The sequence below is a fragment of the Lacinutrix sp. MEBiC02404 genome, from assembly GCF_053601575.1.
In genome coordinates this window covers 1-57,671 of record NZ_JBSHNV010000108.1, presented here as the reverse complement: position 1 = coordinate 57,671, position 57,671 = coordinate 1, and the positions used below count along the sequence as shown (strand labels likewise).

General features: G+C 32.3%; 52 protein-coding genes (1 of these 52 running past the window's edge). 31 read left to right on the top strand and 21 right to left on the bottom strand.

What is annotated here, in order from left to right:
• The 9 genes from uvrA to ACVCXO_RS01325 form a co-directional block, all read left to right on the top strand.
• On the top strand, positions 1 to 217 hold the end of the coding sequence (uvrA, locus tag ACVCXO_RS01365; RefSeq protein WP_452227806.1) for an excinuclease ABC subunit UvrA. Its footprint begins 2,615 nt before the window's first position; the window shows 217 of its 2,832 coding nt (coding positions 2,616-2,832); the start codon falls outside the window, past its left edge; its stop codon occupies positions 215 to 217.
• Between the two features lie 94 nt (positions 218 to 311).
• Positions 312 to 1,001: an LOG family protein gene (locus ACVCXO_RS01360; protein WP_452227805.1), complete on the top strand. Its 690-nt coding sequence runs from the start codon at positions 312 to 314 to the stop codon at positions 999 to 1,001.
• Between the two features lie 54 nt (positions 1,002 to 1,055).
• Complete coding sequence (locus tag ACVCXO_RS01355; RefSeq protein ID WP_452227804.1) at positions 1,056 to 1,565, top strand: hypothetical protein; 510 nt, start codon at positions 1,056 to 1,058, stop codon at positions 1,563 to 1,565.
• Entirely contained in the window at positions 1,562 to 4,396 is a 2,835-nt protein-coding gene (locus ACVCXO_RS01350; protein ID WP_452227803.1) for a metalloprotease, read from the top strand. Before ACVCXO_RS01355 ends, ACVCXO_RS01350 begins: the two co-directional genes overlap by 4 nt.
• A 416-nt stretch (positions 4,397 to 4,812) precedes the next feature.
• Positions 4,813 to 7,224 (top strand): alpha-ketoacid dehydrogenase subunit alpha/beta, encoded by a 2,412-nt coding sequence (locus tag ACVCXO_RS01345; protein ID WP_452227869.1) that lies wholly within the window; start codon positions 4,813 to 4,815, stop codon positions 7,222 to 7,224.
• A gap of 87 nt (positions 7,225 to 7,311) precedes the next feature.
• The gene (locus tag ACVCXO_RS01340) at positions 7,312 to 8,907 is read left to right on the top strand and encodes a class I SAM-dependent methyltransferase (protein WP_452227802.1); all 1,596 of its coding nucleotides are present in this window, start codon (positions 7,312 to 7,314) and stop codon (positions 8,905 to 8,907) included.
• Between the two features lie 7 nt (positions 8,908 to 8,914).
• Positions 8,915 to 9,181 carry a DUF202 domain-containing protein gene (locus ACVCXO_RS01335; RefSeq protein ID WP_452227801.1) on the top strand — a complete coding sequence of 89 codons (267 nt, stop codon included), beginning with the start codon at positions 8,915 to 8,917 and terminating at the stop codon, positions 9,179 to 9,181.
• Positions 9,182 to 9,279: 98 nt separating this feature from the next.
• Positions 9,280 to 10,713, top strand: coding sequence for a hypothetical protein (locus ACVCXO_RS01330; protein WP_452227800.1), 1,434 nt, complete (start codon positions 9,280 to 9,282; stop codon positions 10,711 to 10,713).
• Between the two features lie 30 nt (positions 10,714 to 10,743).
• Positions 10,744 to 11,220 carry a hypothetical protein gene (locus ACVCXO_RS01325; protein WP_452227799.1) on the top strand — a complete coding sequence of 159 codons (477 nt, stop codon included), beginning with the start codon at positions 10,744 to 10,746 and terminating at the stop codon, positions 11,218 to 11,220.
• A gap of 23 nt (positions 11,221 to 11,243) precedes the next feature.
• On the opposite strand, the gene ACVCXO_RS01320 is transcribed toward ACVCXO_RS01325, so the two are convergent.
• The 3 genes from ACVCXO_RS01320 to ACVCXO_RS01310 all read right to left on the bottom strand — a co-directional run bounded on the left by ACVCXO_RS01320 (position 11,244) and on the right by ACVCXO_RS01310 (position 13,875).
• On the bottom strand, positions 11,244 to 11,921 hold the full coding sequence (locus ACVCXO_RS01320; RefSeq protein WP_452227798.1) for a metal-dependent hydrolase: 678 nt from the start codon (positions 11,919 to 11,921) through the stop codon (positions 11,244 to 11,246).
• Positions 11,922 to 12,129: 208 nt separating this feature from the next.
• Positions 12,130 to 13,032, bottom strand: coding sequence for a 1,4-dihydroxy-2-naphthoate polyprenyltransferase (locus tag ACVCXO_RS01315; RefSeq protein ID WP_452227797.1), 903 nt, complete (start codon positions 13,030 to 13,032; stop codon positions 12,130 to 12,132).
• Between the two features lie 3 nt (positions 13,033 to 13,035).
• On the bottom strand, positions 13,036 to 13,875 hold the full coding sequence (locus ACVCXO_RS01310) for a 1,4-dihydroxy-2-naphthoyl-CoA synthase (protein WP_452227796.1): 840 nt from the start codon (positions 13,873 to 13,875) through the stop codon (positions 13,036 to 13,038).
• Positions 13,876 to 14,142: 267 nt separating this feature from the next.
• On the opposite strand from ACVCXO_RS01310, the gene ACVCXO_RS01305 reads away from it, so the two are divergent.
• Together ACVCXO_RS01305 and ACVCXO_RS01300 are read left to right on the top strand one after the other, a co-directional pair.
• Positions 14,143 to 14,565 (top strand): hypothetical protein, encoded by a 423-nt coding sequence (locus ACVCXO_RS01305; protein WP_452227795.1) that lies wholly within the window; start codon positions 14,143 to 14,145, stop codon positions 14,563 to 14,565.
• A 201-nt stretch (positions 14,566 to 14,766) separates the two neighbouring features.
• A complete protein-coding gene (locus ACVCXO_RS01300; RefSeq protein WP_452227794.1) occupies positions 14,767 to 15,201 on the top strand; it encodes a hypothetical protein in 435 nt (144 codons plus the stop codon).
• A 10-nt stretch (positions 15,202 to 15,211) separates the two neighbouring features.
• Here ACVCXO_RS01300 and ACVCXO_RS01295 read toward each other — a convergent pair whose 3' ends face one another.
• The 5 genes from ACVCXO_RS01295 to ACVCXO_RS01275 all read right to left on the bottom strand — a co-directional run bounded on the left by ACVCXO_RS01295 (position 15,212) and on the right by ACVCXO_RS01275 (position 20,127).
• Positions 15,212 to 16,042, bottom strand: coding sequence for a CvfB family protein (locus tag ACVCXO_RS01295; RefSeq protein ID WP_452227793.1), 831 nt, complete (start codon positions 16,040 to 16,042; stop codon positions 15,212 to 15,214).
• 115 nt (positions 16,043 to 16,157) lie between these two features.
• Positions 16,158 to 16,499 (bottom strand): DUF2853 family protein, encoded by a 342-nt coding sequence (locus ACVCXO_RS01290; RefSeq protein ID WP_452227792.1) that lies wholly within the window; start codon positions 16,497 to 16,499, stop codon positions 16,158 to 16,160.
• Between the two features lie 126 nt (positions 16,500 to 16,625).
• Positions 16,626 to 18,386, bottom strand: a complete 1,761-nt coding sequence (gene menD, locus ACVCXO_RS01285) for a 2-succinyl-5-enolpyruvyl-6-hydroxy-3-cyclohexene-1-carboxylic-acid synthase (RefSeq protein ID WP_452227791.1) — start codon at positions 18,384 to 18,386, stop codon at positions 16,626 to 16,628.
• A gap of 145 nt (positions 18,387 to 18,531) precedes the next feature.
• Positions 18,532 to 19,683, bottom strand: coding sequence for a chorismate-binding protein (locus tag ACVCXO_RS01280; RefSeq protein ID WP_452227790.1), 1,152 nt, complete (start codon positions 19,681 to 19,683; stop codon positions 18,532 to 18,534).
• Positions 19,684 to 19,701: 18 nt separating this feature from the next.
• Positions 19,702 to 20,127, bottom strand: coding sequence for a PaaI family thioesterase (locus ACVCXO_RS01275; protein WP_452227789.1), 426 nt, complete (start codon positions 20,125 to 20,127; stop codon positions 19,702 to 19,704).
• A 41-nt stretch (positions 20,128 to 20,168) separates the two neighbouring features.
• Between ACVCXO_RS01275 and ACVCXO_RS01270 the strand changes: the two genes are divergently transcribed.
• Positions 20,169 to 20,804, top strand: coding sequence for an alpha/beta hydrolase (locus ACVCXO_RS01270; protein ID WP_452227788.1), 636 nt, complete (start codon positions 20,169 to 20,171; stop codon positions 20,802 to 20,804).
• A 33-nt stretch (positions 20,805 to 20,837) separates the two neighbouring features.
• A complete protein-coding gene (locus tag ACVCXO_RS01265) occupies positions 20,838 to 21,413 on the top strand; it encodes a GNAT family N-acetyltransferase (protein ID WP_452227787.1) in 576 nt (191 codons plus the stop codon).
• A gap of 104 nt (positions 21,414 to 21,517) precedes the next feature.
• Here the strand turns inward: ACVCXO_RS01265 and ACVCXO_RS01260 are convergent, their stop codons facing one another.
• The 3 genes from ACVCXO_RS01260 to dnaK all read right to left on the bottom strand — a co-directional run bounded on the left by ACVCXO_RS01260 (position 21,518) and on the right by dnaK (position 26,748).
• The gene (locus ACVCXO_RS01260; RefSeq protein ID WP_452227786.1) at positions 21,518 to 23,275 is read right to left on the bottom strand and encodes a serine hydrolase; all 1,758 of its coding nucleotides are present in this window, start codon (positions 23,273 to 23,275) and stop codon (positions 21,518 to 21,520) included.
• Between the two features lie 159 nt (positions 23,276 to 23,434).
• Positions 23,435 to 24,382, bottom strand: coding sequence for an NAD(P)H-dependent flavin oxidoreductase (locus ACVCXO_RS01255; RefSeq protein ID WP_452227785.1), 948 nt, complete (start codon positions 24,380 to 24,382; stop codon positions 23,435 to 23,437).
• A 461-nt stretch (positions 24,383 to 24,843) separates the two neighbouring features.
• Complete coding sequence (dnaK, locus tag ACVCXO_RS01250; protein WP_452227784.1) at positions 24,844 to 26,748, bottom strand: molecular chaperone DnaK; 1,905 nt, start codon at positions 26,746 to 26,748, stop codon at positions 24,844 to 24,846.
• A 167-nt stretch (positions 26,749 to 26,915) separates the two neighbouring features.
• Here dnaK and ACVCXO_RS01245 point away from each other — a divergent pair, with 167 nt between their 5' ends.
• The 4 genes from ACVCXO_RS01245 to ACVCXO_RS01230 all read left to right on the top strand — a co-directional run bounded on the left by ACVCXO_RS01245 (position 26,916) and on the right by ACVCXO_RS01230 (position 30,789).
• A complete protein-coding gene (locus ACVCXO_RS01245; protein WP_452227783.1) occupies positions 26,916 to 27,416 on the top strand; it encodes a hypothetical protein in 501 nt (166 codons plus the stop codon).
• 53 nt (positions 27,417 to 27,469) lie between these two features.
• On the top strand, positions 27,470 to 28,891 hold the full coding sequence (locus ACVCXO_RS01240; protein ID WP_452227782.1) for an L-serine ammonia-lyase: 1,422 nt from the start codon (positions 27,470 to 27,472) through the stop codon (positions 28,889 to 28,891).
• 246 nt (positions 28,892 to 29,137) lie between these two features.
• The gene (panB, locus tag ACVCXO_RS01235; RefSeq protein ID WP_452227781.1) at positions 29,138 to 29,956 is read left to right on the top strand and encodes a 3-methyl-2-oxobutanoate hydroxymethyltransferase; all 819 of its coding nucleotides are present in this window, start codon (positions 29,138 to 29,140) and stop codon (positions 29,954 to 29,956) included.
• Between the two features lie 122 nt (positions 29,957 to 30,078).
• Positions 30,079 to 30,789 (top strand): RluA family pseudouridine synthase, encoded by a 711-nt coding sequence (locus ACVCXO_RS01230; RefSeq protein WP_452227780.1) that lies wholly within the window; start codon positions 30,079 to 30,081, stop codon positions 30,787 to 30,789.
• Positions 30,790 to 31,054: 265 nt separating this feature from the next.
• On the opposite strand, the gene ACVCXO_RS01225 is transcribed toward ACVCXO_RS01230, so the two are convergent.
• From ACVCXO_RS01225 to ACVCXO_RS01205, 5 genes are all read right to left on the bottom strand, one after another.
• Positions 31,055 to 31,870 carry a sensor histidine kinase gene (locus ACVCXO_RS01225; protein WP_452227779.1) on the bottom strand — a complete coding sequence of 272 codons (816 nt, stop codon included), beginning with the start codon at positions 31,868 to 31,870 and terminating at the stop codon, positions 31,055 to 31,057.
• A gap of 9 nt (positions 31,871 to 31,879) precedes the next feature.
• Entirely contained in the window at positions 31,880 to 32,581 is a 702-nt protein-coding gene (locus ACVCXO_RS01220) for a hypothetical protein (protein ID WP_452227778.1), read from the bottom strand.
• A gap of 92 nt (positions 32,582 to 32,673) precedes the next feature.
• A complete protein-coding gene (locus tag ACVCXO_RS01215; RefSeq protein WP_452227777.1) occupies positions 32,674 to 33,396 on the bottom strand; it encodes a hypothetical protein in 723 nt (240 codons plus the stop codon).
• 1 nt (position 33,397) lies between these two features.
• Positions 33,398 to 33,799: a hypothetical protein gene (locus ACVCXO_RS01210; protein ID WP_452227776.1), complete on the bottom strand. Its 402-nt coding sequence runs from the start codon at positions 33,797 to 33,799 to the stop codon at positions 33,398 to 33,400.
• Between the two features lie 248 nt (positions 33,800 to 34,047).
• Positions 34,048 to 35,586, bottom strand: a complete 1,539-nt coding sequence (locus ACVCXO_RS01205; protein WP_452227775.1) for a YifB family Mg chelatase-like AAA ATPase — start codon at positions 35,584 to 35,586, stop codon at positions 34,048 to 34,050.
• Between the two features lie 157 nt (positions 35,587 to 35,743).
• Between ACVCXO_RS01205 and ACVCXO_RS01200 the strand changes: the two genes are divergently transcribed.
• From ACVCXO_RS01200 to ACVCXO_RS01185, 4 genes are all read left to right on the top strand, one after another.
• A complete protein-coding gene (locus tag ACVCXO_RS01200; RefSeq protein ID WP_452227774.1) occupies positions 35,744 to 36,934 on the top strand; it encodes a hypothetical protein in 1,191 nt (396 codons plus the stop codon).
• 73 nt (positions 36,935 to 37,007) lie between these two features.
• Positions 37,008 to 39,482 (top strand): hypothetical protein, encoded by a 2,475-nt coding sequence (locus ACVCXO_RS01195; RefSeq protein ID WP_452227773.1) that lies wholly within the window; start codon positions 37,008 to 37,010, stop codon positions 39,480 to 39,482.
• Positions 39,483 to 39,505: 23 nt separating this feature from the next.
• On the top strand, positions 39,506 to 40,423 hold the full coding sequence (locus tag ACVCXO_RS01190) for a hypothetical protein (RefSeq protein WP_452227772.1): 918 nt from the start codon (positions 39,506 to 39,508) through the stop codon (positions 40,421 to 40,423).
• Between the two features lie 22 nt (positions 40,424 to 40,445).
• The gene (locus ACVCXO_RS01185) at positions 40,446 to 41,060 is read left to right on the top strand and encodes a hypothetical protein (RefSeq protein ID WP_452227771.1); all 615 of its coding nucleotides are present in this window, start codon (positions 40,446 to 40,448) and stop codon (positions 41,058 to 41,060) included.
• A 158-nt stretch (positions 41,061 to 41,218) separates the two neighbouring features.
• On the opposite strand, the gene ACVCXO_RS01180 is transcribed toward ACVCXO_RS01185, so the two are convergent.
• Genes ACVCXO_RS01180 through ACVCXO_RS01160 form a run of 5 tightly spaced genes read right to left on the bottom strand, consistent with a single transcriptional unit; the run spans position 41,219 to position 46,214 of the window.
• On the bottom strand, positions 41,219 to 41,725 hold the full coding sequence (locus ACVCXO_RS01180) for a type VI secretion system transmembrane protein TssO (RefSeq protein WP_452227770.1): 507 nt from the start codon (positions 41,723 to 41,725) through the stop codon (positions 41,219 to 41,221).
• Between the two features lie 23 nt (positions 41,726 to 41,748).
• Complete coding sequence (locus tag ACVCXO_RS01175) at positions 41,749 to 42,903, bottom strand: hypothetical protein (protein WP_452227769.1); 1,155 nt, start codon at positions 42,901 to 42,903, stop codon at positions 41,749 to 41,751.
• A gap of 11 nt (positions 42,904 to 42,914) precedes the next feature.
• Positions 42,915 to 43,904, bottom strand: a complete 990-nt coding sequence (locus ACVCXO_RS01170) for a PKD domain-containing protein (protein WP_452227768.1) — start codon at positions 43,902 to 43,904, stop codon at positions 42,915 to 42,917.
• A gap of 36 nt (positions 43,905 to 43,940) precedes the next feature.
• Positions 43,941 to 45,770, bottom strand: coding sequence for a type VI secretion system baseplate subunit TssF (locus ACVCXO_RS01165; RefSeq protein ID WP_452227767.1), 1,830 nt, complete (start codon positions 45,768 to 45,770; stop codon positions 43,941 to 43,943).
• Between the two features lie 9 nt (positions 45,771 to 45,779).
• A complete protein-coding gene (locus ACVCXO_RS01160) occupies positions 45,780 to 46,214 on the bottom strand; it encodes a GPW/gp25 family protein (protein ID WP_452227766.1) in 435 nt (144 codons plus the stop codon).
• A gap of 212 nt (positions 46,215 to 46,426) precedes the next feature.
• Between ACVCXO_RS01160 and ACVCXO_RS01155 the strand changes: the two genes are divergently transcribed.
• The 10 genes from ACVCXO_RS01155 to ACVCXO_RS01110 all read left to right on the top strand — a co-directional run.
• Positions 46,427 to 47,425, top strand: coding sequence for an NlpC/P60 family protein (locus ACVCXO_RS01155; protein ID WP_452227765.1), 999 nt, complete (start codon positions 46,427 to 46,429; stop codon positions 47,423 to 47,425).
• 16 nt (positions 47,426 to 47,441) lie between these two features.
• On the top strand, positions 47,442 to 48,356 hold the full coding sequence (locus tag ACVCXO_RS01150) for a hypothetical protein (protein ID WP_452227764.1): 915 nt from the start codon (positions 47,442 to 47,444) through the stop codon (positions 48,354 to 48,356).
• Positions 48,357 to 48,368: 12 nt separating this feature from the next.
• Entirely contained in the window at positions 48,369 to 49,244 is an 876-nt protein-coding gene (locus ACVCXO_RS01145; protein ID WP_452227763.1) for a TssN family type VI secretion system protein, read from the top strand.
• A gap of 231 nt (positions 49,245 to 49,475) precedes the next feature.
• Positions 49,476 to 49,865, top strand: a complete 390-nt coding sequence (gene tssD / locus ACVCXO_RS01140) for a type VI secretion system tube protein TssD (protein ID WP_452227762.1) — start codon at positions 49,476 to 49,478, stop codon at positions 49,863 to 49,865.
• A gap of 94 nt (positions 49,866 to 49,959) precedes the next feature.
• Positions 49,960 to 50,358, top strand: a complete 399-nt coding sequence (gene tssD / locus ACVCXO_RS01135) for a type VI secretion system tube protein TssD (RefSeq protein ID WP_452227761.1) — start codon at positions 49,960 to 49,962, stop codon at positions 50,356 to 50,358.
• A gap of 27 nt (positions 50,359 to 50,385) precedes the next feature.
• Positions 50,386 to 52,161 carry a type VI secretion system Vgr family protein gene (locus tag ACVCXO_RS01130; protein WP_452227760.1) on the top strand — a complete coding sequence of 592 codons (1,776 nt, stop codon included), beginning with the start codon at positions 50,386 to 50,388 and terminating at the stop codon, positions 52,159 to 52,161.
• A 1-nt stretch (position 52,162) separates the two neighbouring features.
• Positions 52,163 to 53,506 (top strand): hypothetical protein, encoded by a 1,344-nt coding sequence (locus tag ACVCXO_RS01125; protein WP_452227759.1) that lies wholly within the window; start codon positions 52,163 to 52,165, stop codon positions 53,504 to 53,506.
• Between the two features lie 2 nt (positions 53,507 to 53,508).
• Positions 53,509 to 53,772: an immunity 17 family protein gene (locus tag ACVCXO_RS01120; RefSeq protein ID WP_452227758.1), complete on the top strand. Its 264-nt coding sequence runs from the start codon at positions 53,509 to 53,511 to the stop codon at positions 53,770 to 53,772.
• A gap of 149 nt (positions 53,773 to 53,921) precedes the next feature.
• Positions 53,922 to 54,068, top strand: a complete 147-nt coding sequence (locus ACVCXO_RS01115) for a hypothetical protein (protein WP_452227757.1) — start codon at positions 53,922 to 53,924, stop codon at positions 54,066 to 54,068.
• Positions 54,069 to 54,097: 29 nt separating this feature from the next.
• Positions 54,098 to 57,671, top strand: a 3,574-nt coding sequence (locus ACVCXO_RS01110) for a DUF6531 domain-containing protein (protein WP_452227756.1), incomplete at its 3' end; no start/stop codon positions are given.

Below are 57,671 nucleotides of genomic sequence, written 5' to 3'. Positions count from 1 at the left end.
ATTAATGATTGTGCTCAACAAACTAGCAAATAAAGGAAATACCGTTTTAATTATTGAACATAATTTAGATGTTATTAAAACCGTAGACCACGTTATTGATATAGGTTATGAAGGCGGAAAAAATGGAGGAGAAATTATAGTAGAAGGTACTCCAGAAAAAGTTGCAAAACATAAAACGAGCTACACAGCGAAGTTTTTAAAGAAAGAATTGGAATAAAATAAATAGTATCTAGTTTTGTTGATGTGCTAAAAAAAGAATTAAATTAGCAAGTTGCCGAAAATACAAAATACTAAAATAAATATTAAAATAGATGAGAGAAGAAAAACACCATAAAGGTTGGAATGAAAGTAAAACAAATGACTCATGGGCGATTTTTAAAATCATGGGTGAATTTGTAAATGGTTATGAAAAATTAAGTAGAATTGGACCTTGCGTTTCCATTTTTGGATCTGCAAGAACAAAACCGGAAGATAAATATTATAAATTAACCGAAAAAGTTGCACATAAAATTGTAGATCATGGTTATGGTGTAATTACTGGTGGAGGACCAGGAATTATGGAAGCTGGTAACAAAGGAGCACATCTAGGTGGTGGAACCTCTGTAGGTTTAAACATAGAATTACCTTTTGAGCAACATGATAATCCGTATATAGATCACGATAAGAGTTTAGATTTCGATTACTTCTTTGTACGTAAAGTAATGTTTGTAAAATACTCACAAGGTTTTGTAGTAATGCCTGGAGGATTTGGAACTTTAGATGAATTGTTTGAAGCAATCACTTTAATACAAACCAATAAAATTGAAAAATTCCCTATAATTCTAGTTGGTACCGATTTCTGGGAAGGTTTATTAGACTGGGTAAAAGCAACTTTATTAGATAAATTTAACAACATTAGCGCTAAAGACTTAGACTTAATTCACCTTGTAGATACCGAAGATGAAGTAATCAATATTTTAGATGCTTTTTATAAAAAGTCTGGCTTTAGTCCGAACTTCTAAAGTATTTGGCTCTTAAATAAATAAATTAAGATTTCACTTTCGTGGAAAGTAAGCATGAAAAAAAACCTATTACTAGTTTTTCTAAGTATACTAAGTATTCAAGGTGTCTTCGCTTTAGACACCTTGAATATTAGGTTTTATAATTTGTCTTACACCAATTCACAAGGGATAACCGCTAATAAAAAAAGCTTTTCAAATAACAATTTCATAGCTATTTCTACGCAATTTATCCGCATAGCTCAAGGTTTAGATGCAACGGCGCACAGATTGGATACTCGTTTTGATTTTATATTAACTGCAAAAAACAAGATCACTAGTTTCATTTATTATGAAATAATTGGCATAAATATAATATCTAATACTTTACATTTACAAACCAACCATCAGTCATTCACCAACAAAAAACCAAACATTTTTAACACTTTAGGGCCAGTAGTAAAAACTATTCCTTTAAACAATACAGAAATGCATCACATGAACGTTTCTAACATATATAAAGGGCTATATTACATGACAAGGCCTAATTTGAATTTAGAATCCTTAAAGTTTGTGAAAGTAAATTGAGAAATAAACACCTACTTATTGCCCTATTCACCTTTGTGAATTTTTATAGCTTTAGTCAAAACACCATTGACCTTAAGGCTACATTTGATGTGGAAAATAAAAAGATAAAAATAGCGCAAACAATTCAATATCAAAACACAACAAACAACACTTTAGAATATATTTATTTAAACGATTGGAGCAATAGTTATTCTACAAAAAGTACTCCTTTAGCAAAACGTTTTGCTGAAGAATATAAAAATGATTTTCACTTTGCAAAAAATGAAGATAGAGGTTACACCGTAATTACTTCGTTACAACAAGACAACGAAGATGTGGTGCACGAAAGGCTGAAAGACCAACTCGATATTATTAAAGTAAAATTAAATAAAGCTTTAGCGCCAAACGAAACCTATACCCTTCATTTAAACTATATAGTGCAGATACCTAATGCCAAGTTTACACGCTATGGTATTTACAACGATAATAATATCACTATAAAATATTGGTACATCACTCCTGCTATTTATGATGGCACTTGGCAATACTTTAGTAATAAAGATTTAGAAGATGGATATATCCCTAAGGCAGATCACAGTTTCGAAATCACCTATCCGGAGCGTTATATCTTAACTTCAGAACTTAACGAAACGGGAAGCACAAAGGAGAACAATACAATCACAACAACCTTAGAAGGAAAAGATAGAATTAATACCAAATTATTCCTATTACAAGAACCAAAATTCAATACGGTTGAAACAGATTATTTTAACGTGGTATCTAGTATTGATGACGAAAATATAGCGCAAGTAGAAAGAGTTATACTAACCGATAAAGTTGCAGGGTTTATAACTAAAAACCTTGGTGATTATCCGCATGAGCGTTTATTAGTCTCCCATACCGATTATAAAAAGAAACCCATTTACGGACTTAACTTATTGCCAGATTTTTTCCGTCCTTTTCCGGATAGTTTTCAATATGAATTAAAGCTTTTAAAAACAGTATTATATAATTATTTAGAAAACACACTCCTAATAAACCCGAGAAAAGACCAATGGTTAATTGATGGTTTTCAGATATATTATTTAAAAAAGTATGTGGAAGAATATTATCCTGAAAAGAAAATTTTTGGAACACTATCTAAAATTTGGGGTATCAAGTCTTTTCATGCCGCACAACTTAATTTTAATGATCAGTATAATCTTTTGTATATGAATATGGCTAGAGGTAGGCAAGACCAACCACTTACGATGCAAAAAGATTCCTTATTAAAATTCAACAAAAACATAGCAAACCCTAACAAAGCAGCAATTGGTTTAGAATACTTAAATAGCTTTGACGAAAACTTAGATTTAGATAAATCGATTTTGGATTTTGTAACCAATCAAAAACTAAAAGCGACATCCACAAAAGATTTTGAAAACTTTATAAAACCAAAAGCTTCTAAAGATATTGATTGGTTTTTTGAGGAGTATCTTAAAACTTCTAAAAAAATAGATTACACCATTAAAAAGGTAGAAAAAGGAAAAGATTCGATTACGGTAATAGTTAAAAACAAGAGCAGAACAAGTATGCCTTCTTCGTTATTTGCTTTACAAAAAGATAGTATTTTATCTAAATCATGGATTCAAAGCAACAAACACTTGGATACCATTACACTACCAAACAACCATGCCACAAAATTGGTTATTAATCAAGATAAAATAACACCAGAAATAAACGACAGGAATAATACTAAATCGCTAACTGCTTCTTTATTAAATAAACCTTTACAGATTAGACTTTTAAAAGATGTAGAAGACACCAGGTATAACCAAGTCTTAATTATGCCTATTTTAGAGTTTAATAATATATATGATGGTATTGTTGTGGGTACAAAAGCATATAATAAAACCATGCTTAAAAAAGACTTAACGTATAAAGTTGCACCACAATACGGATTAAAATCGCAGTCTATAACAGGCTCTGGAAACCTAGTATATCAACAATATAATACCAGTAACAGAAACTTATTTAAAATTCAATACGTGCTTACCGGAAGCTATGATAGTTATGCTCCAGATTTATTTGTTACTTCCATAAAACCATCTATAACGCTTCATTTTAGAGATACTAAAAACTTACGTGCAAATAAAAGAGAGTTTTTAAATTTTAGATATGTTAGCATTCATAGAGACAAAGATGTTGAAAAGATTTTATTAGAAGAAACGAAGCCCAATTACAACGTATTTAATGTAAGATATATAAATAAAGATCCAGGATTAATAGAGCATTCTAGTTGGTTTGCAGACTTTCAAGCATCCCAAACATTTAGTAAAATATCCTTTAATTACGAGTACAGAAAGCTATATCAAAACAACAGACAACTAAGCGTTCGTTTCTTTGCTGGAGCATTCTTAAAGAATAAAAACGAAGCGAATAGCAACTATTTTAGTTTTGCGCTAGATAGGCCAACAGATTACTTATTTGATTATAGTTATTTAGGAAGATCAGAAAACACAGGCCTCTTTAGTCAGGAGTTAATTATTGCAGAAGGAGGATTTAAATCGAAACTAGAAGTACCTTATGCAAATCAATGGATGGCAACCACAAATATTAGCACATCTATTTGGCAATATATTCATGCCTACGGAGATTTAGGTACATTAAAAAACAAACACCAAAACGCGAAATTTGTATACGATTCTGGTGTTCGCGTAAATCTAGTAGAAGATTATTTTGAAATCTACTTTCCTGTTTATTCTAACCTTGGTTGGGAAATAGCACAACCGCAATACAGTCAAAAAATACGTTTCAAATTTACAGCAGACATTCAATCGCTATTAGGATTGTTTAGAAGGCGTTGGTATTAATATTTTTTTCTTCTGAAAAACGCAGTATAAGAAAAAGAATGAAAGATCTTATACCTAAAAAATAGTTTATAAACACTTATCAGAAAGCCTCTTAATACTATTCTAAAGAAATAGAACAATAAGTATCTCCTTTAATGCTATTTTCCCCTTTTTATTTACTACATTAAAACCATTGAGAATTTTAACTTTTATAGTTATATAACTTTTGAAATAGATAAAAAAACGTTAAATATTTCATTATCTAAAACAAAAATACTTTAAAAGATATTCAGCAAAAACCTATATAATCACATTGTTTTCACTATTTGACAAAAAAATGGCTATCAAAACAATAATTATACATTTTTTTAAGACTTTGCGATATTGCAAAAATGCTTTATTATTCTTAAATTTGTAACTATATGAAAGCATCTAAAATGACAACAAATCCAGAGGTAATAGAAGACATTTCTTTTAACGATTTTAAAACGGAAGTTTTAAAAGACTATACCATTGCTGTAACTTCCAGGGAGTGCAGTTTATTAGGTCGTCGTGAAGTACTTACAGGAAAAGCGAAATTTGGAATTTTTGGAGATGGTAAAGAAATACCGCAACTTGCTTGGGCAAAAGCTTTTAAAAATGGAGATTTTAGATCTGGTTATTATCGCGATCAAACTTTTATGATGGCCATTGGTGAATTAACCATCCAGCAATTTTTTGCAGGTTTATATGCGCATACAGATATTAATCACGATCCAATGTCTGCAGGAAGACAAATGGGAGGACATTTTGCAACCCATAGTTTAGACGAAAATGGAAATTGGAATGACCTTACAAAACAAAAAAATTCTAGTGCAGACATCTCTCCTACTGCAGGACAAATGCCTCGTTTACTAGGTTTAGCACAAGCTTCTAAAATTTATAGAAATGTAAAAGGAATTGATACTACTAAATTTTCGGATAAGGGAAATGAGGTTGCTTGGGGAACTATTGGTAATGCAAGCACCAGCGAAGGTCTATTTTTTGAAACTATAAATGCAGCCGGAGTTTTACAAGTACCCATGGTAATGAGTGTTTGGGATGATGAATATGGAATTTCAGTACACGCAAGACACCAAACCACAAAAGAAAATATATCTGAAATCTTAAAAGGATTTCAACGTGAAAAAGGAACTAATGGTTACGAAATCTTAAGAGTAAAAGGCTGGGATTACCCTGCTTTAGTAGATACGTATCAAAAAGCTTCCAAAATTGCAAGAACACAACATGTTCCAGTTTTAATTCACGTAAATGAATTAACACAACCGCAAGGACATTCTACTTCGGGATCGCATGAGCGCTATAAAGACACCGATCGTCTTAACTGGGAAGCAGATAATGACTGTAATCTTAAAATGCGCGAATGGTTAATTGCAAATAACTTTGCGACCAAAGACGAACTTAGAACCATAGAAAAAAATATAAAAAAGGAAGTCCGTGAAGGTAAAAAAGCAGCTTGGCTTGCTTACAATAATCCTATCAATCAAGAACGTAGTGAACTTATAGTGCTTTTAGAAAATCTTGCTAAATCAAGTACCAATAAGGCTTTCTTAACCAAACTTACAAACGACTTAATTGCAATTGTAGAGCCTATTAGAAAAGATAGTCTTTCTGCTGCTCGAAAAGCGTTACGTTATGTACTTAATGAAAATTCTTCAGAAAAAACACAGGTTGCTAACTGGATAAATTCATATATAGAAAAAATACAACCCAAATATAGTTCCCATTTACATAGTCAATCTAGTCTTTCGGCTTTACACGTAAAAGAAGTAAAACCAACCTATGACGATGATGCGAAGTTAGTAGATGGACGATTAGTAATTAGAGATAACTTTGATGCCCTTTTCACCAAATACCCAGAAGTTTTAGTTTTTGGTGAAGATGCAGGACATATTGGCGATGTAAACCAAGGTCTTGAAGGGATGCAAGAAAAGTATGGCGATTTGCGTGTTTCCGATGTTGGAATTCGTGAAGCTACCATTTTAGGACAAGGAATTGGAATGGCAATGCGTGGTTTAAGACCAATTGCAGAAATACAATATCTAGACTATATTTTATACGCTTTACAGATAATGAGTGATGATTTAGCAACACTACATTATAGAACTCATGGCCGCCAAAAAGCACCATTAATTATTCGTACACGCGGCCATAGACTAGAAGGTATTTGGCATTCTGGATCACAAATGGGTGGTGTTATTAATCTGGTTCGTGGTATTCATGTTTTAGTACCAAGAAACATGACAAAGGCTGCTGGTTTTTATAATACATTATTAGAAAGTGATGAACCAGCCTTAATAATAGAATGCTTAAACGGATATCGACTAAAAGAGAAAATGCCAAATAATATTGGTGCATTCAAAACACCTTTAGGAGTTGTTGAAACCGTTAAAGAAGGAAGTGATATTACATTAGTTTCTTATGGTTCTACATTAAATATTGTAGCGCAAACAGCAAAAGAATTAATAGAAGTTGGTATTGATGCGGAAGTAATAGACATTCAATCTTTATTACCTTTTGATCTCAATCATGATATTGTAAAAAGTATAGCCAAAACAAATCGTCTAATGGTTATAGATGAAGATGTTCCCGGAGGCGCTTCTGCTTATATTTTAAACGAAATATTAAACACACAAAATGCATACGAGCATTTAGATAGTAAACCGCAAACCTTAACAGCAAAAAGTCATCGTCCTGCTTATGGTACAGATGGTGATTATTTTTCTAAACCGTCTCACGAAGATATTTTTGAAGCTGTTTATAAAGTAATGCATGAGGCTAATCCTGGTGATTTTCCAAAATTGAGATAACTTAACATTTAAAAATCAATTAACAAACCTTTCAATATTTCTTGGAAGGTTTTTTTTATATTTATAGGAAATCAATCTGAAAAGCAAATGCTAACCAAAATAGACAAAGAACAACTTCGAGGAATTATTTTCAGGCACTTAGATGGTATTGCTACAGCTACCACCACTTTTGCTCTTTATAAAAAAGGAATTTTTGCTTTTTTACTGAAAAACAAAAAAGTTACTATTGAAGAAATTTCTTCTCATTTTGAAGCAAATGAAGGCTATTTAAACATTGCATTACGCGTTTTAGCTTCGCAAGGTTGGCTGGTACAACATATAGATAATGCTTCCAATGCCGTTACCTATCAAATAAATGAAAATAGCGAAGAAGCTTTTAAACTTGCTCCTTTATATGAAGACGCAGTAAAGCTACTCTCCTATTCGGTGAGATTCCCAGAAAAGCATATTGGCGCAGATGCTTTTATAGCCTTAGAACGTATTTTTAAAACGTATCAAAATAACTTCGATTTAAAAGCACAAAGCGAGATAGAACAACAAGTCTTAAAACATATTGAAGGCTGTATCGTTGCTCCTATAATTGTAATGTTAGGCGTAAATGGCTTATTCCATAAATACTTTATGGAAGCTTCCTTTACTGCTGAAGAATATCACAAAGATCCAGAGAGCTTTAAAAAAATACTCGATTTCTTTTCCCATTTGGGTTGGTTTACAAAAAAGAAAAACACCTATCAATTTACAGATTCTGGTTTATTTTTCGCAAAAAGAGCAAGTGCTTATGGAGTAACGGTTTCTTATTTACCTACCTTTTTACAATTAGACGAATTACTTTTTGGTAATCCTTTAGTACTCAAAACAGATTCACCTGACGAAACAGAAAAACACGTCCATAGAGAAATGAATGTTTGGGGAAGTGGTGGCGCGCATTCGACATACTTTAAAGTGATAGATCAAGTAATCATCAAACTCTTTAATAAGCCAATTGATGAACAACCAAAAGGTATTCTAGATATGGGTTGTGGTAATGGTGCCTTTATAAAACATATATTTGATGTCATTGAGCACCAAACAATACGTGGCAAAATGTTAGAGGAGCATCCTTTATTATTGGTTGGAGCAGATTTTAATCCGGCAGCATTAAAAGTAACTAGAGCCAATTTAATTAAAGCAGATATTTGGGCAAAAGTAATTTGGGGTGATATTGGCAGACCAGATTTATTGGCAAACGATCTTAAAGAAGATTATAATATTGAACTTAAAGATTTACTAAATGTGCGTACCTTTTTAGATCATAATAGAATTTGGGAAGCCCCAGAAACGATTACTAATAAAATAAGTTCTTCTACAGGAGCGTATGCCAGTCAAGGGGAACGTATTAGCAATAATTTGGTAGAAGATTCTTTACGCGATCATCTGTTAAAATGGAAACCTTATGTAGAACAATTTGGTTTATTAATTATTGAATTACATACTATAGATCCAAAATTTACAGCCAGCAATATTGGTAAAACTGCAGCTACCGCTTATGATGCGACACATGGTTATAGCGACCAATTTATTTTAGAAGTGGATGTTTTTAATAAAATAGCAACAGAAGTTGGATTGCAACCCGATAAGAATTATTTTTCAAGATTTCCAGATAACGATTTGGCAACGGTAAGTGTAAATTTATTAAAAGGATAATATTTAAATGAAAGAAGACAACAAATTAACGACTAGAGATTGGTTGGCAATAGAAAGAACCAAGCTTGCGAATGAGCGAACCTTTCTAGCATATTTTAGAACCTTTTTAGTAATTCTTGGTACCGGAATTGCCATTTTAAAATTAGCTCTTTTTAGTGAATTGAAAACTTTTGGTATTACGCTAGTTGCCATTTCTCCGGTGATACTTTTAATTGGTATTATTCGATTATTTAGAGTAAAAAAAACCATAAAAAAGCATTACAAAATACAATAGGAATCCTAAGCAATCTCTTATAACAGACTATAAAATAATATAAAAACCTTCTTGATTCTGTTTTTGTATTTTTGCAACGTGAATTAGAAAAACAGTTTATGAAAAACATATTATGCATCCTGCTCCTTTTACCATTAGTAAGTTTCGGACAGAAAATAAAAATTAAAAAAGGCAAACTTATATTCGATGATACTCCGGTTGCCAATTTTGATTCTAAAGACAAAACATACCATTTCTCTTATTTAAATGGCGAAAAAGCTTTTGATGCTATTTTTCATGGCGAAGAAGAATATAAAATAGAAGGTTTTCAATGGGTAGAAGTCATTAGTAACGAAGGTATAAAAACCGAAATTCCTTTCGAAATTCTAAAAGTATCCTTTAGTGCTAAAAAAATAATGGTCCGTTTACTTTCCGAAAAATATAACCTAATAGATCCGAACGGCATTAATAAAGCAAATGTAGCAAGTTTCTTTGCTGAAGAAAGAATCTCTTTAAGTGAAAAATATGCTGGAGACATTGCCGATTTAGAAAATAAAGAAGCGCTTAAAAAGAGCTTAATGCGTAAGTACAATCCCTTTGTAAAAGACGATGGTACTATTTTATTTGGCGGTTTTCAAAGTACAAACATCGTGGGTCATGCTTCCTTTCATGATAATGTATATACCATTACAGATCTAGACAGAATTTCTGTAGCACAAACTAAAAAAACATCTAACACAGATACTTCTGTTCATGTAATCACCTATTCTGGAGATTCGTTCTCCTACGATTATGGTTCAAGAACCATGTTAACCGGACAATTTTCAAGAAGCTTTGCACAATTATTGGTGGAAGAATTATTAATAAAAGGTTATACGTTTGGCAGACAAGCAAAAGCAAATAAGGTAGCATTGCACAAAGCAAAAGTAAAGGTCGCTAAAGAGAATAGCATCAATCTTTATGACGTTTTGGGTTCTATTATAGATGAAGAAGGTGTGAAATATGAAGGAACTATTTATGCCGTTTTTGAACAATTAGAATTAAATCCAAACCAAGAAGAACCTAATGTTTATGATGCTACATCTATAGATAATTATGGCAAAAACGTTAGTATAAAATACTTAAATGATAAAGGTAGATCACGAATTAAAAAATTCGCAGCAAAAGACAACGTTTCTTTTTGTGCCATGGATAATGGTGTAGAAAAATGTTTTTATGGTTTAAAAACAAAAGGAAATACCATGAAGAAAATTGCAAATGCTACTAATTTCGGATTCAACAATTCGTATTTCTATCAAGTAGTAGAAACTGTAGATAATAGTATGGTGCTTACCAAACCAGGAGAAAACGGTACCTATGTTTTAAAATTTTCAGATAAGGAAGATGGATTCATGATAGACAATAGAAATAATGATAAACTATCAGACGCTTTAGCAGAATATATTTCTAACTGTACTAATGTATCAGAAGACATTAAAAACAAAGAGTTTGATCTTTCCGAAATACAAAACTTAAAACAAATTTTAGAAGAGTATAAAGCTTGCGTTAACTAAAAAAAGATTCCATTTTAGAGAAAAGTAAAGATGAAAACAGCTACTGTAAAACAACTTAAAGACGAATTGAAGCATAACTCTACCGAAGAGTTAATGGATCTTTGTTTGCGTTTATCTCGTTTTAAAAAAGAAAACAAGGAACTGCTTACCTACCTGCTTTTTGAAGCGCATGATGAAGCTAGTTATATTGAAAACGTAAAACAGGAAATAGATACACAGTTTGAAACTATCAATACGGACAGCTTTTTTTACATTAAAAAGAGTGTCCGTAAAATATTAAGACTCATTAAAAAGTTTAGCCGATATTCTTTAAAAAAGGAAACCGAAGTAGAACTACTACTCTATTTCTGCCAAAAGTTAAAGGACTTTAAACCTTCTATCCAAAGAAACGTTACGCTAACCAATATTTATGACAGGCAAATTGCCGCTATAAAAAAGATTATTTCTGCTTTACACGAAGACTTGCAATATGATTACACTATGGCTTTAGAGGAATTAGAAGGATAATTAAAAACGGTTTTCCATTTAATTTAAAGCTCAATACTTTCACCAATATCTAATAACATAAGATCTTTGTCTTTATTAAAAAAGAGTTGTTTGGCAACTTCATGATCTATTTCTATATAACCAAAAGTATCAAAATGATAGCCTAAAACCTTATCGCAATCCACAAAATCACTAGCAAGAATAGCGTCTGCAATTCCCATTGTAAAATTATCACCAATAGGTAAAATGGCTAAATCTAATTTGGTTTGCATAGGTATTAATTTCATATCCATAGTTAAAGCAGTATCCCCAGCGATGTAAATATTTTTATGTTCGCTTTCTAAAACAAAACCTCCTGGTTGTCCACCATATTTTCCATCTGGAAAAGAAGAAGTATGAATAGCGTTTACATATTTCAGACTTCCAAATTCAAAATCCCAAGTTCCTCCAAGATTCATAGGATGCCCTTCAAAACCTAAATTTTGAAAATGCGTAACAATTTCAAAATTAGAAACAATTACAGCATCTGTACGTTTCGCAATAGCTTCTACATCTAAAATATGATCTTGATGCGCATGTGTAAGTAATATATAATCTGCTTGCAGCATATCTATATTTATATGTGAAGCTTTTGGATTTCCTGTGATAAATGGATCTACAAGAATGTGTATATCTTCTATTTGAATTCCTAAACTTGCGTGGCCGTAAAATGTGATTTTCATTCGTTATTTTTTAGAAAAGAAAATTACAAAAAAAACTCAGACATATTGTAGAATTTGTCTGAGTTTTTCAATCCCCAAAATTGAAGTTAATACCCTCGTATTTTAAATTACTAGGATGTATCAACATCTTAAATATACATATAATTATTTGTTTTACAAACAAATAAACCTATAATTCACTCCTATACAGCGCTTTATAATAAATAGATTACAATAAATGTCCTACAGACAAAAGAATTGCTAATAAAAATGTGGTTAGTGCTAGTTTTTTAAGTTCTGGATCTAAATGCACAGGCTCTTTATTATTTTTCACCTTTTTAAGATGCAGAAATAAAGGAATATACGCGATAAGGAATAAAAAATTAAATACGGAATTATAATATAGAATTCCATACAAGGTAGATAAAGCAATCGCTGAAATAATTAAAAAGTAATGATACTTCTTCGCTTTATTACTCCCGAGTTTAACAACAAGTGTGTTTTTTCCTGCTTTTCTATCCGATGCAATGTCTCTCATATTATTAAGATTTAGCACTGCAGCACTTAGCAAACCTAAAGTACAAGCGGGTAAAAAAGTAACATGATCTATTTGTTTGCTATATAAAACATAACTACCTATTACACTTACTAAACCAAAAAACAGAAATACAAAAACATCGCCTAAACCTTTATAGCCATAAGCATTGCTTCCCATAGTATACTTAATGGCAGCATAAATTGAAAGTAAACCAATAACAAAAAAGACTAAAGCATATACTAAATGTTTAGAGCCAAAGGCGGAATAAATTAAACCTAAGGATAAAACAATACAAATAAGAATGTTCTTTTTTATGGCCTCCAGCATTTGTTCTGCAGAGATATTTCCGCTTTGTAAAGCGCGCTCCGGACCAATTCTATCTTCATTATCGGTTCCTTTTACGCCATCACCGTAATCATTTGCAAAATTAGATAATACCTGAAGGCTAATGGTAGTTAATATAGCAAATATGAAAATTTGCCAATTAAAAAATCCATTATATGCAGCCAAAGAAGAACCCACAATAATTCCTGAAACAGAAAGCGGTAATGTTCTTAATCTTGCTGCTTGTACCCAATATTTAAATGTACTCATAAATCAAGGAATCCATTTTTTTGGAAAATTTGGTTTACGCTTTTCTAAAAAAGCATCTCGACCTTCTTTTGCTTCATCAGTCATATATGCTAAACGTGTCGCTTCCCCTGCAAATACTTGCTGACCAACCATACCATCGTCTGTTAAATTCATTGCGAATTTCAACATTTTAATAGATGTTGGCGATTTTTCTAATATTTCTTGTGCCCAATTAAAAGCTGTTTCTTCTAACTCATCATGTGGAATAACGGCATTTACCATTCCCATATCATACGCTTCTTGTGCAGAATAATTTCTTCCTAAGAAAAAGATTTCACGTGCTCTTTTTTGTCCAACCATTTTGGCTAAATATGCAGAACCATAACCACCATCAAAACTAGTTACATCTGCATCTGTTTGTTTAAAAATGGCGTGTTCTTTACTCGCAAGCGTTAAATCGCAAACCACATGTAAACTATGTCCGCCACCAACAGCCCAACCAGGAACGACTGCAATTACTGCTTTTGGCATAAAACGAATTAAACGTTGTACTTCCAAAATATTTAGTCTGTGATAACCATCTTCTCCTACATAACCTTGATGCCCTCTTGCTTTTTGGTCTCCTCCAGAACAAAAGCTCCAAATGCCATCTTTGGTAGAAGGCCCTTCCGCAGATAATAGAACGACACCTATACTTGTATCTTCTCCTGCATCATAAAATGCATCATACAGTTCTTTTGTTGTTTTTGGTCTAAATGCGTTTCTTATATCTGGTCTGTTAAAAGCGATTCTTGCAACGCCATTACATTTTTTATAAGTAATGTCTTCATACTCTTTAGCGGTTTTCCAATCTATTTGGCTCATGTTCTCTAATTAGACTGTAAAAATACATTTTTTTTATTATTTAAATCATTGCATTAAAACATCCATTTCAATAATTTCTAAAACCCACACAAACAACTGTAAAACAATAAATTATATTTTACTAAATTTAATTATGTAGTAATTTCCTACACAAAACATGTATTTTGGCTGATTTATAACCCCTTCATCATGTTTTTAAGAAAACAAAATTAAAGAACTGATAATAAGACGTCTAGTATATAATTTTGTCTCACACTAATAACCACTATGAAATTAATTGATTCAAAATTTGCTCCCTCAATTGAAGGTATCCACGTCACTAAATTTGGTGTAGTTTATTTTTTTAACACGTTTATCGTCACCGAAATAAATGAAGGTGAGCTATTTAGCTTTGCATCATCCATTCAACTAACAAATTTAATTTTTGACTATTATGGAACAAATACTAATTTACAGGTAATATCGAATAGAATAAATAATTACTCTATAGAACCAACGTATTGGTTTGATTTTTATAAAAATGAAAATGCTAACTCCTTAAAAAATGTCTCTTTTGTTTATTATAATGAATTGGCTTATGCTAATGCAAGATTAGAACAAACTTTTATTAAATGTAAATCAGAATGCTATAAAAGCTTGCATGATGCTATAGATAGTATTTCCAGTATTACTGATAAGAGGACCGCTTGAATAAGGTAGATTAAAAATCCCTAAACACAATTAGTAGCACCTAGAAACTAATTTAATCTACCGCAAGCCGCCTTTTCTTTTTTGCTCCAAAACCTACCTTTTTATTTTGTTAGTCTATCTAACATTCTATAGAACCTACAAACAAATAGCTTAATAAAAATTAAGCTATTTGTTATTAATTAATTTTATAAAATATTATTAATGAGAATTACAGACACAAACTTAAAAGAACTCATAGAAGACACACATGTTTTTGAACATGGCGTATATTACTTCTTTAAAGATTTTATTGTTTCTGAAGTTAATGAAGGTGTGGACTATAATTGGGGGATTACACAAGGAGTTGTAACATTAGCAAAAAACTATTACGGGAAAGATGCCCCAATATGCCTAATATCAAACAGGATAAACCAATATTCTATAAATCCATTAGGTTGGCATAATTTCTTTAAAACGGGCAGAAAACTAAATGGTCTTGCCGTAGTAACTTACACTAAAAATGCTAGAGCAAATGTAGCTATTGAAATGCTGTTTTTCAACTCCAAACTAGAACGCTTCCATAGTATTTTTGAAGCTATTAATTGGGTTAAAGAGGTAAATTTACAGCAGCAAACTTCATCTATAGAAAATAAATAGAAATAAATTTCTAAATTAGGTGAATACCGTCTTCTTTAATGGTTACAAGTTTCTGCTTATATAAATTACCTAAAGCCTTTTTAAAGCTTTTTTTACTCATTTGTAGGACCTCTTTAATAACTTCTGGACTAGATTTATCTGTTAGATTTAAAAACCCATTATTATCCTGCAGATAGCCCATTACTATTTCTGCATTTGGCTCTATATTTCTATAGCCCACTTGACCTAAAATAATATCTATCTTATTACCTGGTCTTATTTTTTTAACAATTCCTTTTAGCTTATCTCCTACGCTAATATCTTGAAAAATATTATCGGTATAAATTAAGCCGGAGTGTATTTTATTTATAATAACATTCCAACCAATATCACTTTTATGAGATGCGATTAAGTCTACTTCGTCATATTCTGCAACCGTTAATTCCTTATTATCTAAAAATTGATTGGTTTTGCTAGAAGCTACTAACCTATTGGTTTCTTCGTCTAAGTAACAATACACCAAATACCAACCTCCTTTTATCATATCATAGGCCTGTTCTTTAAAAGGGCAGAATAATTCTTTTACCATTCCCCAATCTAAAAAAGCACCATGTTTTGTTGTTTCATTACAGCGTAATAAAGCAAATTCATTACGTTGTATATACGGTTTATCTGTAACTGCTACTAACCGTTCTTGATTATCTAAATAGATGAATACTTCTAGCTTGTCCCAAATTTCAAATTCATTTGGCACATATCTATTTGGCAGTAAAACTTCATTATCTTCTTCATCACTCAAGAATAATCCTGGTTCTGTTTCACGTATAATAGTAAGCGTATTGTATTCTCCTAAATGTATCATACTGCAAAAGTAAGGATATTAAAATTCAAAAATGTAATTTTTTAAAAACGAAATCACTAGAAAACAAAAAAGCGCTACATTCCTGTAGCGCTTCGATATATTTAGTAAAAAAAATCTATTTATAAATAGCCTCTTTTTTAAAATGTTGTGTTAGTAAGTAATATACAACTGCTCTGTACTTACTTCTATTAGACTTACCATATTTTTCCATTACCGAATCAATAGCTTTGTCTAAATCTGCAGTATCTGCTAAACCTAGTTTTTTAATTAAAAAATTATTTTTAACGGTTGCTAGTTCTGATGCATCAGATCCTGAAACTGTAGCTGCATCTGCATTATAAATAGATGGTCCACAACCAATAGTTACTTTCGTTAGTAAATCCATATCTGGAGTCACACCAATCTTATCTTTTAAATCTGCAGCATACTTTACAATTAAATCATCTCTTTTACTCATGGTATTATATTTTTTAGTTATTGATTGTTTTAAGTATCTTAAAGATAAGGTATTTAAGCATTTTTCAATATTAATAAATTTTTAAATACTGGATATGATCGATGAAACACAAAATAAATCGACAAGCTACTTTAAAGCTTTAAAATAATTTAATAATGTAGTATCATTAACGGTTCTTGGTGTAAAGACTTCTAAAATTTTAGGAGTATCAGTTTCCAAATAAAAGGACGACAAAGCAGTTTTTAATTCTATCTGATTACTAGCACTTTCATAAGTAAAACCATACATATCACTTAATTGTTTCGCTGAGAGATTGTGTGTGGTTTCAAAAAAGGTATCAAAATTTTCAGAATTTTTTTCTCCAGGAAGAATTCTAAAAATACCACCTCCTTGATTATTAACTACAATAATTCTAAAATGATTAGGGATGTAATTATTCCAAAGTGCATTGCTATCATAAAAGAAGCTTAGATCTCCAGTAATAAAAACAGTTTGTTTTTGGTTAGCAACGGCACAACCAACTGCTGTGCTTGTACTGCCATCAATTCCGCTAGTTCCTCTATTACAAAAAACTTCCAGCGTTTTATTTAGATTAAACAGTTGGGCATATCTAATGGTAGAACTATTACTTAATTGTAAAACCGAATGATCTGGAATAGATTTAAAAATAGTTTTAAAGGCTATTAAATCGGAAAACGATATGTTTTCAAAATACGCTGCATGTTTCTTTTTTCTATCTTTTTTTATTGTTGTCCAGTATGCTTGGTAATCACTTTTGGTAAGATGCGTTACTTCCTGAAAAAACTGCGTAAAAAATAAATTTGGCGTTATTTTTAGATGATGTTCTAAACAGAAAAAAGTATCGTTCGCTTTTTCTGTTCCAATATGCCAATGTTGTTTCGGTTTGTGCTTTCGTAAAAAGGCTTTAATTTTTTTCGATACAATTAACCCGCCAAAAGTTACAAGAATATCAGGTTGTAAGGCTTTAAATTCTTCTTCATTTAAAGGGGCTATTATTTTATCTATACTATTAAAAAAATGTCGATGATGTATATTAGAAGTAGTTTCTGTAAATACAACAACACTTTCATCCTCTGCAAGTTCATCTAACCATTTTTGTTCTATACTATTCGGTGGATTTACACCTACAACTACCATCTTCTTTTTAGCATCATACCAATCACTAACCAAATTAGATAACAGTAATTCTTCTATTTTATTCGTTTTTGGAATTACCTCAACTACTTTTGGTGCAACCGTTAACGTGTCAACGGTTTCATATAAAGGTTCATCAAACGGTATATTAATATGTACAGGACCTCTTTTATGAATCGCTATATTTAAAGCTTCATTTATTTCTACTTCATTTTGCGATTGAATATTTTGCTGTAAACCTAAAAGCTTTTCTAATTTATTTTCAATGTTCTTAAAAATGGGCAATTCCTCATTTTGAATAAAGCTATTTTCGGCTTTCAAATCTTGTTTCAAATTTGCCGAATATAAAATGTGATTTTCATACACATTTTCTTGATTAATGGTTTGTCCATCACCAATTCCCAGTAAATGTTTTGGTCTGTCTGCCGATAAAACTACCAGCGGAATATTACTATAAAAAGCTTCTGCAATTGCAGGATAATAATTCAATAATGCACTACCAGAAGAACAAATAACAGCAACAGGTTTTTGCATTTGTTGCGCAATACCTAAAGCGAAAAATGCAGCACAACGTTCATCTACAACGCTGTAACATGTAAAATAATCATCGTTTGTAAAACCAATGGTTAAAGGTGCATTTCTACTTCCTGGAGAAATAATAATATGGTTTATATGCTTTGCTTTACAAAGCTGAATAACGGTCTGGGCTAAAGGGATTTTCGGGTATTTCATGCGTACTTCCCATGAAAATGGGAATCTTTTTAAATTAAGAAAAAAGCGATATACAAATGTAAGTTTTTGCTACTAATACCCGATTATATTTTGGTTTTATATTTTTCAGTATTAGCTAAAAAACACGGATAGATTCTTGCTTGGACTACAAAACAGCCTTCATTGTTTCCGTTTTATTTACGGTTTCCTGCCATTCGTTTTCTGCAATAGAGTCCTTCGTAATTCCACCACCAACATATATACTTGCTTTTATATCTGTTAACTGCATACAACGCAAATTCACATACAAGTTAGATACCGTTTTAATGGCCGAATATGCGTTATTTTCTACATTCCTGCGATTGGTATTTCTTGCTGTTATTTCTTTACTATTTATTTCGCCTAAAAAACCCGTATAAAATTCTCGATTATAGTTTTCATTTTCTAAAATAAATTCCTTCGCAGCCATTTTTGGTAATCCGCAAACAGCTGGTGTTGGATGCAAAGCCATTACGACCTCTTTTAAATTGGCGTTTAAAATACCAGAAACCCGAGTCCTTATGTGTAGTAAATTCCCTGCCTTTATAGTTTCTGTATCTGCTACCTTGATATTACTTACCGAAGTCTCTAAACTAGAAATTAAATAATCGGTTACTAACTGTTGTTCTTCCGTTTCTTTAGCTTCCCAATTTGGATTATCGTCTCCCAAATAAGCTTGTGTTCCTGCTAAAGCCATAGTTGTAAACCTATTTCCGGTTACACTTAATAAGGTTTCTGGTGTAGCTCCAAGCCATAAACCAATTTTTGGGTGATACCAACAATACACAAAAGCAGTTTGGTATTGTGCTAATAAGCGTTTAAAAAGTTGCAGCGGATTACTTTCTATAAGCTTTACTTCTTCTTTTCTGGAAACAACTACTTTTTTTAAGCTCTTTTTTTCTATTGTTTGAATTGCATTGGAAACCAAATTAACATGAAATTCTTGTGCTTCTTTTAATACACTTTCTTCTTGCTGCTGAATTTCGCTTTTTTCTTGTACATCTTCCGTTATAAATTCTGAAATAATAAAACTAGACTCCAAAGTTTCCGAAGCTGAAAACGGCATTAAAATCGTTTGCTTTTTGCTATTGAAAGGTGCAAAGACAAAACCACTTTCCGTTAGATCTTTAGAAGTATACACCGAATCATTATTTTGAAAAATCCCTTTTAAAACGGAAGCTTTCGGTTTACGGTACAGCACAAAAGGCAAAGCATCGTCAAAATGATTCTGGGCAATTTCTAAAAAATCGGAGGTTTGCATAAATACTATGTGTTTCATTTCCGTGAAAACGGAAACCTATTTCTTTTTAGGTAATGAGATGGTAGATAGTCTACAAATTGACACCAAATTATCCTGATCATCTGTAACTCTAATATCTAATAATTGTGTCGTTCTTCCTTTGTGCAAAAAAGTAGCTTTTGCGTATACAAAACCTTCGGTCACACTTTTTAAATGATTTGCTGTAATCTCTAAACCACGAACAAATTTATTTTCAGTATCCATAAAAACATGTGAAGCAAAACTACCTACACTTTCTGCTAAAGCAGCAGTTGCTCCTCCATGTAAAACACCATCTGGTTGATATACTCTAGAATCTACAGGCATTCTTGCTACTAAAAAATCTTCGCCATAGTCTACCATTTCAATATTTAAGGTTTCCATTAAGGTGTTTTTACTCGCAGCATTTGCTTTTGCTAGGACGCTTTCTTTAGATAATTGCATATAAATAATGTATTTTTATTGTCGGATTGTAAAAGTACAAAATGAATTTAGAAGAAAAAGAAATTTCATACACAACTACCAATAGTTATGCTACTTTAAATAAGTTAACCGACAAAACTAAAAACGTCTGGTTTGTTTGTCATGGAATGGGTTATTTAAGTAGATATTTTTTAAGATATTTTGAAGGATTAAACAAAGACGAAAACTATATTATTGCACCACAAGCACAGAGCAAATTCTATAGCGCCCCAAAATTCAAACATGTTGGAGCAAGTTGGTTAACTAAGGAAAATACCATAAAAGAAACGGAGAACGTTATGCGTAATTTGGATGCGGTTTTTGAAGCTGAAAACATACCAAAAAACATAAACCTCATCGTTTTAGGCTACTCACAAGGTGTTAGTATTGCCACAAGATATGTTGCAAAACGGAAACTACAATGTGCACAGCTCATCTTGCATTCTGGAGGAATACCAAAAGAAATAGAACCTAAAGATTTTGATTTTTTTAATGCTAAAGTATCTATGATTTATGGTACCGAAGATGAATATTTAAATGAAGAAAGAATTGCCCACGAAACCAATAGAGCAAAAGAACTTTTTGGTGACCATTTGCACATTATTCCTTTTGAAGGAAAACATGTGGTGAATGTGGCATTGATAAATGGATTGGTTTAATTAAAAATATTTTCGCTTTCGCGGAAAGCACACATGAAAGCACAAACCTTAGAAAACGAACATGTAAAACTTAGTCTTTTAGACTTGAGTAATTACGAACATTTAGCAACAATTGCTAGAGAAAAGGATTTAGTATTCTACTCACCTAGTGCAATTTCAACTCCTGCAAAATTAAAAGCATATGTACAACAAGCTGTAGATAGTTATTACCAAAAAACCGCAATTCCTTTTATAATTTACGATAAGAAAAAACAAGCCTATGCAGGATGCACAAGGTTTGGCTTAATAAATTATAAAAATAAAGTACTGCATATTGGTTGGACATGGATTGGTGCAGATTTTCAAGGTTCTGGATTGAATATGCAAATGAAATTTTTAATGCTTCAATATGCTTTTGAAACTTTAGCCTTTGATAAAGTAGAGTTTCGAGTGGATGCGCGCAATATAAAATCTAGAAAAGCTGTTGAAAAAGTTGGAGGAATTCTTGAAGGCCTTTTACGAAAAGACACTTTAATGCTAGATGGTTTTAAACGTAGCACTTGTTGTTATGGCATTTTAAAAGAAGAATGGCCAGGAATAAAAGCTAGTGTTTTTAAAGATTTCGTTTAATGGATTATTTTCTAGATTTGCCAAAAACAGATAAAACCTAGTTATTACAAATAAAAAAACCCTCGAATATTTTCAAGGGTTTTTACTATTTAAAAATGTTTGTTTTACATTTTCTTACCTACCATTTCTCTTCCTCCTTGCAAAAGGGTTACACTTTCTATTTCTCCTGAAGCATTTTTATTAAACGTTAATTGTGCTGCAACTACTTTTAGATAGAATACGTTATCCGATTTTGGAAAAATAGCAACCATACCTTGTCCTGTTGCTTGTGTATTTAATTGACTTCCATCTTTGGTTACTTTAAGTATAAATCCTGGAGCAAGTTCGTAATCCCCAACATAACTTTGTAAAATACTATCTGCTACAACTACTTCTTTTTCTAAACCGGAAACGTCTGCTCCTAACTTCTTTAGGTAATCGATACCATTCTGGTTATTTGGGTTTATTTCTACCGATTTTTTATAATTTACAATTGCTTGTTCTTTGTTTCCTTGAGTCATTAAAGCTTCGGCATAACTGTCATACGCATTAAATGATTTTGGAAATTCATCCACAATAAGTTTAAAAACAGTAATTGCTTGGTCTATTTTTTCCGATTGTAATAATTGATAACCAACAGCATTCATATCACTTTCATCTACATCATAATCACTAGAAGATTTAATGGTATTATAGTACAGTATTGCAGCATCTATTCCTTTCGATTCTATTGCATTAGAAAATGCTGTCGCCACCGATTTTTTAGGGAAGTCATAGGTTTTATCATATAAAATACCACGAATAGCTCTAGCCATTTCGCTAAGTGGTGCACCTCCAGTATTATTTAATAATACAATTAAAGACTTATCCGATGGCACTCTAGTAATTAAGGTATTAAATCCGTTAATTCCTCCGCCATGACTTATTGCTTCCACACTTTCTTCTGTGTTTCCTATCGATTCACTTCCAATAAACCAACCATAACCATAATGTCCGTTTCCGGCTTTAATATGTTCTCCAAAAAACAGATCCATAGATGCTTTAGAAAGAAGTTGGTTAGTATATAAAGCTTGATCCCAAAGGTATAAGTCTTCCGCTGTAGCGTATAAAGATCCTGCAGCATACGGAATAGACATGTCTAAATAACTAGCATTTACAAAATCGCCGCCTTGTTTCTCATAACCTGTTGCTCTATGCTTTAAAATGGTTGCATGATGATCAAATCCGGAACCTTTCATCTGTAAAGGTGTGAAGATCTTTTCTTGTAACATTTGCTCGTAGGACTTTCCCGAAATTTTTTCAATTAAAACCCCTAAAAGAAAATATCCAGAATTACTATAGCTAAATTGTTCTCCTGGAGTGAAATCTAAATCCATTTCAGAAAACTCTTTAACAAACGCCGTTGGTGTATACGGATCTCTACTTTTATTTTTGAAAAAATCTGGAAAGGACGTGTAATTAGGTATTCCAGAAGTATGCGTTAATAAGTGATGTGTAGTTATTATATCTCCGGTTGCTTTTGGATAGTCTGGAAGATATTTAGTGATTGGTGCTTGCAAATCTATTTTGCCAGCTTCTGCTAATTGAAGAATTAACATGCCAGTAAATTGTTTAGAAATAGAACCTAACCGGTGTTTGGTAGCTGAAGTATTTGGAATATCCCATTCCATATTCGCAAATCCGAATCCCTTTTTATAAATAATCTTTCCTTTTTCTGCTATTAAAACAGAACCATTAAAGGATTTATATGCGGTGTATGTATTAATTAATTTGGTTATTTGCGCCTCTTTAACTTGACCAAAAGTTACTTGGACAAAAAATAATAATGCAAATACGATAAAAGCATTGGTTTTACGAGAATGGTGTTTTGATTGTTTTTTCATGATGATTGTTTTTGATTGATTAAAAATATAGGACGCCTAACAGTGCCAATAAGTTACAACAAAAACGAAACATTTTTTGAAACGCGGATCTTACTTTTTATAAAACAGGTATTTATACCCTAGGTTTGTTTTTTAAATCTATGATTAATAGCGCATTTATTAATGCGTCAAATTCTTAACAATATCTATAGTAGGTAAAATCTCTTTCGTGTATTCTATACTAGGTCCTGCAACCCAAACGGTTTTGTAGGTCGCCTTTGTTGCAGCATTTTCTGCGGCTTTCATACCAATAGAAAAACGAACCATTTTAACCCATTTTTTTAATTTCTTATTTTTATTTAGAACCGTTTCTAACCACGTTTGTTTGGTTCCTATTTTCTCTACATAAGGCGTATTTATCACGGTACATGGCGTTCCAGAAATACGCTCTGTCATCACAATATCTTTCTCTCCATAATCTACACAAGCTTGTTTATACTCTTGCGTTACTCCAGCTTCTATAGATGCTATAAACGGACTACCAACAGAAACTCCTGCCGCGCCATAGCTTAACATTTTATCTATATCTGCCTTACAACCTACTCCACCTGCAGAAATTACAGGAATATCTAAAGCGGTACTTAATTGGTTGGTTAATTCCTCTGGAGATAAGTTACCTCGATGTCCGCCAGCTTGATTGTTCACCGCAATTGCAGCATCTGCTCCTAATTCGGCTACTTTTTTGGCAAAACGTAAATCGGTAACATCACAAAAAACTTTTATACCTGCTTTGTGTGCTTGATTTATGGTTTCTTCTGGACTCCCTAAAGAGGTGATAATAAAATCACAACCTTCCTCACAAATTACACGTAATTGTTCTTTATATTTTATGTTCGATTTATTTACAATCAAATTGAAACCAAAAGAACCACCTGCTACTTTATTCGCTTTTAATTCTTTTAAAGCAGCTCTTAACTCTTCTAAAGTTCTATAATTAAGTGCTGGAATACAACCTGCAATTCCTCCTTTCATTGCCTCTGTTACCATGGCAACATTAGAGACCAAAAACATTGGCGCTTGAATTATTGGATACTTTATATTTAAGAGTTGTGTAAGTTTGGTTTCCATATCAATTTTCCACAAAAGTGGTTGTCCTATTTTATTAAACTGAAAATTCTATTCGTTCCATTCCTAACAAAGGTTTTGGAATAGCTTCGCAAATATAATAATAAATTTATTATGCATGCATAGTTTATTTTGATTTGTATAAAACAAAAAACGCAATCCAATTAATGATTGCGTTTTTAATATTAAGCTAAACCTCTTGAGATCCCAAAATGAATTTGGGATAAGCGATTCACACCATTTTCACTTTATGAAAATTGGTTCTCTGAGATGCCCACCTTCGTCGGCATAAGCGATTCACACCATTTTCACTTTATGAAAATTGGTTCTCTGAGATGCCCACCTTCGTCGGCATAAGCGATTCACACCATTTTCACTTTATGAAAATTGGTTCTCTAAGATGCCCACCTTCGTCGGCATAAGCGATTCACACCATTTTCACTTTATGAAAATTGGTTCTCTGCTTATTTTACTTCTTCGAAGTCTACGTCTTCTACGTCGCTTTCTTCTTTAGAATCTGTTCCAGCGTTTGCATCAGGAGCTCCTTCTGCTCCACCTTGTGCATCTGCTTGTGCTTTATACATTTCTTCGCTAGCCACTTTCCAAGCTTCGTTTAAAGTATCTAAAGCTGGAGAGATTACCGCTACATCTTTAGTTTCATATGCTTTTTTAAGTTCTTCTAAAGCTGCTACTACTGGTGCTTTTTTATCTTCTGATATTTTATCACCAAATTCTGCTAATTGTTTTTCCGTTTGGAAAATCATAGAATCCGCTTCATTTAATTTTTGAGCGTTTTCTGCTGCTTTAGCATCTGCTTCTGCATTTTCTTCTGCATCTGCTTTCATTTTCTTAATTTCTTCTTCTGTTAATCCAGAAGATGCTTCAATACGAATATCTTGTGTCTTACCAGTAGCTTTATCTCCTGCAGAAACTTTAATAATTCCGTTTGCATCAATATCAAATGTTACTTCAATTTGAGGAGTACCACGTTGTGCTGGTGGAATTCCGTCTAAATGAAAACGTCCAATCGTATTATTATCTGCGGCCATAGATCTTTCTCCTTGTAGTACATGAATTTCTACGGAAGGTTGGTTATCTGCTGCTGTTGAGAATACTTGACTTTTCTTTGTAGGAATCGTTGTATTTGCTTCAATAAGTTTTGTCATTACATTACCCATTGTTTCAATACCAAGAGATAAAGGTGTTACATCTAAAAGTAATACATCTTTAACATCTCCAGATAAAACTCCTCCTTGAATTCCTGCTCCTAAAGAAACAACTTCATCAGGATTTACACCTTTACTTGGTGTTTTTCCGAAGAATTTCTCTACCGCTTCTTGTACTGCTGGAATACGTGTTGATCCACCAACTAAAATTACTTCGTCAATATCAGATTTTGATAAACCTGCTGCTTTTAAAGCGGTTTGACAAGGCTCAATAGTACGTTTTACTAAATCGTCAATTAATTGCTCGAATTTAGCTTTCGTTAATGTTCTAACTAAATGCTTAGGTCCTGAAGCTGTAGCTGTAACGTATGGTAAGTTTATCTCCGTTTGTGCAGAAGATGATAATTCAATCTTCGCTTTTTCTGAAGCTTCTTTAATACGTTGTAAAGCCATTGGGTCTTTACGTAAGTCAATACCTTCTTCAGCATTAAACTCATCTGCTAACCAATCAATAATTTTTTGATCTACATCATCTCCTCCTAAATGCGTATCTCCATCTGTAGAAAGCACTTCAAATACACCATCTCCTAATTCTAAGATAGATACATCATGTGTTCCTCCTCCAAAATCAAATACTACTATTTTTTGGTCTGTTCCTTTTTTGTCCATACCATAAGCTAAAGCTGCTGCTGTAGGCTCGTTGATAATACGACGTACTTTTAAACCTGCAATTTCACCAGCTTCTTTAGTTGCTTGACGTTGTGCATCGTTAAAATAAGCAGGAACAGTAATTACTGCTTCTGTTACTGTAGTACCTAAATAGTCTTCAGCCGTTTTCTTCATTTTTTGAAGAATCATAGCAGATAATTCTTGAGGCGTGTATAAACGACCATCAATATCCACACGTGGTGTGTCATTATCTCCTTTTACCACTTTATATGGTACACGTTCTGCTTCTTTTTTAGATTCAGAATATTTGTTTCCCATAAAACGTTTAATAGAATAAACAGTTTTAGTTGGGTTTGTAACTGCTTGACGTTTTGCTGGATCACCAACTTTAATTTCTCCGCCTTCTACAAAAGCGATAACAGAAGGTGTTGTTCTTTTACCTTCTGCGTTTGGGATTACAACTGGTTCGTTACCTTCCATTACAGAAACGCAAGAGTTGGTTGTTCCTAAATCGATTCCAATAATTTTACTCATAATTATATTTTTTGTGTGTTGAAATTTATTTTTATTTGTCATGTATAAGTCAAGGATTATGCCAATACAATATGACTGACACGATGTCATAAAATACTTAAATCATTAAATTATGCTTTTTTAACAATTAATATTAAAAGTGATTTGTAACTTTAAACAAAAAAATTATGAAAAAGATTGTATCGATATTATTCGTATTTGCATTAATATTAACTTCTTGCCAGGGCGAAGATGGTCTTGATGGGCAAGATGGAGGGATTTTTGTTGCTAGTGCTTTTGAAATTGAAATTGATTTTAACAGTACTAATAATTATGAATATTTTGAAGATTATGGCTTTCAAGTATATCCTTCAGATGTGACATTGGTTTATATTTTATGGCCAGGAACAGACGGACAAAATGCATGGAGATTAATGCCACAACAAGTTACTTTTGATGAAGGTACTACCAATGAAAGTATTTTAATTTACAATTATGATTTCACGCAAACAGATGTTCGATTCTTTTTAGATGGTACGGTAAACTTGAATGCTATAGATTCTGGTTGGACTCAAAATCAACTTTTTAGAGTAGTTGTTGTTCCTGCAGATGATGTGGACGCTGTAGACACCTCTAATATAGAAGCTGTAATGAAAGCAAATAGTATAGAAGCTTTTGAAAAAAAGTAAGTTTCTTACCCTACAAAATGTATATTTACGCCAACTTTAAAAGGTTATTGTAAATGGAATGTATTTCAGTTTTTGATATGTTAAAAATTGGTGTTGGACCTTCAAGTTCCCACACTTTAGGTCCTTGGCGTGCAGCAGAACGATGGATCAAAGAATTAAAAGCAAATAACACTTTTGAGAAAGTGGAAAGTATTCAAGTCGATCTTTATGGCTCTTTATCTTTAACAGGAAAAGGGCATGCTACAGATTATGCGGTAATGCTTGGCTTATGTGGATTGGATCCGGAAACGATTCCTACAGAAAATATTCCAGAAATAATTTCTACTATTAAAGAGACGAACACTTTATCTTTTAATAGCGAGAAGCCTGTTCCTTTTCATCCTTCGGAAGCTATTATATTCAACCGGAAATTTTTACCATTTCATTCTAATGGAATGGCATTTACAGCAATCATAGATGGCAAGAAAAAGAAGTCTACCTTCTACTCTATTGGTGGCGGTTTTGTGGTTAAAGAAGAACGTAGAAACTCGAAACGTAATTTTGAAATAAAATGTTCCTTTCCATATCCTATAGATAAAGGAACCGAGCTTTTACAGTTTTGTAAAAACTTAGAATTGCCAATTTCACAAGTCGTTTTAGAAAACGAAAAATCGATTCGCTCTTCGGAAGAAATTGACAAGGAATTACAACGTATTTGGGACACGATGTTAGAATGCATGTATCTTGGTTGTCATACGGAAGGAAATCTTCCTGGCGGATTAAATGTACGACGTCGCGCCTATGATATGCATCAAAAGCTAAAAGGCGAAAAACCGTATACCACACATGTAGAGTGGCTCTATTCTATTAGAAATACCGAAGTTAAGTTTCGACAAATATTAAAGTGGGTAAGTTGTTTTGCATTAGCTGTAAATGAAGTAAACGCGTCTTTAGGTCGCGTTGTAACAGCACCTACAAACGGAAGTGCTGGAGTAATCCCTGCCGTTTTAATGTATTATCTGGTTATTGAAAACCACGATGGTAATTTTGAAGACATCAAACGTTTTCTATTAGTTGCCGGAGAAATAGGAAGTATCTTTAAAAAAGGTGCGACCATTAGTGCTGCAATGGGAGGATGTCAAGCAGAAATAGGTGTGAGTTCTGCTATGGCTGCAGGTGCTTTAACGGAATTACTTGGTGGTACTCCAGAACAAGTATTGGTTGCCGCGGAAATTGCTATGGAGCATCACTTAGGTCTTACTTGTGATCCTATTGGTGGTTTAGTACAAATACCTTGTATAGAACGTAATGCAATGGGAGCAATTAAAGCTATTAATGCCGCAGAATTAGCCTTAGATACTGATCCTAACAATGTAAAAGTTCCTTTTGACAAAGTAGTGGCTACCATGTGGGAAACTGCTAAGGACATGAGTTCTAAATATAAAGAAACTAGTGAAGGTGGTTTGGCGGTTAGTGTTAATATGGCAGATTGTTAATTCAGTAATCAGCCATACCGCGTTAGCAATATGTAAACGAATCTTCTAACTCAAGTATTTTTACAGAGATATTTTTTTCTATAAAACAGAAAAAACTTGGAAAAGCGTGATAGCACTTGTTGCCATATTCTTGAATTTTCACTTAAAAGAATTGAAGATTAGCATTTTAAGACCTCTTAAAAGAAAAGTATAACAATATACACTTAATTTAGTACTTTTACATTCTATCAAACTAAACAAAAACAGATGTCTGTAGCAAAAAAGGAATACAAAAGAGTAACCGTAAAATCATTAGTCGATATGAAGAAGCATGGTGAGAAAATCTCTATGCTAACTGCTTACGATTATACCATGGCAAAAATTGTGGATGGTGCGGGAATTGATGTTATTTTAGTTGGTGATTCTGCAAGTAATGTCATGGCTGGGCACGAAACGACGTTACCTATTACTTTAGATCAAATGATTTATCATGCATCTTCGGTAGTTAGAGCAATACATAGAGCTTTAGTAGTTGTAGATTTACCTTTTGGTAGCTACCAAAGTGACCCAAAAGAAGCGTTGCGTTCTGCCATTAGAATTATGAAAGAATCTGGCGGTCATGCTGTAAAAATGGAAGGTGGAAAAGAAGTTAAAGAATCTATAAAAAGAATATTAAATGCAGGAATTCCTGTTATGGGGCATTTAGGTTTAACGCCTCAATCTATATATAAATTTGGTACGTATACAGTACGTGCTAAAGAAGAACAAGAAGCACAACAACTTAAAGATGATGCTTTAATGCTTGAAAAAGCGGGATGTTTTGCTATTGTTTTAGAAAAAATACCTGCTAAATTAGCAAAAGAGGTTGCAGCTAGTGTTTCTATTCCTGTTATTGGTATTGGCGCTGGAAATGGTGTGGATGGTCAAGTTTTGGTTACCCATGATATGATTGGTATGACACATGAATTTAATCCACGTTTTTTAAGACGATACATGAATTTATATGAAGAAATGACTACTGCCTTTACGCAATATGGAAATGACGTTAAGACTGGTGATTTCCCTAACGATGAGGAGCAGTACTAGTGTTCAGTGTTCAGTGTTCAGTGTTCAGTGTTCAGTGTTCAGTGTTCAGTGTTCAGTGTTCAGTGTTCAGTGTTCAGTGTTCAGTGTTCAGTGTTCAGTAAATAAAAATTATTCAAGTATTTGTGGGAAGACCATCAGAAAAAATTTTATCTAATAAAAGTAATCTTCAAGTTATTTACGAAGACAATCACATTATTGTTGTAAACAAGCGTGCTGGAGATCTTGTACAAGGAGATAAAACGGGAGATAAACCATTAAGTGATGTGGTTAAAGAATATATTAAAGATAAATATAACAAACCTGGAAATGTATATTTAGGAACGGTACACAGACTAGACAGACCTACAACTGGGGTAGTGATTTTTGCTAAAACGAGTAAAGTATTACCGAGATTAAATAAACTTTTTGTTTCCAAAGATATTAGTAAAACGTATTGGGCAGTTGTAAAAAATGCACCGCCAAAAAATAGTGACACGCTAATACATTGGTTAAAAAAGAATCCGAAAAACAACAAATCTACAGCGTATATAAAAGAAGTTTCGGATAGCAAAAATGCAATTCTTCATTATAAAACATTAAAAAAATTAGATACTTATTATTTATTAGAAGTAAATCTAGAAACGGGAAGACACCATCAAATACGTTCGCAACTATCCACTATTGGTTGCGCTATAAAAGGCGATTTAAAATACGGATTTGACAGAAGTAATAAAGATGCAGGTATACATTTACATGCTAGAAAAATAGCGTTTACACATCCTGTTTCTAAGGAAGATATTAATATAACTGCTCCTTTACCAAAAGATCCTATTTGGGATGCTTGTACTCCATAAAAAAAAAGCGAACTTTATATCTCAAAAACAAATTCACTCTTTCTTTATAAAAAATATTTTGTCTTATTTTTTAAATATATCTGAATTATATACTAAAATTCACCTTCCTTTTTCTAAAGTACGGAGTTGGAATAGAATTACAAATTAAAATTCTGTGTTCGTTGGCTAGATGTAATTTGAGATGCTTGGATTGCATAAAACATAAAACTCCTTCCAACCTTGGAGAAACCTTGCTTAAAGAAAGATTAAAAAAGGATACCGTCTATTAACTTTCTTTATGCAAAGGATAATTAATAGTAAGCACAACACCTTCTCCTATTGTTGAAGCTAAGCTAAATGTAGCATTAATAAGTGCCGCTCTACTCTTCATGTTTAATAGTCCAGACCCTTTTTCTGCAGTCTCAACATCAAAACCTTTACCATCATCACTAGCTTCAATTAGTAAACTTTCGTTTTGGTAATCTAAGATGATTTTTAAGTTTTTTGCTTCGGAGTATTTCACAGAATTAGACAAAAATTCTTGAAGAATTCTAAACATAATTATTTCATGCTTTTTATTTTCTATAGGAATCGTATTTCCTTTTACATGTAATTCTGCTTTCGTAAATTTCATTCGTTTTAATCTATCTAGTTCGTTCGTAATAGATTTTTCAAAACCAATATTTAATATAACTTCATTGTTAAGCGATTTAGAAAGGGAACGCACTTCCTTTAAACTCTCTCTAACAATATTTGTAGTCTCTCTAATATTCTCTTTCATATCTGAAGAAACTTGCGTGCCTAAAACACTTAATTGCATACTTGCTACCGATAAAAGTTGTCCAACATTATCATGTAATTCCCAACCTATATTTTTTAAAGTTTGTTCTTGTATTTCGGTTTGCGTTCTAGAGATCTCTTCGTCAAATACTTTTTGCTGTTTAATTTTATCTAGTAATAATTTATTTTTCCGTTTCTGAAAAACAATAAAAAAGAGAACGACTAACGAGGTTACAATTAACAAAACACCTACCATATAAATCAAAAGGTAACGTTCTGCACTTGTAGAAACTAGCGGGTCTTGTATTAAATTAAATAACATATAATTTGTTTAATGTTTTGGCTTGGAAACTATTAATCCTATAGCAAAACAAGAATACATAAAAATACTGGAAGCATAAATTAAAATACGATGCAAATAAACATAATGCATATCATTTGCATTATAATAGTCACTAAAAATACTTAAAGGCATGGTAATTAGCCACCAAATTAATATACTTGATGCAATATAAAAATTAATATCTCTATAAAAAGTTAATATTCTATTGGTTAACAAAATTTCTAAAAAAAACAGAATTACACTTCCTATAATTAAGACCGTATTAAGGTAGTCTAATATTACAAAACCAAAAGTGAAAAAGTTATTATAATCCTTTACTATCCATATTACAGATAGCGCTATAAATGCAAATCTGCCATATTTTAAAAGGCTTTTAAATCGCTTTATTTTTAGTACTTTTTGAAAGTAGTAACTATAGAAAACAGCACTGGCAATAGTCCAAAAAATAGTGTAATACCAAAAATTATTATTCAAAAACTTATTATCCTTTGTCCATGCAAAAGACTCTAAAGCATTTAACTTAGGGTAATTCGCAATCAATTCCATAAGGAACACATAGATTAAAAAGTAAATAAAATACCTTGTATATGTATTTTTATATTTTTTTAAAGAGAAATATCCAATTCCAGCAGAAACAGTTAGTGCTGCATTTGCCATTATAGATAAAAAGTTCACTATTTCTGAAATCATGAATACTTTAATTTGGGTTTAGAAACAATCCCGTTTCCTTCAAACATTTCAAAAACAGATACCCAAAAAGGAAGTTTTTAAAGGAAAGTCCCTTATTTCTCAAAACCTTCTTTTTCATTTTCTGGCTTAGAAACTATTAGGCCTATAGTAAACGTTCCATACATAAAAAGTATAACCAATAAGTTAATACAACTTCTAAGGTTTATATAATCCGTATCCTTTGTATTGTAATACTGTTCATAAAATACTAATGGTGTTTTAATTAACCAAAACAGTAAGATGGCAACACTTATATAAAAAGTTAGTGATTTATAAAAGGTAAGAATTTTTTCGTTCTGCAAAATTTCAATGAAATAGAAACAAACACATTGTAAGATTATTATTCCTCCCATAATACTAATAATGGGGATTGGTTTTTTAAAAAAATCGGGTAAAGTAAATAAAATAATTAGGACAGAAATAAGCATAAAAACACTTAAAGATGTTTTTAGAATTCTTTTACTCCTTGCATTATGCAATACTTGTAAATAATACCAACCAAAAAAAACAATTGCTCCTATTTTCCAGCAAATGGTAAACCACCAGTAATTTCTTTCTAATAAGGTATTTTGTAGAAAGCTAAAAACTCCATCATTAGGAATTAAATAAGTGTATCTACCACAAATAACCATGAATATTACATAGACTAAAAAACAAATAAAATATTTAGCAGCGGTATTTGTAAACTTCTTAAATAACAAAAGTCCAGTTACAGCTGCTAATATTTCTATAAATAATATAAAAATTGATCTATTATCTATTAAATAATCAATCATTTTATTGTGGGTAATTTGCAGAAGGTGGCTCACCGCCAGATGCATCATTCAATCCAGATCCTCCAGGAATATCTCCGTTACCAGGAGGAGCAGAAAGTACTTTTCCTTCCGATAAAGAAGCATTACCGGTTGGCACCATAAACATGGTTGTGTACCCTACCATTTTTCCTTCGTCTGCATGCGCTCCTAAATACACACGAATACCATTCATGTCATATCCTAATTTTTCACTTTGTGCTTTAGCATGTTCAATAAAACCTTCTATATCTTCTAAAGACCACCAAGCAGAACGGTTGTCAGGTCTACCAACAATAGAGTCGCTAATTAATTGATGCCTAGAATCGAAAGCTTTATCTAAAACCTTTGCTTCTTGTGGTGTAATAATCCCTTTGGGTGTTGTCATATGTATATTTGTTTGTGAGTTACAGAAATAAAAATAACAAATCAAAAATCCAATAGCAAAGCCAAGTAGTAGTAATAATAATTTTTTCATAAGTTATTGATTAATTAATAGCTCCATAAAGGTAATAAAAAAAATAGCCTGGACAACGTTCTCCTTCAATACTTCTATATTCTTTAGTAAAGCTATACTCTTTAATTAATGAACCCAGTATAAAAGGGTAAAAGGGAATTCTATCTGCACTGTAATTTTTACCCTAACCAACCTTCTCTATCCAAACTTCTATATTGAATGGCTTCACTAATATGCGAACCGGTAATTTCTTCATGGTTTTCAAGGTCTGCAATGGTTCTAGATACTTTTAAAATCCTGTCATACGCTCTTGCGGAAAGATTTAAACGTTCCATTGCTGTTTTTAATAATGCTTTAGAGGCTTCGTCTAACACACAATGTTTTCGTATTTGCTTGGTATTCATTTGCGCATTGTAATGAACAGTATCTGAATCTTCAAATCGTTTTGTTTGCAGCTGTCTAGCTGCAGTAACTCGTTTTCTTATTTCTACAGAAGTTTCGCCTTTTCGTTCTTCGGAAAGCTTTTCAAAAGGAACAGGAGTCACCTCTATATGAATATCTATTCGATCTAATAATGGCCCGGATACTTTACTTAAATAGCGTTGCATTTCTGCTGGGCTAGAAGTTACAGGAGCGCCAGGATCATTAAAATAACCACTCGGACTAGGGTTCATACTTGCTACTAACATGAAAGACGAAGGATACGTAACTGTAAATTTCGCCCTAGAAATAGTAACCTCTCTATCTTCTAATGGTTGACGCATTACTTCTAAAACTTCGCGTTTAAATTCTGGCAATTCGTCTAAAAATAAAACACCGTTATGGGATAGGGAAATTTCACCAGGTTGCGGGTAACTTCCGCCGCCTACAAGTGCTACATTTGATATTGTGTGATGCGGGCTACGAAAAGGACGTTGCGCCATAATACCTGCATTTGCTTTTACTCTACCAACAACACTATGAATTTTTGTAGTTTCTAATGCTTCGTGAATAGTCATTGGAGGCAAAATACTTGGTAATCGTTTGGCTAACATGGTTTTTCCCGCTCCTGGCGGACCAATTAAAATAATATTATGTCCGCCAGCAGCTGCAATTTCCATACAGCGCTTTATAGATTCTTGTCCTTTAACATCACTAAAATCGAACTCTGGGAAATCCAGATTTTTTTCAAACTCTTTTTTAGTATCTATTATGGTTTGTTCTAGCGCTTCTCCTTTATCAAAATAATCAATTACTTGTTTTATATTATCTACTCCAAAAACTTGCAAATCATCTACAATGGCAGCTTCTTTTGCATTCTGAATTGGAAGTATAAAACCTTTAAAACCTTCTTCTTTTGCTTTAATAGCGATTGGTAAAGCGCCTCGTATTGGTTGTAAGTTTCCATCTAATGAAAGTTCTCCCATGATGAGAAAGTCTTCTAAGTTTTCCGCTTGAATTTGTTTGGTTGCGACTAATATGCCAACCGCAAGTGTTAAATCATAAGCACTTCCCTCTTTGCGCAAATCTGCTGGAGACATGTTTATAATAATCTTCTTTCCGGGAATTTTATACCCATTATTTTGTAATGCTGCGGCAATTCTATAATTACTTTCTTTAATAGCATTGTCTGGTAGACCAACTAAATGATAACCAATTCCAGAATCTACATTTACTTCAACGGTTACTGTGGAAGCTTCCACTCCAAACACAGCACTTGCATAGACTTTTTTCAACATTTATAGACTATTTTCTATAAATGTAATAAATAATAATGACATAGATATTGTATTACGTATAAACACCTATTTTAACAAATTAGTGTTATTACTCTAACAATCAGTGTTTTAAAGTTTTAATTTTACTAAACATTAATAACACACAAAATTAAAAATCATGAAAGCAGCAACAGCAACAACGGGATTCCTCAATCTAACTCCTCCAAGTCAATTACTAACTAAAGTAACAAACCCTCAGACTAATAAACCAAATTATGCTTTTCCACTTCAAACCAAAGCATGGTTAAAAATGCAAGTCGTTACGCATACTGCTATGGGATTTCCTATTACAGCAAATACATTTACAAAACTATATGGAACATTTGCTAATGAACAAACTATATTAGATGCGGTAGCTGTTCTAAAAGCTATTCAGCAAGTGCTTACTGAATATGGTGACCCTAACACGTTATTCACAAAAATTGCAGCATTTCAGGAAGCAACAAGTGCTCCTAAATCTATTTATGGAAATGCCGTTTGGTTATCCAGCAGTACACAATTTGCTGCGGAATTCATTATTAAACAATTACAAGAAGGTCTGAAATTTATTGGTGAAGAGCCAGACCCAGTAAAACGACTTGCTGATTTAAAAGGCTTACTATCTGGTCATGGCGGGATTACCCAACGAGCGACATCATTAAAAAAAAATATAGCTGAATTTTCGACCAAAACTGCTAATTTTTATACCACACTAAACAACGAATTAACTGGACCAACAAAGTCTTTACAAGTATACTTAAACCAAGACGGTAATGTACTTGATGCGGCAAAAAAAATTGTAAAAACAGATCTTGCAAATTTAAAAAAATTAAACCACCATATTGATAAGCTTAATGATGAGTACATTGGTTTTACAGTTGCTGCGAGTATGTCACCAATATTCTTACTAATTCCGTTCTTTGGAATATTATTTGCCATAGCAGATGCTGCAACCTTTGGTGCCCTTGCAAAAGAAACTAAAGATGCTTTAGATCAGGCGAGAAAAGATCTAGCAACTCAAGGAGCAGAAGAAAAGAAAAAAGCGGCTTTAGTTGCTATACTTGGGCATTTTAATAAAAGTGTAGTACATGTAAAAGAAGATGGTGACGCATTTGTTAAGACTATAGGATCAATGGTTGCTGGCTGGACAGATTTTGCAGGCGAGATTGAAAGCCAACTGGAAGATTTAACTCCAGAAGATTTAAAAGATTGGAGCGCCTTTTTACAAAAAGTAAACTTTCAAACTGCCTTAGATTCATGGAAGATAATTGCATCAAAAGCAGAGCAATTTTCAAAAGCAGGGTTTATTTCATTTAACCCATCTAACTAACTATTTGAAAATGCTGTTATCTATCTAAAAGGTGGCAGCATTTATATCTATACATTAATAAAACAACTTTATCATGTCTAACTATCAACCAAACTGGAAATTACTCGAAGCACATGCGGCAAATTATAAAAATTCATCTGCATTAATTCCCCAAATAGCAACAGCAGCACCTCATAAAGGATTTGTATTTACAAGTTTAACTGGAGATTTAACTAATATAGTCAAAACTGCATTGAAAACTCACAATCCATTAAAAGGAGGGCTTGTAATAGTTGTAGATACTTTAAATATAGCCGAAGGTGAAATAAAAATACCAAGTATTGGTGTTCAAATAATTGCACGTTCTGTAAAGGTATTAAACAATGGTAATGCTAATCTTATAGTAACATCTATAAACATACCAAATTTTCAAATTGCTACTTCTGAAATAAAAGGTAAATTATCTGTTACATTAGGAGTTGGTGCAACTGCTCAAGTAGTAAAAGTTGCTTCCGATAAAGCACCTCCACAAGTACAAACTTTATCCGCAAATGGAGCCTCTATAAGTAATAGCGCAAATGACATTGCCGATGTATTTCATTCTCCTTGGTCCATATTAGGTGCAGAACTTACATTTTCTGCCGCTTCGTATTTAGTAGAACTAGACAATAAAGAAGCGAAGCAATTAGCATCCCAAATGTTGCGTTGGGTTACAGGAGTTTCACATGCATTAATTAAAGAACGTGCTAATTATACTAATTTAGATATTGCAAATATATCTTCATTACAAGCAAATAGCATGGCGTTATTAAGCTTCACACAAGCTTCAGTAACTAATGCAACCTATGTACCTGCCCTATCTGTTAATTTATATGAAAAGGAGATGAATGGTTTATTAAAAGTCGCTGGTGCATATAATCAAAAAATACAAGATTTTAAATCGCAAGAAAACACAGATGAATTACTAAATAAGTTAGCATCCACATTAAAAAGTATCAATTCTGAAGCAAAAACACCTTTATTTAACACCTTAAAACGATTAGTAAATCAATCACAATTAGCACAAGGTGAATTAACAAGTGCTGCGCTGCAGTTAAACAATATAAGTAAAACCCTTGCACCTTTACAAGACGCAATTGATAAAGCTGTTGCAGATCAATTTCAAAAGGAATTATTAGAAACTGCATTTAAAATGCTCTTTAAAGTAATCACACTTTATATTAGTGTTGGTGCAATTTTAGTAGATCCCGCCTTAATAGGAGCCGAATCTGGTGAAATTGCAAAAGCTGCCCTAGAGATCGCAGAAAAATTAGCGGAAGCTGGAGAAGAACTCATAAGTCAAGCCATTGAATCTGGTTCTACTGCAGCACATAGTCCGCCAACCATACCAAATTTAAACGAAACAGGAAATGGTGCAGAAGTCTTAATGGGTGCGCAAGTTGGGTTTGGCCTTGCTAGTGCTTTACTTTGGGATATTGTGAGTCGTGCCATTGCAAGTGGTGAAAATCAAATTAACTTTTCACCAGACATGGTTAAAGCAATGGATAAAATTCCAAACTTAAATGGGTTTTCTATTGGAGGCATAGACCCAACAACATATTGGGAAATTATGGTTGTTCAGGTTAAAGCATCACTGGAACCTTTATTAAGTGGATCAGAAACTGGTGCGCCAGCTCGAGCGTATATAGAAGCTATTGAGTTATCATCCACTTATGGTAAAGGTATTGGTGACCAACAAGCAAAATTACTAGAGCTATATAATCAAGGTATGATTGCCTTTGATCAATTAAGCGTTATACACCAAGCAGAAGCACAATGGAATGCTCTTGAAGCAAAACTAGCAACAAAAGAAGCCAAAATAAATGCCGCTATTGGCTTTCTAGAAAAAGGATACACAAACCTAAAAAGAAGTATTGTGCTTTCTGTAAATAATTATCGAGCTGCTTTTAACTACCAATGGTTACGTCCTTCAACTGTTACAGTAGACTCGTCTATGACGTATTTACAATTGGTTCAAAATGTGGAAAATTCAATAGAAAGTTTAAAAAATGTACTACATGGTAATTTACCAAATGTTATAAAACCAAGACAAGATTTTGGCCCAATTGATTATTATGTAAGACCAGAACTAAACCCTTTGTTTAAGGAAGTTAATGGTAAAGGACAAGCGCAATGGTCTATTACTTTAAAGGATACTACACTTTCGGAACAACTTAATGGAAACACTGCATTCTTTATAACAGAAGCTACATTTGAACTTCAAGGTGCTTCGCAATCTGGTGAGGTGGAATTACAGATTGAGACTTCTGCCAATTATTCTAATAAATTAAATGGAAAAGAATTCCGATTTGTTTCCTCTGGATTTTCTATGTCTTCCGATTATAAACCAGACCTATTACCTGCATTTATTACTAAATGGGAATTTGCAAAAGAAGATGCTCCTAACTATTTAACACCTTCGCCATATACACAATGGACGCTAACAGTAGATAAAGGAAACTGGAAAAATGTTACCGCTATAAAAATGACTATTTCCGGGTTCGAAATTCAAAATGCACGTAATATTTAATTAAACAATTAAAAAAAATAAAGATGGCAACCGGTGAACAAGATATTGCAGTACTAGTAAATTTTCCGACACAAATAAATAACGTTGCGAAGGCTGTTGCAGCAACAACATTAGGACCTTATCGAATATACGTTACATGTTCTTATGATGCGGGATGTAAAGATTGTGAATATTCGACTGGTGTTGAAATATCTACAGCACCAATAGTAGAATTAATCAATGATGCACAAACCAGCGCAAAAACATTCTTTACCAGTTTTCAACCTGTAACAAATTGGCTACAACAAACGCTTCCTAATTTTAGCGTCACTTTTGATGCTTCCGCAAAAATAATACTGGCTATCTTAAAAATAATAGGTTCAAGCAGAACAATAACGCCTGCGCAACAAGCCGAATTGATTAAACAATTTGATATTATACAAAATGGCCTTACGCAAAGTGAAACAGAACTTGGACAAGGTAATATTGCAATGGTTGCTTTTGTGAATAGGCAAAACACCGCTACTTTAGCTGTACAATCTGTTCAAAATAGTTTAGAAGCCGATACACAAAATGCACTGACAAGAATGTTGGATTATGCTAATGGACAACCTTGCGGACAATCGGATGCAAAAGCACAATACAATGTTATGGAAGCATCTTACAAAGGCACTGTAAACACATTAAGCATACAGTTTACAGAATTAAGCAATGACACCAACACTGCTAACAATGCTGTAAAGTCTTTAGTTGGACTTGTAGTGGATTTTATAGGTCAAATGCAAAATATAAGTGCTAGTGTAAATACGGTTCAGAATGGTGACTTATCCAACTTTATGAAACAAGTAACAATAATGGCTACTACCGATCTTTGGACTAATCTTGCTCAAGAAGCCAATCAACAATTTGGGACTAACAAAAAAGCAATACAAGAGGTTAATAGACAAATAGCATCTATTTGATTAAAATAAAAAAACTAACATTATGGAATCTGATCAAAATTCAATACACAATCTAAAAAGTTTTTTAGAAAAAATCTCTACAGTAGATAAAACCCTAACACAATTACCAAGGGGTTCTTGGGTAATTAATATTACGGCAGAACATCACCGTTTGCTTTTTAAAAACAGAGATAAAATCAACCTAAAGTATGATGTTAAATTTACAAAAGTACGTACTACATTGACCAAGTTTTTAGCAAGAGAAAGGCTAGCAATCAACGCATTAGAAGTTGGCATAAAGCCACTTCGTGATATTATAAAAAACCAACCAACATCTCCTAACCTATCTATGAACGATACAAACCAAGCTTTAAGTGCTTTTAAAGTTTATAATCTTCAAATGAAAACGCATGCTACACATGTTAAAGCTATGCAAGTGGCATTAAAAGAATCTCTTAGTACTACAAAAGCTGGCTTGACTGCATATTTAGAAGATAAACCTGCAGGCCAAAAAATAGCATTAGAACATTATAATGGTTTTGAAACACAAATAAAACAAACGGTTTCAAGAATACGAGAAATTTTGAATGAAGAAATTCCTAGTATATATTCGGAAGCTATAAAGTTACTAGAAACAACCAAGAGTACTTCATTATAATGCTATAGGATGAAGGAGATACAAAACTAAAAGTTGTTTAATATTTAGTAGTATATTTTAAAGGTTTGTTTTTTTTCGGCACTTAGAAACAGTAAAAATACTGGTTCGAAAAAAGCCTTCAGAAAACCGAAAAGTTACATTTTATTTGTAATGGACAACTAATTAGATCCTCTAGCAATGTATAAATCTCTTTCACATTGTTTAAAATCGGATCTTGCTTTTTCTAAAGCAATTTTATATTCGTCAATAGTAGCTTTAGAATCTTTTAATTCGCTTAATTGAATTTTACCATCTAAAAGCTCGGCATATACCGATATTATACCTGTATACATATCATATCTATAGGTAGAATCTTTAGTTGGAATCGTTTTTTGTAAGTCCACTAATTTACCACTAATTAATGAGTTTTGGTAGGACAAATTTGCACCTTTAATTTCTAAAGAATCAATCATTCCACGAATACTTTTCATTTCTTTTGAAAAACCATCTTGAAAAGTCATTTCCTTTTCTACAGATTTTACTTGGTCTTTTAATATTGCATTTTCTTTATTTGGAACTTTAAAATTAAAGTATACCGCAAATAAAATAGCAGTAATAGTTATAACAAAAAGTGCTAAAAATTTTAAAAAGGAAGCACGTCTATCTTTACTATTTTTTGGTTTCATAAATATTTAATTTTAGTTTTTTATTAATCTAAGAGAAAACTTCTTCTGTTTTTAACTTCTACGTTATCTACAACTTCTTCTTTTACAAAAATGGTAGAATCTGATTTTTTACCGATGTAATCTAATTCGTTTAATTTTTTAAATAAGGAAAGCATCAGTTTAGAAAAGGAAGATACTTTTAATAGAGCTTCATTAATATCTGTATGTTCGTATTTAATCTCTAACATTTCAACTAAAACATTTTCAAAAGCACCTTGATTTAAATCACACCAATCTGTTAGGTAATTTAGTAATTCTTCTTTCCCTGTTCCTACATAGACATCTAAACTACTTTTGATAACTCTTGCTAAACCAGAAAGTTTATTAATCATTACAATTGGCGGTTCATATTGATCTTGCATTCTAAATTCTGGAATACTTCGGTTTAAATTTTCTAATACGCGTTGCGAAATATGAAGTACCATGTGTGATAAATCGTTCGCTTGTTTTTTCTGATAAATTTTTTGAATAATATGCATTGCATACGATTCCATAAGATTAAAAAAGGTAACAATTTCTTGAAATGTAAACTTTAAGTCGGCATGACTTTGAATAGATCTACATGGCGGAATAAAGTTATCTACTAATCTTGGCGTACCATCTTTTACTACTATTTTACCAATGGTTATATGATGTAAACCAAGTTCTCTTTTGGAAACTTCTGCACTTGCCAGCACATCTAGTTTATATTCTGGTAATACGTAAGGATGTCTTGGTGGTTCTTCATTGGGATCTGCATCACCAACCGGAACTCTAATATAAGGATTTACAGTAAGTACAATATAAAACTCATTATCTTCTGTACCAACATCGTATTGCTGTTTTAAAATGTAACCAGATTGCTCTAATAGCGGTTTTGTTTTTTCTGAAATATTAATTTGATACCCACCTAAGGTAATGGCATGACACTTATTAAGAATAACTTCTATGGTGCTTTGTCCATCTATAGAAATTAATAAATCTATAGCGCTTCCTTGTTCTGAAAAATCTGGTAATAGTCCGTAACTTACTGGTGTAATTTGTTTTTGTTCGGAGTTTTTAATGGCATAAATCATAGACTCCTCAAAATCAATAAAGTGATCTTTATTAATTTTCATTCCATCAATCCAATTTACTCTATGTTTATCTTGTGCGTTCATTCTTTCTTTCTTTAAAATATTCCAAATCCTTTTTTGTAATCTATAGTAATTGTTTTTATACAATTAGATCCTTTATCTCTAAAGATTTCGAAATTTTTAATTTTTAATTTTTTGTCTTTAATCTGTTCACAAAAGACTAAAAATGTAGTGTTTTTACCATTTGCAATTATTGGTTTATTTATATCTCCGCAAAAGTAATCTACAAATTGATTTGGACTCATTTCTTCTTTAGAAACAAGAATAAGTTTTTTCTTAAAATCTTCATGACCAATATAGGGCACTAATTTTGGAGTATTAGGTCTATCTTTAATGGTTGTATTTTCTGGTGCTTCTTTAATATCCCAAACAGGTTTAGAAGGTGCATCAGGTATATCATCAAAGATATTATTCACTACTTCTTTTAGAGGTAATACTTCAATTTTTTGTTTAGAAATATACTTTAATTCTCCATTTACAATTAAAGATATGGTTTTAAATCCTGGTTCCTTATATATATAGGATGCTAATTTTGTTTTTGAATTTGCTTCTGCTGTTTCACCAAATCTCCATTCCCAACTGGAAGCATTTTCCGTTTTGTCTTCTACCGTTAATGTACGACCAACACGAATAGTTTTTGGAATATTAAAAACCGGGAATTTTGTAGAATCTAAAAGTTCTTTTTTCTGTAATATGGTGATAATTTCCGATTGCTCACAAATACCATTTACTAGCAATCTTACATTGTAGTCTCCTGGTTCTTTATAAATATGTAATGGTTTCTTTTGCGTAGAAATGATGGAATTATCTCCAAAATCCCATTCCCAATTTGTTGCACTATCGGTAAAGTCTTCAAATTTAATTAGCGAACCTATAGTATAATCATTGGTATTAATATTAAAACTTACATCTTCACAAGGTGCATATTTTGAATATTTATAAGCAAACATAGATGCGGATAAAAAAAAGACAATCAAGAAAATATAAATGACTGATTTATCTAGATGTGTGGATGTATTTTTCATTGTAGTATTCATTTTTCAACCCTATAAAATTAAGGATTAATTTACTATTTTTATTTTATATGGAAATATATTTATAGATTTTTTTTCTAGAAAGAGCAGCAAATTACTATTAAGTGAATCCCATTCTTTTTGTTCAAATTTCATATTTTTATTAGCATACAGTTCAATTTCGATACATTGTGTTATTCCTTTATTAACCTCAATACTATTCGTGTATCCTTTTTTTATTTCTACTGCTTCAATTTTATCATTATATAATTCATAGCATAATGCTTTAATATCTTCTTTGGTTACAATTCTGTCCCTAGAAAGCAAAGAACGTCTGTAAGAATTTAAACGCTCTTCCATGTTTAAATTATTTCGACCATTAAAAGTGGTAGTTAATAAGTAACTGCCTTTTTGTTTTATTCCAATGGCCTTGTAAACCTCTATATCATTTCCGGATTTAATATTATTTGCTTCGTCTCCATTGGTTGTCCAGTAATCTATTAATAAGTTTTCTTTTTTACTATATGGCTCCAAGGTGATATAACTACTCTCGGTAAGATTCTCTTTTGTTGCAGCTACTTTTTTCTCTAATAACGAAATTAGCTGATTTAAGTTTTTAAGATTACTATGTAAAAAATCATTGTTTAAAAAGGAAAAAGAAGCACTTTCATCTTTAAGTAATTCTATTAAATGAATTAAATATTCTTTTGCTCCGCGTTGGTCTAACTTACCAACATTATTTCCTCTTACCGTATAATTGCCTTTTCCTGTATTTAAGGCATCTTGAAGTTTTGGAATATATGTTTGGCCATTGGTATTCACAATAGACTTCACATCTAAAAAGTAATTTTCTGTCTTAATAGGTAAAATATTAATGTAGTTTTTAACCTGGTATGTAAAGGAGTTTAATTCTCTATTTAAAACGGGAAAAGCATTTAAAGAACAATGCAGTTTTTGCAATATAGCATTACTTAATACTCTTGAAAACTCAATTTTAAGCCAAGTTATATTTTCAGGAATTTCTAATTGGTTTACTGCAATAAAATCTTTTAAATCATCACAAGCAGCAGCTTTATAGGACTTCACATCTTTGATAGTGATGTAATTTTTTTTATAGAATTGTAATACTTGACTTTTTATATTTTGTGTATTTCTAGAAACTTCTTTAAAAATGGATTGAAGCTCGATTTTATTTAAGGAACTACTATTGTAAAAGCCTTCTTCTATTTTTAATTCGGCATTATTAATAGACCATTTTGCATGTTTTAAATAATGGTAAAACATTTCGCTATTATCAATATCATCGATTTCAAAATACATAGAAATATCTTGTAAAGGCAACTCTTTCAAATTACTTTCTATACCTAAATAAATGGTCGACGCGGGTAATTCTTCTTTATCCGTTTTTTTAGTTATTCTAGTTTTTTCTTTTTTTCCATCCAAACTAAAGCATTTGTTTCCGCTTGCTAGATATTTAACATTAGCATTAATAAGGTTAAAGTCTTGCACAGGAGAAAAGAAAATATTTTTTAGTTTTTCCGAACCTTTTTTTTCTGTGGTTCTCTTTTTAAAATAAAATTGATACTCTGGTTTTATGTTTACTTTATCGTCTAAGGTGTTTGCATGTAAAATAGCATGAGCAGGTTTAGAGCCTATTGCCGTTTCTGGTGTCATTAGTTGCACTAACTTCTCAGTAACCCTGTTTTGAGATTCGTTTAACTCGGCCTCAATTTTCAAAATTTCAGAAGCGCAAGCAGAAATTAATAAAGACACCACAGGATCAAAGGACGTTTCAATTTCATTAGCAGCTACTCCCCAAATAGAGGCTGCTTTCTTTACCATTCTGTTTTTTATATGTTCGAAAGATTCTGTTTTCATTTGGTAAATTTATTGATAGGATAATGGTCCAATATAAAAGTATTCTACATACTTAAAATCTTCGTTCGTTTGTTTTACTTTAGCTCTAATTACAAGGTCCACTCTTTTTTTAATTCTATTTGCTGCGTCTGTGCTTAAAATTTCTTCTTGTTTAATTTTAACTTGAACGCTAATATTGGTTAGTCTTTTCTCATGTGCTTTTATAGAATCTTCAATAGAATCTTTAATTAAAGATTTTAATTTATTAGCACTCTTTAAATTATCAAAATCTAACTCCCAGATAGAGCTACCAAAGGTTTCATCAAAAGTAGATTCCCCAAAAGATGTTGTATTTATTAAATGAATATAATGTGCTATAGATTGTTTTATATCACATTTATCATGCTCTTTTTTAGTAAAAAAGCTGTCCGGTTTAATTGGTAATTTATAAAAGCGTTTACTCATAATTTTGTAAAAGTAAATATAGAATATTAATTATACTAAAATTTCACGTTTTTGTGTTTTAAATAAAAAAAGAATTTAATTGACGATTTTTTTTACAAATAATAGATTTAACATTGTTTAAATACAATTATTTATTACTTTTATTTAATATTATTTTTTAATGTTAGTTAACATTAATTTTAAAAAAAACATTAATTATCAAAACATGTTTCATGAATCATAAACTGCTCCTTTTTATAACCCTTTTAGTAACTACTTTTACCAATGCGCAAACCTCTTTTAAAGGTATTGTAATAGAAGAAGACACCTCTCTCAATGTCACCAACGCTATTGTAGCAATTGAAGGCACAGCTATTGCGCAACGAACAGATTTAAATGGTGCATTTAACATATTAAAAGACATCCCTAGCGGAGACCATGTGGTAACCATTACTAAAGATGGTTATGTTACAAAATATATACTTATTGAGGTGAGTCCTGGTAAAAACATCATACTAGATAATGTTAAAATTGAAGTTAACAAACAAGAAAGAAAAAGAAGAGATAAAGCGATAAAGGCACAACAAAAAGAAGAAAAGAAATCTCAAAAGGAAAGAGATAAGTTTCTTAAAGAATCTCAAAAGGAAAAAGAAAAAAGAGATAAAATCTTAGAAAAGCAAAAGAAAAAACTTCTTAAAAACAAAAAAGACAATAACGAAATAAATATAGAAAACACCACACCTATTGAAGCAACTCCTTTGCCTGTAACAGCAGAAGTGACTAGCTTACAAATAAAATATGGATCTAAACTAGATGTCACTCCAGAAACCATATCTAATTCAAAATTATACGAATTTATTGATAGTTGGGACGGAACAAAATATGTCTTAGGAGGCGAAACTAGAGAAGGTATAGATTGCTCTTCATTTACACAAAGACTTTACACTAGTGTTTATGATATTTATTTAGAACGTACCGCTCAAAAACAATTCGACTCTAAACTTACCGATAAATTTGGAAAAAAAGAATTTTTACGTGAAGGAGATTTAATTTTCTTTAGAGGTTCTGGTGAAAACAAAGAAGTCATCGTTCATGTTGGTATATTTCTTCATAACGGCTATTTTGTGCATGCCACTTCTTACACTAAAGATAATGGTTTGTCAGGAGTACAAATAAGCAATTTAACAGATCCGTTTTGGACTAAAAGATTTGTAGCTGGAGGAAGAAGATAAAAAAGGAAACACTGGTATGAGCACAGATGAATTAGAAGCAATATTTGAAGAACTAATTTCTGTTTATCAAAACTTAAAAGCGGAAGTTGTAGTTGCCGACTTGAAAAAGAACACAACTATTCATGAAGATGATATAATAATAAAGAACAAAAGCACCTTTAAAAGATCCCATAGAAGAGATATCTTAGATGTAGGCAATGTAGATGAAGATGGTAAATTACACCTAAATCTAAGTAGAAATGGTTTGTATGACCAATTACCAGAAGGTTTATTTCATACCAAAGACACCTCTAAAGGTAGCGTTGGTTTTTCAGAATTAAGAAAGACCTATAAAGAGGAAGAAACTAAAGCTAGACATTTTTTTTCACCATTAGAAAACGAGTTTTTTAATCAGAAATTGAAAATTGAAAGTAAAGAACAAGATTTACTAAATAATTTTCTAAATTTAGAAGATGAATTTTTAATAAAATTTTGGAAAGTAGATGCATCTATCCCTAAAATGTATTTACTTAAATTATTAAAACTATTGCCATATAGCTACAAAATAGCTGGAGATTTAGAACTCACCAGTCTTTGTTTAGAAAATATTATAAATAAAAAAGTAAAAATTAAGAAAGTATATAGTCCAAAAACAACTTTTGAACGTAAGTTAAATAGTACAGATAATTATTTGGGTACCAGTTTCACCCTAACCAATAAAAAGGATTCGATTTTGCAACCAGTTTATCAAGTGGAAATCGGACCGGTTTTAGAAGATAATATTGAAGATTATTTAAAAAAAGACGGCTTTACAAAATTCTTAAATGTTTTTTATGATTATTTTTTTCCAATAGAAGTAGAAATAAAAACATCCTTTAAAGTTAACCTTAAAGATGGTTTTTTATTAAGTAGAGAAAAAGAACCAATAATAGGTTTAACAACATTAATATAATTATACAAGAGTATGAATGCATTAACCCATATAATGAACGGAAACATGTTTAAACTAAGTTTAGGCTTGTTTTTTATTAGCTCTATTATTCTTGGTTTAATGAAAAAGATACGAGCGATCTTTAACAAAAACAAAAAGGCAGCAATACTGTACTTACTTTTTATTCTTGTAACCTTTGCTCTTACCGCTTTACTAAGCTCTCATTTTGTTTTAAATGACACACCATTAAACAGTTTTATTGGTATACAATTAGTGTTCTTTGCCCTAGGTATTTTACACCTACATGTAATGGATAAATACTTTCCAGACTTAAAGAAAGATAAATCCGGAATATTTTACGAGTTACTATTTACCATCATTATATTATGTATTGGCCTTATCGCTTACATGAATGTAGTACATAGATTTAGACCTAATTTTAGCATTTTATTTTTAGGAACAAGTTTATGTTTTATCACGCCGTTTTTATTTCAAAAACTGTACGAATTTGCATTTAGCATTCCTATTCCTGTATATAAAAAATGGTTATTCCCTTTAGACGGAAGTATTAAAGATCCAACCAAAAACGAATTAATAAATCCAGCTGTTATTAGTTTTGAATTTCAGAAAAAATTTGAGATTAATGAAATCACCAACTTTAGAATAAAAGCACCAGAAAACATGGAATTTGGTAAACTCTTTTATTTCTTTATTAATGATTATAATGAAAGACATCCTGAAAGTACTATAGAGTATTTAGACCCTAATAACATGCAACCTCAAGAATGGGTTTTCTATTTTAAACCCAACTGGCTAGGAAACATAAAACATATCAATTTTGAAAAAACAGTAGTAAATAATGATATTCATGAAAATGATGTTATTGTTTGTCAAAGAGTAAATAAATAAAATACAGCAAACCAAATCTTTAGAAATATTATTATTTCTACTGACCTGCATAAAAAATAAATAAAATAAAGAATGCCTTTGTGTTAACTTTTTATTTTAGAGAGTATTAAATAGTAAATAAATTAAGTTATAGCTTTTTTAAATTTTGTAGTATTTAGTAAAATACTACAATTATAAATAGTTCAAAAACCTTTTTATCATTTGTTAATTATTAATTAAAATTCAATTATTATGTCATTTAAATCAAAACTAAATGTTGGTGGAAAAGAGTACAACGTACTAAACTGTAGTTATGAGCTGCACCAAGAAACTGACGCAACCGGACGCCCTTCTTCTATTACTAGAGGAGGTAAAATTAAAATCACTGTAGAATCTACTGCAGACACATCTTTATCAGATTGGATGTTCAACAACTTTGAGCGTAAAGATGGATCTATCACTTTCTTAAAAAGAGATACAGATGCTAAAGCTAAAGAATTAAAATTCACAGAAGCTTACATGATCAATTATAGCGAAAAATTTGACCATTCAGGAGACAATCCTATGGCTGAAACTGTAGTTATTTCTGCAAAAACTATAGGTATAGGAAACGGAGAGCACGTTAACGAGTGGACTTCATAGTTTCGTATTTCATTATAATACATTCATAATTTAAGGAGTGTAAACCCACTCCTTAAATTTATGCTACACAATTAATTAATATAAATCACAGGTCATGTCTTTTTTAGCAAAATTAAGTATAGATGATCAAGAGTATAATGTACTTTCATTTTCTTTTGATGTTGCCCAACAAGTACACCATGGTTCTAGTAGACCAACTGGTATGCCAACAATTAATCATTTACATATATTAATTGAATCTTCTAGTAATTCTGGCTTTTTTGCATGGAGCATTAGTCCGTACGAACAAAAAGATGGCGAGATAATTTTTTATAAAAGAGATGCAATGGCAAGCTCAAGAACTTTAAAATTCACTGGTGCTTTTTGTATTAATTATAATGAATCTTTTGAAAACAATAGTAAAACCCCTATGTCTACTAGCTTAGTTTTAGCAGTAGAATCCTTAGAGTTAGACGATAGCTTATATCAGAATCCTGGAATGGGCATAAATTAATACTTCTTAATTACAAATTTTTCAACAATGGCTATTCTTTCAACAACACATATACATATAAACGGAAATAAACTTCCCTACTATAATAGTTGTAGTTTACATCAAGAAATTGGGGAACACCACACACTAGATTTATATTGCTTGTTAGAAACTATTGAAAAATTTTGTGGTGACAATAACCAAGAAATGGAAGAACTCTTGGGAACCATAATTACTATAGAAACTAAATCTTATGCAGGTATAAGTTTTCATGGTACCCTAAAGTTTAAAGGAATTATAACCGGATTAAGTTATCAAAAAGGACTGTATTCTAACGCAGGTGACTTAATTTTAATAAAAGCACAAAGTCCTACAATAATTGCTGATGATGGTCCGCATCATACTTCTTTCAATGATAAAAGTTTCATTGATATCATGGAAGATACTTTTAGCAATTATGATACTTCTAGATTAAAAATAAATACACAAAATTCAGACCTTTCAGAACCGTTAACGTATACCGTACAATACAATGAAAGCTGCTTTAAATTTGCACAACGCATGGCAGCCAGAAATGGAGAATGGATGTACTATGATGGGGAAGAATTAATGTTTGGTGTAGACACAGAATCGGAAGAATTAGAACTAATACTTGGTAGAGATCTACAAGATTTAAATACCTCTTTAGTTCCAATACCTCAAAACTTTAATTATTATACCAATGACTATCTTACAGATGATGTACATGAAAAAGAATCGTCTTCAGCAACCAAATCTAGCAATGGATATTTTGGTGTAGTTAATGATAGCTCCAAAGACATTTATGCGAACCCAACAAAGATTTGGGTTAACATTTCTGATGATACCAATGCGAAAAGCAGATTAGATAAATATGTAGAACTGCAACAAAATGCACTACAAGCCAATCAAGTAAAAATCAATGGTACTTCAGATAATCCTGGCGTAATGCTAGCAACAACAGTAAAAGTATCTCAAAACAATTATATAATTACAAAAGTGACACACTCCTATTCTAGTAATGGAGAATATGAAAACTTTTTTGAAGCGACTTCTTCGAACATAAAAACATACCCTAAAACGGAAATTAATGCATTTCCTATTGCACAAAGCCAAGTAGCTAAAGTAATAGAAAATCATGACCCAGAAGGAATGGGAAGAGTAAAAGTGCAATTTGTTTGGCAAAAGAAAGACGGATTAACAACACCTTGGATACGTTATATATCACCTAGTGCATCCCAAGGACAAGGTTTTTTCTTTATACCAGAAGTAAATGATGAAGTTCTAGTAGACTTTGAAGGTAGCAATGCAGAAGCTCCTTTTGTAATGGGAGGCGTTTATAATTCAAATGCCACTCCTCCTGAAGGTAGCGCAAACGCTAGCAACCATATAAAAATGTTAATGAGCAAAAGCGGTTCGTTTTTTAAATTAAATGACGAAGATGGTAGTATCACTATTCAAGATAAAGCCGGCAGCTCCATTGTTCTAGATGGTAATGGTAATATAAGTATTACAGCTGCTTCTAGTGAAGTATCTATAACAGCCCCTTCGGAAGTTAGTATTTCTAGTGATGATGAAGTTTCTATTAATGGTGCATCTGAAGTAAGTATTGTTAGTGGTGATGAAGTTTCTATTAATGGAGGATCCGAAGTAAGTATTGTTAGTGGAGATGAAGTTTCTATTAATGGAGGAAAAGAAGTGGCTATTAGTGGAGGCGTTGAAGTAACAGTAACAGGAGGCGCAAAAGCAACATTAACTTCTTCAGGAACAACTTCTGTAGCAGGTACTATAATAAAGCTGAACTAAAATGGGTCAAAACAATCCAATACAAGAGCGCGTAGATCAAATGCTCCTAAAATGGACATTGGCTATTAACACACCAAAGGTTAAAATTGTTCGCGTTTTAGCAGCAGAAGACGAACAAGATATGCTGGGAGCCTATTACCAGTATATGCTAGCAGTAGACTCTAATCAGCAAGACTTTGTACTCATTTTAACATCCCCTTTTACTTCGGCAGCAGCTTACAGTAACGATTTATTACAAGAATTAGAAGAGGAAATAAATAATTGGAATACTGCAGAAATCCCAGACGCTATACCATTTGAAACCATTACATGGAAACCAGATTATAGCCTAGGTAATCCTGAAAATCCTGCACAACTACTTATAAAAAACTTAAATAGTTTTGCTAATTACTTACAGCCAGAAAAAAAAGTAAAAATTAGTATTGTTCTATTAATACAATCTATTTCAGAAAAAAACGCGACAGATTATTTTAATGCAGTATTAGAGACCGATATGGAATCGCATCTTATTATTGGAATTGACGATACTAGAGAAAATCCTATTTATAATTCCTTAGCAGAAAACTATCCGGAAGAAGTTTATACTATTGAACCCGATTTTAACATCGACGCTGCAATAGAACAAATGGCAGCACTAGGAGATCCTACTGCAACAGAAACGCCGTATCGCGCAAATCTAGCCAAACTAATAAATGGCGTAAAAGAAAGAGACGAAAAAAAAGTACAACATGCAGCAAAAAACTGTCTAGATATAGCTACCAAAGCACTTAAAAAAGACGCAAATTGGCTCATGCAAATAGTTACCGTGTATACCATTTTATACAATGACCAATTAGGGTATAAAAATTATGACGATGCGCTTTATTTTTCTAATAAAGCCGTAGAAACCGCCTTAATATCTAAAGACTTATTAAAACCAGAAATGGCTTATCGCCTTATTGGGCAAACCCATTTAGGTAGAGGTGCATTGCACCAACTAAAAAAGAATAAAAACCAATCGGTAAAAGATTACGATTTAGCAGCAAAGGCATATGCAACGGCAAAAGATTATTTAATGCAATGTGAATCTCTACGCTTAGCAGGTTATATGGCTAAAAAATCAAGCTTAAATGATGAATCTACACAATACTATCTACAAGCATATTATTTAAAAGATGCTTTAGGCGCAGATTTAGCAAGGTCGTCTACCTATCCTTTAGTAGTACAACAACTGTTAAAAGATTATAGTAGAAACCAATTTTTAAGTGACAACCAAATGAACCAAGACATGTCTCCGCTTTTTGGTGAACAATGGGAAGAAACGATCGAAGAATTTGGAAAACTAAGTAAAAAAATAAAACAATAAAAATGGAAGAAATCACAGAAGTAATGACATCAAATCCGCAATATGGTTACTTATTAGGTATAGGTGTTTTTCTGTTCATTATATTAGGACTAATATTAGACTGGGATTGGGTAGTAGAACCTGGTGGAGGTTATTTTAATATCGCATATTTTATTAATGCATTTGGTAGAAAAACAGTGCGTATTATTTATGGCTCTATTATGCTAATAGGTATTATACTCTGTTTATATGGTTATTTTAATTATAATCCGGATTTATATAAATAACAAGTACCATTTAAAAATTAGTACCAACAATACCCATATAATGTTTTATAAAAGTGGAAGAATTTTTCAACAACATACCTTTCAAAAAAATCTTTGCTAGTATTTTTATAATAGCATTAGTATTTAGTGCCTTTTATAAAGAAAATTTTTTGTTAGACAAAGGAGAGAAAAAATCTTTACAAAACTTAAGTAATCTAACTAATAACAAGCTATCTGGTAAAACAGTAATGGCTATTATTTATTTTACAATTGCATTAATTGCTTTAGCAATAGGGCTAGTAATTTATAGAAATTAATCATTATACACATTTAACAACACGTATCTATGCCAACAGATAAATCATATTTTGATAATGTAAGCGAGCAAATAAGCCTTACTACTGGAGAGCAAATTGAAGGCTTTAAAAAAGGCAATCAAGAACGTGATGCTATTTCTCAAAACACAAATCTTACCGCTAGTACCGCAGATGTAGCACATAATTTAAATGCTGTGGATACAGGAATACAAACCTTTAGTGCACTTACTGGTACGGTAGACAGCATTGCACAATCGGTTTTGATGCCTGCAATGGCTGCCTTAGGCATGAAAGGTATTGCCAGCTTTCCTATTTCCAAACAAATGGATCCTGTTATAGGTATTGACGTGCATACGGTTATGATACCGCCTGCTCCTCTTCCTATACCAATGCCACATCCATATATTGGAATGTTATTTAAAGCAGAAGATTTTATTGCAGCAGCTCTTGCTTCTTTTATTGCACCGCCGCCAGTAGCTCCAGAAGGACCTAAAGCAGGGGAACAAGCAACAGAAGGACAACAACAAGCAGCAAACGATCATAAAACAGCAACACTGGTGAACACCGGACTTAGTATGGTGGTTGGTATGATTGGAGCTACCGTTAAAATTGGTGGTTTTATACCAAGAACGGTTGCAGGAACACCAACTAAAAACATTCCGCATTTCCCGATGGGCGCTACCTTTGCGCCGCTTCCTCCTACTAATACTGGTCACGCTATGCTAGGTAGTTTATTTGCTTTAGCAGATAATGACCCTATTGCCGGTGGTGGTTTGCACTTACACTTAAGTTGCCAATCGCACCCTATTGGTATGCCTTCTGTGCATGCTACAAGAAAAAGTAAAAATACCTCTGGAGGTACTAAAGAAAAAATGACCTTGTATTTACCTACAAGTGTGGTTATGCCTATTCCAATGGCACAATCTATTGTTACCAGTCCTATTCCTGCGCCTTTTAATCCTATGGCGCTTTTAACCAAAGCCGTTAAAGGTGCCTTTGGTAGACACTTTAATAAATTAGCAGCTAAACTTGGCCATGGTGCCATCAATAAAGTATTAGGAAATAATAAACTAGCAAATAAACTACATAAAAAATTATGTACTAAAACAGGACATCCAGTAGATGTAGCTTCTGGAATGTTTTTTACAGACGAAGAAGATTTCTTCCTTCCAGGTCCAATTCCGCTTTCGTGGGAACGTTCTTGGTATTGCGAAAGCGATTACAAAGGTCCGTTAGGAAACGGTTGGCATCATAACTATGATATTGCTATTGTTGAAGACGAAGCCGAAAACAACGTCTCTTTAAGAATGCCGGACGGAAGACCCTTAGCCTTCAGAAAACCAACTACCGCTACACCAACCTTTAGAAAAGGCGAACAATTGGAACTTCGTGTAAACGATAGTGGTGAATACCATGTTTGGGATATTAACGAAGATGTATACTACCATTTCACTAAAGAAAAATTTAACGGGGTACAAAAATTACGTAGCGTTGTAAATGCGAACAGTTTTAGTATTCAGTTTAACTATAATAGAGAAGGTCATTTAATTCAAATTACAGACAGTGCACATCGTGTACTTCAAGTAACCAATGATAAAGAAGGACGCATTACCGAGATTACGGCACCACATCCAGAATTAATAGGTCAGCGATTTACCATTGCTAGCTATGTTTATGACGCCAAAGGTAATATGCTGAAGCAAACCAATGCCGTTGGAGATAGCATGCATTTTGAATATGAAGGCTATTTAATGGTAAAGGAAACCTGGCGAAATGGTTTAAAATGGTTCTTTGTATATGATGGAAAAGAAATCGGTTCGCGATGTATTCAAACTTGGGGAGATAATAATATTTACAACCACAAACTAGCATTTTTTGACGGTTTAACTAAAGTTGAAAACAGCCTTGGGCACATCACCGAGTATTACCATAAAGGAGGTTTAGTATACAAAAAAGTAGAACCAAATGGCGCTATTAACCAATGGTTGCATGATGAAGATAATCAGCTTACCTCCTACACAGATCCTTTAGGAAACAAAGAATTGTATACCTATGATGACTTTGGAAATGAAATTCTAAGCATCGATCCTGCTGGAGCCACTGTAGAAACAGAATACAGTGTAAAAGAAAACAAAAATCATCTTCCTGTAAAAGTAAAAGATGCCAATGGTGGTATCTGGAAATGGGAATATGATGCAAATGGTAACGTTATAAAACGTACCAACCCAATGAGTGCAAGCTCTACAATGCAATATAAAGATGGCTTATTAGATAGTATTACAGATGCTTTAGGCAATACCACAACCCTACTTTACAATGCACAGTATAATATAAAAGAAATAAGAGATAGCCTAAACAATATTTCTACGTACAAATACGATGTTTTAGGAAATTGCATTAAAATCACCAACCCAAAAGGTGCGGTACAAACGAAAGGTTTTGATTTAATAAACCGAATTCAAGAGGTTTCTAACTTTGATGGTAACAAAATCCATTTAAAGTATGATGGTATAGACAATCTTTTAAAATACCAAGACACACACCAAGAAGTAAATTACAGCTATTCTGGTATGTGGAAAATGACCAGACGTAGTGATGCGCGTGGTACCACCTATTATTATTACGATACCGAAGAGCAGCTTACCAAAATTATAAACGAAAAAGGAAATCCATATACCTTTACCTTAGACAGTGTTGGTAACGTTACCAAAGAACAAAGTTTTGATGAAGCTACCAAACACTTTAAACGCGATTTAGCAGGACGTGTTCTAGAACTGACTAAAGCCAGTGGTAAAAAAGTAAAATACACCTATGATACTGCGAGTAGAATTACCGAAATAGATTACGGTAACGACAATACACAAGTATTTAATTACAATCCTGCAGGACAATTATTAAATGCTATAAATAACGATGCCGAAGTTGTATTTACACGCAACACCTTAGGTTTAATTACGAATGAGCAAGTAGATAAACATAGCATTACGAATCAATACAATGCTTTAGGTGTACGTACACAATTAGAAAGCAGTCTAGATGCTCATATTAATTATGCACATGACACTTTTGGTAATCTAGCCAATTTAAGCGCCAGTCAAGACACCAACAATTGGGAAGCACAATACAAACATGATAGTTTAGGTTTTGAAACCGAACGTATGTTGCCAGGTAAAGTGGAGCAACAATTTAGTTATGATAATATTGGTAGACTAACCTCGCAGCAAACACTTACCAAAAAGCAACAAAAACATCAACGTAAATACACTTGGGGAATTAACGACCGTTTACAAAAAACAGACGATAGCAAACAAGGGATTACTAAATATGGGTATTCAGCAACAGGACATTTAGAGCAAGCCAACTTTCAAGATGGAACCCAACAAGTACGTGACCAAGATAATGTTGGTAACCTTTTTGAAACCACCAACCATAACGATAGAGAATACAGTAAAGGCGGACGACTAGAGAAAAAAGGAAGCTGGAACTATAAATACGATGCCGACGGTTTTTTAACCGAAAAGTACAAAGGTAGTAGCAGTATTTTTAGAAGTAAAAAAGACCATTGGCAATACGAGTGGAATGCTGCTGGTATGTTGCAAACCG

Excerpts from the sequence above, each read along its gene's own strand:
- ACVCXO_RS01355 (WP_452227804.1), top strand. The coding sequence starts at position 1,056 with ATGAAAAAAAACCTATTACTAGTTTTTCTAAGTATACTAAGTATTCAA.
- tssD (WP_452227761.1), top strand. The coding sequence starts at position 49,960 with ATGTCTTTTTTAGCAAAATTAAGTATAGATGATCAAGAGTATAATGTA.
- ACVCXO_RS01185 (WP_452227771.1), top strand. The coding sequence starts at position 40,446 with ATGGAATCTGATCAAAATTCAATACACAATCTAAAAAGTTTTTTAGAA.
- ACVCXO_RS01280 (WP_452227790.1), bottom strand. The coding sequence starts at position 19,683 with ATGAAACACATAGTATTTATGCAAACCTCCGATTTTTTAGAAATTGCC.
- ACVCXO_RS01180 (WP_452227770.1), bottom strand. The coding sequence starts at position 41,725 with ATGAAACCAAAAAATAGTAAAGATAGACGTGCTTCCTTTTTAAAATTT.
- ACVCXO_RS01325 (WP_452227799.1), top strand. The coding sequence starts at position 10,744 with ATGAAAACAGCTACTGTAAAACAACTTAAAGACGAATTGAAGCATAAC.
- ACVCXO_RS01300 (WP_452227794.1), top strand. The coding sequence starts at position 14,767 with ATGAGAATTACAGACACAAACTTAAAAGAACTCATAGAAGACACACAT.
- ACVCXO_RS01130 (WP_452227760.1), top strand. The coding sequence starts at position 50,386 with ATGGCTATTCTTTCAACAACACATATACATATAAACGGAAATAAACTT.
- ACVCXO_RS01175 (WP_452227769.1), bottom strand. The coding sequence starts at position 42,903 with ATGAACGCACAAGATAAACATAGAGTAAATTGGATTGATGGAATGAAA.
- ACVCXO_RS01345 (WP_452227869.1), top strand. The coding sequence starts at position 4,813 with ATGACAACAAATCCAGAGGTAATAGAAGACATTTCTTTTAACGATTTT.
- ACVCXO_RS01295 (WP_452227793.1), bottom strand. The coding sequence starts at position 16,042 with ATGATACATTTAGGAGAATACAATACGCTTACTATTATACGTGAAACA.
- ACVCXO_RS01340 (WP_452227802.1), top strand. The coding sequence starts at position 7,312 with ATGCTAACCAAAATAGACAAAGAACAACTTCGAGGAATTATTTTCAGG.
- ACVCXO_RS01245 (WP_452227783.1), top strand. The coding sequence starts at position 26,916 with ATGAAAAAGATTGTATCGATATTATTCGTATTTGCATTAATATTAACT.
- dnaK (WP_452227784.1), bottom strand. The coding sequence starts at position 26,748 with ATGAGTAAAATTATTGGAATCGATTTAGGAACAACCAACTCTTGCGTT.
- ACVCXO_RS01335 (WP_452227801.1), top strand. The coding sequence starts at position 8,915 with ATGAAAGAAGACAACAAATTAACGACTAGAGATTGGTTGGCAATAGAA.
- ACVCXO_RS01260 (WP_452227786.1), bottom strand. The coding sequence starts at position 23,275 with ATGAAAAAACAATCAAAACACCATTCTCGTAAAACCAATGCTTTTATC.
- ACVCXO_RS01310 (WP_452227796.1), bottom strand. The coding sequence starts at position 13,875 with ATGAGCCAAATAGATTGGAAAACCGCTAAAGAGTATGAAGACATTACT.
- ACVCXO_RS01225 (WP_452227779.1), bottom strand. The coding sequence starts at position 31,870 with ATGTTATTTAATTTAATACAAGACCCGCTAGTTTCTACAAGTGCAGAA.
- ACVCXO_RS01330 (WP_452227800.1), top strand. The coding sequence starts at position 9,280 with ATGAAAAACATATTATGCATCCTGCTCCTTTTACCATTAGTAAGTTTC.
- ACVCXO_RS01275 (WP_452227789.1), bottom strand. The coding sequence starts at position 20,127 with ATGCAATTATCTAAAGAAAGCGTCCTAGCAAAAGCAAATGCTGCGAGT.
- ACVCXO_RS01195 (WP_452227773.1), top strand. The coding sequence starts at position 37,008 with ATGTCTAACTATCAACCAAACTGGAAATTACTCGAAGCACATGCGGCA.
- ACVCXO_RS01220 (WP_452227778.1), bottom strand. The coding sequence starts at position 32,581 with ATGATTTCAGAAATAGTGAACTTTTTATCTATAATGGCAAATGCAGCA.
- panB (WP_452227781.1), top strand. The coding sequence starts at position 29,138 with ATGTCTGTAGCAAAAAAGGAATACAAAAGAGTAACCGTAAAATCATTA.
- ACVCXO_RS01155 (WP_452227765.1), top strand. The coding sequence starts at position 46,427 with ATGAATCATAAACTGCTCCTTTTTATAACCCTTTTAGTAACTACTTTT.
- ACVCXO_RS01360 (WP_452227805.1), top strand. The coding sequence starts at position 312 with ATGAGAGAAGAAAAACACCATAAAGGTTGGAATGAAAGTAAAACAAAT.
- ACVCXO_RS01120 (WP_452227758.1), top strand. The coding sequence starts at position 53,509 with ATGGAAGAAATCACAGAAGTAATGACATCAAATCCGCAATATGGTTAC.
- ACVCXO_RS01315 (WP_452227797.1), bottom strand. The coding sequence starts at position 13,032 with ATGAGTACATTTAAATATTGGGTACAAGCAGCAAGATTAAGAACATTA.
- ACVCXO_RS01165 (WP_452227767.1), bottom strand. The coding sequence starts at position 45,770 with ATGAAAACAGAATCTTTCGAACATATAAAAAACAGAATGGTAAAGAAA.
- ACVCXO_RS01205 (WP_452227775.1), bottom strand. The coding sequence starts at position 35,586 with ATGTTGAAAAAAGTCTATGCAAGTGCTGTGTTTGGAGTGGAAGCTTCC.
- ACVCXO_RS01265 (WP_452227787.1), top strand. The coding sequence starts at position 20,838 with ATGAAAGCACAAACCTTAGAAAACGAACATGTAAAACTTAGTCTTTTA.
- ACVCXO_RS01190 (WP_452227772.1), top strand. The coding sequence starts at position 39,506 with ATGGCAACCGGTGAACAAGATATTGCAGTACTAGTAAATTTTCCGACA.
- ACVCXO_RS01255 (WP_452227785.1), bottom strand. The coding sequence starts at position 24,382 with ATGGAAACCAAACTTACACAACTCTTAAATATAAAGTATCCAATAATT.
- ACVCXO_RS01240 (WP_452227782.1), top strand. The coding sequence starts at position 27,470 with ATGGAATGTATTTCAGTTTTTGATATGTTAAAAATTGGTGTTGGACCT.
- ACVCXO_RS01290 (WP_452227792.1), bottom strand. The coding sequence starts at position 16,499 with ATGAGTAAAAGAGATGATTTAATTGTAAAGTATGCTGCAGATTTAAAA.
- ACVCXO_RS01125 (WP_452227759.1), top strand. The coding sequence starts at position 52,163 with ATGGGTCAAAACAATCCAATACAAGAGCGCGTAGATCAAATGCTCCTA.
- ACVCXO_RS01305 (WP_452227795.1), top strand. The coding sequence starts at position 14,143 with ATGAAATTAATTGATTCAAAATTTGCTCCCTCAATTGAAGGTATCCAC.
- menD (WP_452227791.1), bottom strand. The coding sequence starts at position 18,386 with ATGAAATACCCGAAAATCCCTTTAGCCCAGACCGTTATTCAGCTTTGT.
- ACVCXO_RS01210 (WP_452227776.1), bottom strand. The coding sequence starts at position 33,799 with ATGACAACACCCAAAGGGATTATTACACCACAAGAAGCAAAGGTTTTA.
- ACVCXO_RS01270 (WP_452227788.1), top strand. The coding sequence starts at position 20,169 with ATGAATTTAGAAGAAAAAGAAATTTCATACACAACTACCAATAGTTAT.
- ACVCXO_RS01145 (WP_452227763.1), top strand. The coding sequence starts at position 48,369 with ATGAATGCATTAACCCATATAATGAACGGAAACATGTTTAAACTAAGT.
- ACVCXO_RS01320 (WP_452227798.1), bottom strand. The coding sequence starts at position 11,921 with ATGAAAATCACATTTTACGGCCACGCAAGTTTAGGAATTCAAATAGAA.
- ACVCXO_RS01200 (WP_452227774.1), top strand. The coding sequence starts at position 35,744 with ATGAAAGCAGCAACAGCAACAACGGGATTCCTCAATCTAACTCCTCCA.
- ACVCXO_RS01150 (WP_452227764.1), top strand. The coding sequence starts at position 47,442 with ATGAGCACAGATGAATTAGAAGCAATATTTGAAGAACTAATTTCTGTT.
- ACVCXO_RS01160 (WP_452227766.1), bottom strand. The coding sequence starts at position 46,214 with ATGAGTAAACGCTTTTATAAATTACCAATTAAACCGGACAGCTTTTTT.
- ACVCXO_RS01215 (WP_452227777.1), bottom strand. The coding sequence starts at position 33,396 with ATGATTGATTATTTAATAGATAATAGATCAATTTTTATATTATTTATA.
- tssD (WP_452227762.1), top strand. The coding sequence starts at position 49,476 with ATGTCATTTAAATCAAAACTAAATGTTGGTGGAAAAGAGTACAACGTA.
- ACVCXO_RS01170 (WP_452227768.1), bottom strand. The coding sequence starts at position 43,904 with ATGAAAAATACATCCACACATCTAGATAAATCAGTCATTTATATTTTC.